At 72.0% G+C, this 55073-nt stretch carries 56 protein-coding genes (2 of these 56 cut by a window edge); 28 read left to right on the top strand and 28 right to left on the bottom strand.

All coding sequences use genetic code 11. The annotated features are described in order from the left end of the window. The 5 genes from ACIRD7_RS15765 to ACIRD7_RS15745 all read left to right on the top strand — a co-directional run. Positions 1 to 46: the final stretch of an AIM24 family protein gene (locus ACIRD7_RS15765; RefSeq protein ID WP_403453388.1), read on the top strand. Its footprint begins 632 nt before the window's first position; only the last 46 of its 678 coding nucleotides appear in the window; its start codon lies beyond the left edge, outside the window; the stop codon is at positions 44 to 46. A gap of 205 nt (positions 47 to 251) precedes the next feature. Continuing rightward, the gene (locus ACIRD7_RS15760) at positions 252 to 1316 is read left to right on the top strand and encodes a tetratricopeptide repeat protein (protein ID WP_403453853.1); all 1065 of its coding nucleotides are present in this window, start codon (positions 252 to 254) and stop codon (positions 1314 to 1316) included. After that, positions 1313 to 2395, top strand: a complete 1083-nt coding sequence (locus tag ACIRD7_RS15755; protein WP_403453387.1) for a polyprenyl synthetase family protein — start codon at positions 1313 to 1315, stop codon at positions 2393 to 2395. The genes ACIRD7_RS15760 and ACIRD7_RS15755 overlap by 4 nt, the downstream gene beginning before the upstream one ends. Positions 2396 to 2521: 126 nt before the next feature. After that, positions 2522 to 3481, top strand: a complete 960-nt coding sequence (locus ACIRD7_RS15750; protein WP_403453386.1) for a threonine/serine dehydratase — start codon at positions 2522 to 2524, stop codon at positions 3479 to 3481. Between the two features lie 157 nt (positions 3482 to 3638). Continuing rightward, positions 3639 to 5237 carry a serine/threonine protein kinase gene (locus ACIRD7_RS15745; protein WP_403453385.1) on the top strand — a complete coding sequence of 533 codons (1599 nt, stop codon included), beginning with the start codon at positions 3639 to 3641 and terminating at the stop codon, positions 5235 to 5237. 1 nt (position 5238) lies between these two features. Here the strand turns inward: ACIRD7_RS15745 and ACIRD7_RS15740 are convergent, their stop codons facing one another. Beyond that, entirely contained in the window at positions 5239 to 6675 is a 1437-nt protein-coding gene (locus tag ACIRD7_RS15740) for a serine hydrolase domain-containing protein (protein WP_403453384.1), read from the bottom strand. 115 nt (positions 6676 to 6790) lie between these two features. Between ACIRD7_RS15740 and ACIRD7_RS15735 the strand changes: the two genes are divergently transcribed. Together ACIRD7_RS15735 and ACIRD7_RS15730 are read left to right on the top strand one after the other, a co-directional pair. Further along, on the top strand, positions 6791 to 7762 hold the full coding sequence (locus tag ACIRD7_RS15735; RefSeq protein ID WP_403453383.1) for an LLM class F420-dependent oxidoreductase: 972 nt from the start codon (positions 6791 to 6793) through the stop codon (positions 7760 to 7762). A 139-nt stretch (positions 7763 to 7901) separates the two neighbouring features. Continuing rightward, entirely contained in the window at positions 7902 to 8948 is a 1047-nt protein-coding gene (locus tag ACIRD7_RS15730) for a hypothetical protein (RefSeq protein WP_403453382.1), read from the top strand. 29 nt (positions 8949 to 8977) lie between these two features. On the opposite strand, the gene ACIRD7_RS15725 is transcribed toward ACIRD7_RS15730, so the two are convergent. After that, a complete protein-coding gene (locus tag ACIRD7_RS15725; RefSeq protein ID WP_403453381.1) occupies positions 8978 to 9460 on the bottom strand; it encodes a DUF6328 family protein in 483 nt (160 codons plus the stop codon). A gap of 85 nt (positions 9461 to 9545) precedes the next feature. Next, positions 9546 to 10529: an aldo/keto reductase gene (locus ACIRD7_RS15720; protein ID WP_403453380.1), complete on the bottom strand. Its 984-nt coding sequence runs from the start codon at positions 10527 to 10529 to the stop codon at positions 9546 to 9548. A gap of 138 nt (positions 10530 to 10667) precedes the next feature. Here ACIRD7_RS15720 and ACIRD7_RS15715 point away from each other — a divergent pair, with 138 nt between their 5' ends. Next, entirely contained in the window at positions 10668 to 12356 is a 1689-nt protein-coding gene (locus ACIRD7_RS15715; RefSeq protein ID WP_403453379.1) for a cholesterol oxidase substrate-binding domain-containing protein, read from the top strand. Between the two features lie 6 nt (positions 12357 to 12362). Here the strand turns inward: ACIRD7_RS15715 and ACIRD7_RS15710 are convergent, their stop codons facing one another. Beyond that, entirely contained in the window at positions 12363 to 13568 is a 1206-nt protein-coding gene (locus ACIRD7_RS15710) for an FAD-dependent monooxygenase (RefSeq protein ID WP_403453378.1), read from the bottom strand. Between the two features lie 357 nt (positions 13569 to 13925). Between ACIRD7_RS15710 and ACIRD7_RS15705 the strand changes: the two genes are divergently transcribed. Both ACIRD7_RS15705 and ACIRD7_RS15700 read left to right on the top strand, forming a co-directional pair. Then, positions 13926 to 14297, top strand: a complete 372-nt coding sequence (locus ACIRD7_RS15705; RefSeq protein ID WP_403453377.1) for a tyrosinase cofactor — start codon at positions 13926 to 13928, stop codon at positions 14295 to 14297. Positions 14298 to 14351: 54 nt separating this feature from the next. Continuing rightward, positions 14352 to 15176, top strand: coding sequence for a tyrosinase family protein (locus tag ACIRD7_RS15700; protein ID WP_403453376.1), 825 nt, complete (start codon positions 14352 to 14354; stop codon positions 15174 to 15176). Between the two features lie 6 nt (positions 15177 to 15182). Here ACIRD7_RS15700 and ACIRD7_RS15695 read toward each other — a convergent pair whose 3' ends face one another. After that, positions 15183 to 15878 (bottom strand): ribonuclease H, encoded by a 696-nt coding sequence (locus ACIRD7_RS15695; protein WP_403453375.1) that lies wholly within the window; start codon positions 15876 to 15878, stop codon positions 15183 to 15185. Between the two features lie 42 nt (positions 15879 to 15920). Beyond that, complete coding sequence (locus tag ACIRD7_RS15690; RefSeq protein WP_403453374.1) at positions 15921 to 16721, bottom strand: VOC family protein; 801 nt, start codon at positions 16719 to 16721, stop codon at positions 15921 to 15923. A 149-nt stretch (positions 16722 to 16870) separates the two neighbouring features. Between ACIRD7_RS15690 and ACIRD7_RS15685 the strand changes: the two genes are divergently transcribed. The 5 genes from ACIRD7_RS15685 (at position 16871) to ACIRD7_RS15665 (ending at position 22619) form a co-directional block, all read left to right on the top strand. Next, positions 16871 to 17878: a zinc-binding alcohol dehydrogenase family protein gene (locus ACIRD7_RS15685; protein WP_403453852.1), complete on the top strand. Its 1008-nt coding sequence runs from the start codon at positions 16871 to 16873 to the stop codon at positions 17876 to 17878. A gap of 305 nt (positions 17879 to 18183) precedes the next feature. Continuing rightward, the gene (locus tag ACIRD7_RS15680; RefSeq protein WP_403453373.1) at positions 18184 to 19614 is read left to right on the top strand and encodes a family 2B encapsulin nanocompartment shell protein; all 1431 of its coding nucleotides are present in this window, start codon (positions 18184 to 18186) and stop codon (positions 19612 to 19614) included. 16 nt (positions 19615 to 19630) lie between these two features. Beyond that, on the top strand, positions 19631 to 20680 hold the full coding sequence (locus ACIRD7_RS15675; RefSeq protein ID WP_403453372.1) for a family 2 encapsulin nanocompartment cargo protein terpene cyclase: 1050 nt from the start codon (positions 19631 to 19633) through the stop codon (positions 20678 to 20680). Between the two features lie 50 nt (positions 20681 to 20730). Then, entirely contained in the window at positions 20731 to 21609 is an 879-nt protein-coding gene (locus tag ACIRD7_RS15670) for a geranyl diphosphate 2-C-methyltransferase (RefSeq protein WP_403453371.1), read from the top strand. A 119-nt stretch (positions 21610 to 21728) separates the two neighbouring features. After that, a complete protein-coding gene (locus ACIRD7_RS15665; protein WP_403453370.1) occupies positions 21729 to 22619 on the top strand; it encodes an SGNH/GDSL hydrolase family protein in 891 nt (296 codons plus the stop codon). A gap of 5 nt (positions 22620 to 22624) precedes the next feature. Here the strand turns inward: ACIRD7_RS15665 and ACIRD7_RS15660 are convergent, their stop codons facing one another. Next, entirely contained in the window at positions 22625 to 23107 is a 483-nt protein-coding gene (locus tag ACIRD7_RS15660; protein ID WP_403453369.1) for a VOC family protein, read from the bottom strand. 123 nt (positions 23108 to 23230) lie between these two features. Between ACIRD7_RS15660 and ACIRD7_RS15655 the strand changes: the two genes are divergently transcribed. The 3 genes from ACIRD7_RS15655 to ACIRD7_RS15645 all read left to right on the top strand — a co-directional run bounded on the left by ACIRD7_RS15655 (position 23231) and on the right by ACIRD7_RS15645 (position 25774). Further along, positions 23231 to 24445 (top strand): epoxide hydrolase family protein, encoded by a 1215-nt coding sequence (locus tag ACIRD7_RS15655; protein WP_403453368.1) that lies wholly within the window; start codon positions 23231 to 23233, stop codon positions 24443 to 24445. An 86-nt stretch (positions 24446 to 24531) separates the two neighbouring features. After that, positions 24532 to 25170 (top strand): ATP-dependent Clp protease proteolytic subunit, encoded by a 639-nt coding sequence (locus ACIRD7_RS15650; protein ID WP_403453367.1) that lies wholly within the window; start codon positions 24532 to 24534, stop codon positions 25168 to 25170. A gap of 1 nt (position 25171) precedes the next feature. After that, positions 25172 to 25774 carry a ClpP family protease gene (locus ACIRD7_RS15645; protein ID WP_403453366.1) on the top strand — a complete coding sequence of 201 codons (603 nt, stop codon included), beginning with the start codon at positions 25172 to 25174 and terminating at the stop codon, positions 25772 to 25774. A gap of 15 nt (positions 25775 to 25789) precedes the next feature. Here the strand turns inward: ACIRD7_RS15645 and ACIRD7_RS15640 are convergent, their stop codons facing one another. The 3 genes from ACIRD7_RS15640 to ACIRD7_RS15630 all read right to left on the bottom strand — a co-directional run bounded on the left by ACIRD7_RS15640 (position 25790) and on the right by ACIRD7_RS15630 (position 28149). Continuing rightward, positions 25790 to 26326: a helix-turn-helix domain-containing protein gene (locus ACIRD7_RS15640; RefSeq protein WP_403453365.1), complete on the bottom strand. Its 537-nt coding sequence runs from the start codon at positions 26324 to 26326 to the stop codon at positions 25790 to 25792. Positions 26327 to 26457: 131 nt separating this feature from the next. Next, positions 26458 to 26913: an ATP-binding protein gene (locus ACIRD7_RS15635; protein ID WP_403453364.1), complete on the bottom strand. Its 456-nt coding sequence runs from the start codon at positions 26911 to 26913 to the stop codon at positions 26458 to 26460. 99 nt (positions 26914 to 27012) lie between these two features. Next, positions 27013 to 28149, bottom strand: a complete 1137-nt coding sequence (locus tag ACIRD7_RS15630) for a DUF6777 domain-containing protein (protein ID WP_403453363.1) — start codon at positions 28147 to 28149, stop codon at positions 27013 to 27015. A 149-nt stretch (positions 28150 to 28298) separates the two neighbouring features. Between ACIRD7_RS15630 and ACIRD7_RS15625 the strand changes: the two genes are divergently transcribed. Continuing rightward, a complete protein-coding gene (locus ACIRD7_RS15625; RefSeq protein WP_403453362.1) occupies positions 28299 to 29591 on the top strand; it encodes a streptophobe family protein in 1293 nt (430 codons plus the stop codon). Between the two features lie 12 nt (positions 29592 to 29603). Here ACIRD7_RS15625 and ACIRD7_RS15620 read toward each other — a convergent pair whose 3' ends face one another. The 4 genes from ACIRD7_RS15620 to ACIRD7_RS15605 all read right to left on the bottom strand — a co-directional run bounded on the left by ACIRD7_RS15620 (position 29604) and on the right by ACIRD7_RS15605 (position 33968). Further along, the gene (locus ACIRD7_RS15620) at positions 29604 to 30602 is read right to left on the bottom strand and encodes a serine/threonine-protein kinase (RefSeq protein ID WP_403453361.1); all 999 of its coding nucleotides are present in this window, start codon (positions 30600 to 30602) and stop codon (positions 29604 to 29606) included. Continuing rightward, positions 30592 to 31137, bottom strand: a complete 546-nt coding sequence (locus tag ACIRD7_RS15615) for a hypothetical protein (RefSeq protein ID WP_403453360.1) — start codon at positions 31135 to 31137, stop codon at positions 30592 to 30594. Before ACIRD7_RS15615 ends, ACIRD7_RS15620 begins: the two co-directional genes overlap by 11 nt. A 9-nt stretch (positions 31138 to 31146) precedes the next feature. Next, on the bottom strand, positions 31147 to 33486 hold the full coding sequence (locus ACIRD7_RS15610; RefSeq protein ID WP_403453359.1) for an FHA domain-containing protein: 2340 nt from the start codon (positions 33484 to 33486) through the stop codon (positions 31147 to 31149). 71 nt (positions 33487 to 33557) lie between these two features. Next, a complete protein-coding gene (locus ACIRD7_RS15605) occupies positions 33558 to 33968 on the bottom strand; it encodes a hypothetical protein (RefSeq protein ID WP_403453358.1) in 411 nt (136 codons plus the stop codon). A 346-nt stretch (positions 33969 to 34314) separates the two neighbouring features. Here ACIRD7_RS15605 and ACIRD7_RS15600 point away from each other — a divergent pair, with 346 nt between their 5' ends. After that, positions 34315 to 34698, top strand: a complete 384-nt coding sequence (locus ACIRD7_RS15600) for a nuclear transport factor 2 family protein (protein ID WP_403453357.1) — start codon at positions 34315 to 34317, stop codon at positions 34696 to 34698. A gap of 71 nt (positions 34699 to 34769) precedes the next feature. After that, positions 34770 to 35057 carry a DUF1905 domain-containing protein gene (locus ACIRD7_RS15595; protein ID WP_403453356.1) on the top strand — a complete coding sequence of 96 codons (288 nt, stop codon included), beginning with the start codon at positions 34770 to 34772 and terminating at the stop codon, positions 35055 to 35057. Here the strand turns inward: ACIRD7_RS15595 and mgrA are convergent. Next, the gene (mgrA, locus tag ACIRD7_RS15590; protein ID WP_403453355.1) at positions 35047 to 36042 is read right to left on the bottom strand and encodes an L-glyceraldehyde 3-phosphate reductase; all 996 of its coding nucleotides are present in this window, start codon (positions 36040 to 36042) and stop codon (positions 35047 to 35049) included. The genes ACIRD7_RS15595 and mgrA overlap by 11 nt on opposite strands. Before the next feature lie 137 nt (positions 36043 to 36179). Between mgrA and ACIRD7_RS15585 the strand changes: the two genes are divergently transcribed. Continuing rightward, positions 36180 to 37067, top strand: a complete 888-nt coding sequence (locus tag ACIRD7_RS15585) for a LysR substrate-binding domain-containing protein (RefSeq protein WP_403453354.1) — start codon at positions 36180 to 36182, stop codon at positions 37065 to 37067. A 25-nt stretch (positions 37068 to 37092) separates the two neighbouring features. After that, entirely contained in the window at positions 37093 to 37602 is a 510-nt protein-coding gene (locus ACIRD7_RS15580) for a DUF664 domain-containing protein (RefSeq protein WP_403453353.1), read from the top strand. Between the two features lie 13 nt (positions 37603 to 37615). On the opposite strand, the gene ACIRD7_RS15575 is transcribed toward ACIRD7_RS15580, so the two are convergent. Both ACIRD7_RS15575 and ACIRD7_RS15570 read right to left on the bottom strand, forming a co-directional pair. Continuing rightward, positions 37616 to 38695, bottom strand: coding sequence for an adenosine deaminase (locus tag ACIRD7_RS15575; RefSeq protein ID WP_403453352.1), 1080 nt, complete (start codon positions 38693 to 38695; stop codon positions 37616 to 37618). 48 nt (positions 38696 to 38743) lie between these two features. Then, complete coding sequence (locus ACIRD7_RS15570) at positions 38744 to 39130, bottom strand: VOC family protein (RefSeq protein WP_403453351.1); 387 nt, start codon at positions 39128 to 39130, stop codon at positions 38744 to 38746. Positions 39131 to 39265: 135 nt separating this feature from the next. Here ACIRD7_RS15570 and ACIRD7_RS15565 point away from each other — a divergent pair, with 135 nt between their 5' ends. Continuing rightward, positions 39266 to 39724, top strand: a complete 459-nt coding sequence (locus ACIRD7_RS15565; protein WP_403453350.1) for a pyridoxamine 5'-phosphate oxidase family protein — start codon at positions 39266 to 39268, stop codon at positions 39722 to 39724. Between the two features lie 119 nt (positions 39725 to 39843). Continuing rightward, complete coding sequence (sph, locus tag ACIRD7_RS15560; RefSeq protein WP_403453349.1) at positions 39844 to 40830, top strand: sphingomyelin phosphodiesterase; 987 nt, start codon at positions 39844 to 39846, stop codon at positions 40828 to 40830. Positions 40831 to 40849: 19 nt separating this feature from the next. Here the strand turns inward: sph and ACIRD7_RS15555 are convergent, their stop codons facing one another. The 10 genes from ACIRD7_RS15555 to ACIRD7_RS15510 form a co-directional block, all read right to left on the bottom strand. Beyond that, the gene (locus tag ACIRD7_RS15555; protein WP_403453348.1) at positions 40850 to 41755 is read right to left on the bottom strand and encodes an aldo/keto reductase; all 906 of its coding nucleotides are present in this window, start codon (positions 41753 to 41755) and stop codon (positions 40850 to 40852) included. A gap of 38 nt (positions 41756 to 41793) precedes the next feature. Continuing rightward, entirely contained in the window at positions 41794 to 42504 is a 711-nt protein-coding gene (locus ACIRD7_RS15550; RefSeq protein WP_403453347.1) for a chitinase, read from the bottom strand. Positions 42505 to 42728: 224 nt separating this feature from the next. Beyond that, on the bottom strand, positions 42729 to 45473 hold the full coding sequence (locus ACIRD7_RS15545) for a fumarate reductase/succinate dehydrogenase flavoprotein subunit (RefSeq protein WP_403453346.1): 2745 nt from the start codon (positions 45471 to 45473) through the stop codon (positions 42729 to 42731). Between the two features lie 86 nt (positions 45474 to 45559). Beyond that, positions 45560 to 46354 carry an ABC transporter ATP-binding protein gene (locus ACIRD7_RS15540; protein ID WP_403453345.1) on the bottom strand — a complete coding sequence of 265 codons (795 nt, stop codon included), beginning with the start codon at positions 46352 to 46354 and terminating at the stop codon, positions 45560 to 45562. Then, on the bottom strand, positions 46354 to 47187 hold the full coding sequence (locus tag ACIRD7_RS15535; protein ID WP_403453344.1) for an ABC transporter permease: 834 nt from the start codon (positions 47185 to 47187) through the stop codon (positions 46354 to 46356). The genes ACIRD7_RS15540 and ACIRD7_RS15535 overlap by 1 nt, the downstream gene beginning before the upstream one ends. After that, on the bottom strand, positions 47184 to 48539 hold the full coding sequence (locus ACIRD7_RS15530; RefSeq protein WP_403453343.1) for an ABC transporter substrate-binding protein: 1356 nt from the start codon (positions 48537 to 48539) through the stop codon (positions 47184 to 47186). Before ACIRD7_RS15530 ends, ACIRD7_RS15535 begins: the two co-directional genes overlap by 4 nt. 13 nt (positions 48540 to 48552) lie before the next feature. Continuing rightward, positions 48553 to 48780: a ferredoxin family protein gene (locus ACIRD7_RS15525; protein WP_031480193.1), complete on the bottom strand. Its 228-nt coding sequence runs from the start codon at positions 48778 to 48780 to the stop codon at positions 48553 to 48555. 60 nt (positions 48781 to 48840) lie between these two features. After that, positions 48841 to 49611 (bottom strand): GntR family transcriptional regulator, encoded by a 771-nt coding sequence (locus tag ACIRD7_RS15520; protein ID WP_403453342.1) that lies wholly within the window; start codon positions 49609 to 49611, stop codon positions 48841 to 48843. Between the two features lie 144 nt (positions 49612 to 49755). Beyond that, entirely contained in the window at positions 49756 to 50949 is a 1194-nt protein-coding gene (locus ACIRD7_RS15515; protein WP_403453341.1) for an RNA polymerase sigma factor, read from the bottom strand. Between the two features lie 48 nt (positions 50950 to 50997). Then, positions 50998 to 51351, bottom strand: coding sequence for a YciI family protein (locus ACIRD7_RS15510; RefSeq protein WP_403453340.1), 354 nt, complete (start codon positions 51349 to 51351; stop codon positions 50998 to 51000). Positions 51352 to 51459: 108 nt separating this feature from the next. On the opposite strand from ACIRD7_RS15510, the gene ACIRD7_RS15505 reads away from it, so the two are divergent. Continuing rightward, positions 51460 to 52500 carry an acyl-CoA dehydrogenase family protein gene (locus ACIRD7_RS15505; protein WP_403453339.1) on the top strand — a complete coding sequence of 347 codons (1041 nt, stop codon included), beginning with the start codon at positions 51460 to 51462 and terminating at the stop codon, positions 52498 to 52500. 21 nt (positions 52501 to 52521) lie between these two features. Here the strand turns inward: ACIRD7_RS15505 and ACIRD7_RS15500 are convergent, their stop codons facing one another. Then, complete coding sequence (locus tag ACIRD7_RS15500; protein WP_403453338.1) at positions 52522 to 52689, bottom strand: hypothetical protein; 168 nt, start codon at positions 52687 to 52689, stop codon at positions 52522 to 52524. A 271-nt stretch (positions 52690 to 52960) separates the two neighbouring features. On the opposite strand from ACIRD7_RS15500, the gene ACIRD7_RS15495 reads away from it, so the two are divergent. Both ACIRD7_RS15495 and ACIRD7_RS15490 read left to right on the top strand, forming a co-directional pair. Then, complete coding sequence (locus tag ACIRD7_RS15495; protein ID WP_403453337.1) at positions 52961 to 54487, top strand: SDR family oxidoreductase; 1527 nt, start codon at positions 52961 to 52963, stop codon at positions 54485 to 54487. A gap of 60 nt (positions 54488 to 54547) precedes the next feature. Beyond that, positions 54548 to 55073, top strand: partial view of a cryptochrome/photolyase family protein gene (locus ACIRD7_RS15490; protein ID WP_403453336.1) — the beginning only. Its footprint extends 845 nt past the window's final position; only the first 526 of its 1371 coding nucleotides appear in the window; it begins with the start codon at positions 54548 to 54550; its stop codon lies off the right edge, out of view.

Genomic DNA, 55073 nt, shown 5'->3' with positions numbered 1-55073 from the left:
CGTACGGCCGAGCGAGGCGACACAGCAGAAGCCTCAGCAGCACTGACGCGCCGCCGTGAGGTGATCTGCGCCTCACAGGCAACCCCGGCCGCCGTGCCGACGTCTTGATCGACAACAGGTGAGGCCCTGGCCGACCTTCCGGCCAGGGCCTGTTTCTCAACGCTCTATACACGCCATGTATACACGTCACGTATACCAACCATGTATACACAGTGCGTATACACGGCGTGCATATCGATCGAAAGGCATCGATGTACGGCAAGGCATTCGCCCCGGAGTACCAGGGGGCCCTCACCACCCTGTCCGTGAACTCGTCGCTCACCGACGTTCTGGCCGCCGGTACCGAGCAGTTGAGAGCGGCCGAGCGGGCCGGTCGGCACGGAGAGGTGGCACGTTCGGGGCTCGCGGTCGCCGAGGCGCACCGCCGGCTCGGGCACGTCGGTGACGCGGACCGGGCGTGGAAGGCGAGCTACCGCGCCGCCCGGGAGGCCGACGACACCGCTGCGATGGCCTGGGCCCTGTGGAGCGGCGGCACACTGGCCCGCCAGCGCGGCGCGTTCCCGCTGGCCCGGCGGCTCCTTCAGCTCGCGGCGGACCTCGGCGAGCGCGGCGGCGACGTCGTCGTACGCGGCTACTCGCTGGCCGGGCTGGCGGAGACCGGCCGCATCCAGGGCGACTACGAGGCCGTCCACCGGCTGCACGAGCAGCTCCTGGCCGAGGCGCGGCGGCGCGGCGAGGCGCGGCACACCGTGTGGGCGCTGGAGGGCATCGCCCAGATCCATCGCAACACCGGCTCGTACGACACGGCGTACGCCCTGTTCGAGGAGGCGGCCGAGATCGCCGGGCGCGCGGAGGACCGGCGGGGGCACGCCTGGGCGCTGCGGGGGCTCGCCGACATCGTCTCGGTGCGCGACGGCGACACGGAGCGGGCGCTCGCCCTGCTGTCCGAGGCGGAGAGCTCGTGCCGCGCGATGAAGCTCTCCAGCGCGCTGGCCTACAACCACAAGATGCGCGGCAACGTCCTCTACCGCGCCGGGCGCTACGCCGAGGCCCGCGACCTGTACGAGCAGGCGCTCGCGGAGTTCCGCGCCATGAGCGAGCCGCGCGGGGAGGCGCTGTCCCGGCTGGGGCTGGCCAAGTCACGGGCCCGGCTCGGGCACGACCGCTCCGAGACCGCCGCCGAACTGGCCGACCTGGCCCAGGTGCTGGAGCGGATCGGGCTGCGGCACGCGCGGGAGATGGTGGCGCGGGCCCAGGAGGAGTTCGGCATCGCCGAGGATGCCTTGACGGGCGCGGGGGCGGGGGCGAAGCGGTGACGGCTTCCACTTACGAGCACGCCCCGTCCACCCAGGTCTCACCCGACGGCCGCCCCCACTCCCCCGAGGCGCACGCTCCGGCCGACCCCCGCCAAGTCCTCGACCGCTGCCGGTCCTTGGTGCGGCCCGCGCTGCGGGAGGCGGTCGGGCGGACGCATCCGTGGGTCGGGGAGATGGCCGCGTACTCCTTCGGCTGGTGCGAGGTGGGCGGTGCGCCGGCCGCCGGCTCCGGCGGGAAGGGCGTACGGCAGGCCCTGGCCGTGCTCGGCGCCGAGGCGGCCGGTGCGCCCGGCCGGGCCGCCGTGCCAGGGGCGGTCGCGGTGGAGCTGGTGCACGCCTTCTCCCTGCTGCACGACGACATCATGGACGGTGACGAGGCACGGCGCCGCCGCCCCACGGTGTGGAAGGCCTACGGCACCGGCCCCGCCGTTCTCGCGGGCGACGCGCTCTTCGCGCTGGCCGTGGAGACGCTCGCCGCGGCGCCGTCCGGTCCTCGGGCCGTACGGCTGCTGTCCGTGGCGCTGCAGGACCTGGTGCGCGGGCAGGCCGACGACCTGCTGCTCGCCGCGCGCCCCTGGACGGGCCCGGAGCGGGTACGGCCGGACGAGTACCGGACGATGGCCGAGCACAAGACGGGCGCCCTGCTGGGCTGCGCGGCCGCGCTGGGCGCCCTGCTCGGCGGCGCGCCGCCCGCGACGGTCTCCGCCCTCGACCGGGCGGGCCGGCACCTCGGCGTCGCCTTCCAGATCGTCGACGACCTGCTGGGCATCTGGGGCGACCCGGCAGTGACCGGCAAGCCGGTGTACGGCGATCTGCGGGAGCGCAAGAAGACGTTCCCGGTGCTCGCCGCCCTCGACGCGCCGGCCGCCGGACGGCTCCCCGCGCTGCTGGAGTCGGACGCGGATCCCGGCGAGGTGGCCGCGCACCTCGAGCGTGCGGGCGGAAGGGAGGCCGCGCTGGCGGAGGCACGGCGTCACGTAGCCGCCGTGGAGGGGGCTCTGGCGGACGTGGCTCTTGAGGCGGCGCCTGCCGGGGAGCTGCGGTCGCTGCTGGACTTCCTCGTGCGGCGCGATCTCTGACAGCTGGGGCAGCCTCAGGGCGGGAGCCCTGGGCGGCCCACCGCGCATCCGGGTTGACCTGCGCGTGCCTCCGCGTCAGGGTGCCAATCGGCGTGGATCCGCCCCCGCGCCGGAAAGGTGACTGCCTTGATCGGGATCTCGGACGTCGAAGCCGCGGCCGACCTCATCGCCGGACATGTCGTGCGCACCCCGACCGTTCCCAGCCCAGGCCTGACGGCCCTGCTCGGCGTTCCGGTCACGGCGAAGCTCGAACTGCTCCAGCGCACCGGGTCGTTCAAGGCCCGCGGCGCGACGGCGAAGCTGCTGTCGCTGAGCGAGGCCCAGCGCGCCGCCGGGGTCGTGGCGGTCAGCGGGGGCAACCACGGCATCGCCCTGGCGATGACGGCCGCCGCCTTCGACGTGAAGGCCACCGTGGTCATGCCGCGTTCGGCGCCGGCCCGTTCCGTCAGGATCGTCGAGGAGGCCGGCGCTGACGTACGCCTGACGGACGACATGGACGGCGCGTTCTCCCTCGTCACGCGGCTGCGCGATGAAGGACTGACCCTCGTCCATCCGTTCGACGACCCCACGGTGGTCGCCGGTCAGGGCACCGTCGGGCTGGAACTGGCCGACGACGCCGACGAGATCACGGACGTCCTCGTCAGCGTCGGAGGCGGTGGCCTCATCGCCGGGGTGGCGGTGGCACTGCGCGCCCGCCGGCCGACGGTGCGGATCTGGGGCGTGGAGACGGAGGGCGCCGAGGCCATGTCCCTGGCGCTGGCGGCGGGCGGGCCGGTACCGGTGGCGCTGTCGTCGATCGTGTCCACATTGAGCGCGCCGACCGTGTCGCAGCTGACGTACGACCACGTGTCCGCGTCGGTCGACGAGGTGCTGGTGGTCCCGGACCGGGAGGCGGTGCGGGGCGTGCTCGACCTCGCCGAGCACGCCAAGCTGTGGACCGAGCCGGCCGCGGGCTGTCTGCTGCCCGCGGCCCGGCGCGTCCTGGAGCGGGTCGGGGACGGCGCCCGGCTCGGGCTGGTCGTGTGCGGAGGCAACGCGGCGACGTCGGACGTGCTGCGCTGGGCGGCCGATTTCGGCCTTCGCTGAAGGATTCACACTCAATTTCCCTGCGCTTTTTCCGAACTTACTCTCGCGTAAGAATCCAAATGAAAAGAGGCGGCCTTTAGTTGAGGATTTCGTTGAACGCTTCCCGTCATGCCTCGCGTACTTCCTGTGAGAAATGAGAGCCGGGGTTCAGCGAGGGATGACCATGGTCAAGGCGCGCGTCTCCACAGCCGAGTTGGTTGCCGGAAGGTATCGACTCGTCGATGTCGTCCAGCGCGAGACGAACCGCGTGGGTTACTACGGCGAGGACGTGGAGACCGCACGCCCGTGCCTCCTCACCCAGATCGGGCTCCCCGACGATCCGAGCCCGGACGACCGGCGCCGGGCCACCTCGCGCATCCTGCGCACGTCCGAGCGGATCGGGCTGCTGCGTCCGGGCCGGGTCGCCGTCGTGCTGGACGCCGTCGAGGAGGCCGGAAGCCTGTGGATCGTCACCGAGTGGATCGACGGCACCCCGCTCGGCGAACTCCTCGCCCAGCAGGGCCCGTTCAACTACGTGAAGGCCGCGCGCATCGGTCTCGAACTGCTCGACGTGCTGGAGGCCGCGCACGTCGCCGGCATCACGCACGGCGAGCTGAGCCCCGGGCAGGTGTTCGTCGGCGGTGACGGGTCGGTCGTGGTCACCGGCTTCGGGCTGGCCGGCGCGACCCTCGTGCCCCGCGTGGCCGCACCGTCCTACGCCTCCCCCGAGCAGGCCCGCGACGAGCGCATCGGACCGGCGTCCGACCTGTGGGCGCTCGGCGCGATCGTCTACTCGATGGTGGAGGGACGTCCGCCCTATCGCGAACGGGACCGGCCCGAGACCACGTTGAAGGGAGTGGACCGGCTTCCGCTGCGCGCCCCGATGCGGGCCGGGCCGCTCACCCAGGCCGTGCAGGGGCTGCTGCGCAAGGACTCCCGGGAGCGGCTGAGCAGACCGGTGGTCCGCGAGGCGTTCGAACGCGTCCTGAGCGAGGACCCCGACGCGACCGCCCAGGCGATGGAACGCCCCCGGCTGCGCGGCCGCTTTCCCGTGGGACCCACCTGGAGCAGACGTGCCATGGTCGCCGGGACGGCCCTCGCCGTGGTCACCGTCGCGGCCGCCGTCCTCGTGGTGACCAACAGCCGCGACGACGACTCCGGTGCGGCCGCGGGTGCCGCGCCCAGCCCGCCCGCCACCGCCGGGCCCCCGGGCGGCCGGTCCCCCTCCGCCGCGCCCAGCACGTCTCCCTCGCAGGAGGCGACGGAGCCGGGGACACCCACCCCCTCCCCTTCGGACAAGGGCGACGGCGTGCCCGCCGGCTACCGGACGTACAAGTCGCCTGACGGCTTCTCCGTGGCCCTGCCCGAGGGGTGGCAGCCACTCGGCACCGCCCGCGCGTCGGACCTGGCGTTCCGCGTCTTCTTCGGCGCCGACGGCGACCAGCGCAGGCTGGCGGTCACCTACAGCGAGGCCCTCGGCCCGGACCCGGTCGCCGTATGGCGCGACGACGTCCAGCCCGACCTGGAGGAGCGCGGCGGCTTCCAGCGGATCGGCGACATCGAGGCGAGCACGTACCTGGGGTACGACGCCGCCGACATGGAGTGGCTCTCCGACAAGGGCGACACCCGCTTCCGTACCTTCGGCCGCGGCTTCCTCGTCGCCGAGCACCGCGGTTACTCGCTGCGGTGGTCGGCTCCGGAGGACGACTGGAACGACGCCGAGAACCAGGAGGCCCTGGACGTGCTCCTGCGGACCTTCCGGGTGCCCGAGGACTGAATCACATCGCCGGCCGGGGTGCGCACATCGCCCGCAGCGGCAGCCCGTGCAGCGGATCGGTGCGCCAACTTGCCGTGAACGTACGGTCCTTGAGCGAGCACGTCACGGCCAGATGGTGCGGGGTCTCCAGGAAGGCGACGTCCACCGCGAGGGTGTCCGCGTCGGTCCAGCCGCCGCTGACCGCGGTGGGCACCGGCCCCTCGGTGACCGTCCATCCGGGGCCCCCGAGCCGCAGTGGGAGCGCGTGGCCGCCCTCGGTGAGGGTCAGCGTCCAGCCGTCACCGTCCGGCGCGAGTTCGACGTCGGTCAGCTTGGGCAGGCCTTCATAGCGGCCGCCGTCCGGGGTGAAGGAGTCGGCGGACCACGCCTCGACGCGCTCGGGCGGTACCGGCTCGCCGGCCGCCGGTGGCAGCGCCAGTCCGGCCAGCCGCTCCGCCAGCGCCGCGTCCGCCGCCTCGCCCCCCGTCAGGGGTCCGGGCCGGAACGCGGGCAGGAGGTGCTCCCAGACCAGGTTCAGCAGGCTCTGCATGTCCACGGTGTCCGCGGTCGTCGCGATCACCGCGTCGTGCTCGGGCAGCACCACGCAGAACTGGCCGAACGCGCCGTCGCCGCGATAGCCGTGCCGGGACATCCAGAACTTGAAGCCGTATCCGCGCCCCCAGTCCTCCCAGGGCATCGCGCTGTCGGTCGGGATCTGCTGCCGGGTCGCCTCGGTCACCCACCACTCGGGCAGGAGCCGCTCGCCCTCCCACACCCCTCCCCGCAGATAGAGCTCGCCGAGCCGGGCGACGGCGTCGGTGGTGGCGTGCAGTCCGCTGAAGCCGAGTTCGCGGCCGCTGCGGTCGCGCAGCCAGGCGACGTCGCCGATACCGAGCGGGTCCAGCAGCCGGGGGCGCAGATACTCGGTCAGCGACCGGCCGCTCGCCCGCTGGACGATGGCGGAGAGCGTGAAGGTGGCGGGCTGGTTGTACGCGAACACGGTCCCCGGGTCCTTGGACGGGGGCACCAGGAGAAAGCCGCGCACCAGGTCCTCGCGGTCGCGTTGCCGCGCCTCGAAGACGGTGTCGGTCTCGTGGCCGCTCGCCATGGACGCCACGTGCCGCACGAGCATCGCGCGGCTGCGCGGATCGGTGATGTCGGCGTCGAGCTCGGGGAAGTACGAGATCACCGGGTCGTCGAGGCGTATCAGCCCCTCGGCGGCGGCGATCGCGGCGGCGGTCGCGGTGAAGCTCTTGCTGATCGAGTAGAGCAGATGCGGGCGTTCGGCGGTGTACGGCGCCCACCAGCCGGAGGCGACCAGCCGGCCGTGCCGCAGGATCATCAGGCTGTGCGGCTCGATCGCGGGGGCGGCGTCGAGTGCGTCGAGGAAGGCGAGGACACCGGAGGCGTCGACGCCCTGGGCGGCGGGAGTGCTCGAAGGCAACGGGCGAGCAGACATAGGGGCATCCTCCCCCGGCACCCGTGCGGCGATCGAGAGTCCCCCATGCCGCGGACTTCGGCATCCACCCCATCCGTCCCGTTTTCAGCATCCGTGTCCCGGGGACTCGGGCCGCATGGTGCAGATCGGATACACAATGATGACCGAGCAGGCCGGCCCCCGGGAGCTGGTGGACCATCTGGTCCGCGCCGAGGAGGCGGGCTTCGACTTCTCCGTGACCTCGGACCACTACTTTCCGTGGCTGGCCTCGCAGGGTCACTCGCCGTACGCGTGGAGTGTGCTGGGCGCGGCCGCCCAGGCCACCTCGCGGATTCCGCTGATGACCTATGTGACGTGTCCGACCTTCCGCTATCACCCGGCAGTGGTGGCGCAGAAGGCGGCCACGATGCAGTTGCTCTCCGAGGGCCGGTTCCGGCTGGGGCTCGGTTCGGGCGAGAACCTCAACGAGCACGTGGTGGGCGGTGGTTGGCCGTCCGTGGATGTGCGGCACGAGAGGCTCGAGGAGGCGGTGGAGATCATCCGGGCGCTGTTCGAGGGCGGCCATGTGAACCATCGCGGGACGCATTTCGACGTGGAGTCGGCCCGGCTGTGGGACCTGCCGGACGATCCCCCGCCCATCGGCATCGCCGTCTCCGGGGACCAGTCCTGCGAACTCGCGGGCCGGCTCGGCGACCTGGTGATCGCGACCGAGCCGAGGGCGGAGCTGTTGACGGCCTTCGACCGGCACGGCGGCCAGGGCAAGCCGCGCGTGGGCCAGCTGCCGATATGCCACGACCCCGATCGCGACACCGCGGTCAAGCGTGCCCACTCCATGTTCCGCTGGTTCGGAAGTGGCTGGAAGGTCAATTCCGAGCTGCCGCACCCGGACTCCTTCGACGCCGCGACCCAGTTCGTCACACCGGACGACGTCGCCGCGTCGATCCCGTGCGGCGACGACCCGGAGGACTTCGTCGAGGCCGTCCGCCCCTACGCGGACGCCGGCTTCACCGAGATCGCGCTGGTGCAGATCGGGGGCCAGGAGCAGTTGCCGTACATCGACTGGGCGCGGACGACTCTGCTGCCGGCACTGCAGGACGCTCTGGGCTGACCGCACGGGTGACCTGGCGCGACCGCGAAGGCGGGTCCGCTCGGTGACCCGGCAGACCGCGAAAGCAGGGCCCGCGGGTGCCATAGGCTGCTGGTCCGCACCTCCGCGGACCGAGTACAGCCTTACAGGAGAGTCATCCGTGACACTGGCGTTCGTCCCGCCCGAGACGTCCCCCGACACGCCCGAGGCCCCGCTGTCCGATCTCGTCGCGCGGGACGCGCGTGAGTTCGGGGTCTACGCCCGGACCGGGGGGTGGGCTTTCGCACTGATGGTGGCGCGCAGCGTGCGGCCCGGCGGCCAGGGCGCGGGCGAGACGCCGAAGGTGTCCGCGAAGGAGTTCGCGGAGCTGGCCGGATGCTCCCCCGACCGCGTCATGCGCTACTACAAGGCCTGGGACCGGGCCGCCGACGACGGCCTCGTCCCGCACTTCGAGGCCCTCGCGCCGGGCCAGGAGGTGGAGCTGCCGGACGCCGACGTGTGGCTCAGCTACTACGTCTCCCGCAACAGCGCCACCTCCGAGCGCGGCACCGCCATCAGCGAGGCCGCCGAGGCCGAGGGCATCCGCCCGACCAAGGCCCTGGAGGTCGCCGAGAACCCGACCGCGCTGCGCGCCGCGATCCTCGCCGACCCCTCGACCGCCCGCGCGGCCCGGCAGGCCCTGCTCGACCGGGTGCGCGAGGACCCGGACCTCCAGGCCGAGTTGGCGCGGGACGTGGTGCGCACCGACGACCTGAAGAAGGCCGTCGCCACGGAGAGCCGGTCGGCCGACCGCATCGGCTACGTCCGCCAGATCGCCGAGTCGGGTCAGATCAAGACCCCGGCCGGGCAGACCGTGGACGCGCCTGTCGACCTGCGTCAGGAGGCCGAGCGGCATCTGTCGCTCATCGACGAGCTGGAGGACGACGAGGACACCGGTGAGTGGGCGAGCGACGCCTACGACACCATGAAGTCCCTCGTCGCCGAGGCCGTGGAGGCCGACCCCGAGCTGCGGGTGCAGGAGCGGCGGACGAAGTTCTACAACAGCCTCCAGCGGGCGACGAAGGTGTTCGAGGAACTGACCTTCGACGATGTACAGGAGTTCGTCGAGGACGACATGGTCCAGCAGTTGGAGGATCTCCAGCAGGCCATCGCCGCGTGCATCGCCGCACTTCAGGGTGCGCGGGGCGGGTCGGCGTCGCAGGAGTAGCCGACCTGGTCACGACGGTACGCCGTCGCTCACTCCGTGTGGCGGCGGCGTACCCACAGCGGCAGCGCGTACCAGCACACCAGGTACCAGACGACCACACCGGCGACCAGCCAGGGCACGTAGCCGTCGTGCGTGGCCACGCGCAGGATCAGCAGGAGCGAGCCCGTCATCGTGCCGAGCAGCAGGACCAGGCCGACGAACGTCAGCCGGGAGGCCCACTCGACCGCCTGCGGCTTGATCCGCCGCCCGGCCACCAGCCGGTGCAGGGACACGGGGCCGATGAGGGCGCCGGTGGCGGAGGAACCGAGGACGACCGTCACGATGTAGATGGCCTGGTTGCTGTCCGAGAGGGTGTCGTATTTCGTGGTGAACACCACGGTGAGCAGGAAGCCGAACAGGATCTGGACGCCCATCTGGGCCACCCTGACCTCTTGGATGAGTTCGCCCCACATGCGGTCGGCCCGCTCCTCCGCGGTCTCGTCGCGGCCCCTGCGTCTCACCTGCTCAGTCATGCGATACGAGTAACCGCGACACCGAGCGCTCAAACTGCGGGGCTCCGGGGGCGGCGGGAGGCCCGCCCCCGGAGCCGTGCCGCGGCTACCAGCGGCTCTCGACCTGCTCCTTGATCCGCCGGTCGTAGAGGTCCCGGATCGCGGTGAGCGTGTCCTGCGAAAGCTCCGGCAGGTCCGCCGCGGCCGCGTTGGCGCGGGCCTGCTCGGGCGAGCGGGCACCCGGGATCACCGTGGTCACACCCGGCTGCTGGATGATCCAGCGCAGCGCCAGCTGAGCCGGTGTGAAGCCCTCGGGGGCGAGCGCGGCGAACTCGACGGCCGCCTCCACACCGGACTCGTAGTCGACGCCGGAGAAGGTCTCGCCCTGGTCGAAGGACTCACCGTGCCGGTTGTAGGTGCGGTGGTCGTTCGCGGGGAAGACGGTCTCCTTGGTGTACTTGCCCGACAGCAGGCCGGAAGCCAGCGGCACGCGGGCGATGATGCCGACGCCGGCCTCCCGGGCGGCGGGCAGCACCTCGAGGAGGGGCTTCATACGGAACGGGTTGAGGATGATCTGCACACTGGCCACGCCCGGCCGCGCGATCGCGGTGAGCGCCTCGGCGCAGGTCTCCACGCTGACGCCGTACGCCGCGATCCGCTCTTCCCCGACCAGGGTGTCCAGGGCGTCGAACACCTCGTCCGTCGAGTAGACCGGCGTCGGCGGGCAGTGCAGCTGGACCAGGTCGAGGCGGTCCACGCCGAGGTTGCGCCGCGAGCGGTCGTTCCAGGCGCGGAAGTTGTCCAGGACGTAGTTCTCGGGGATCTGCTCGACGCGGCGGCCCATCTTCGTCGCGACGAGGACGTCGAGGTCCGGCCTGTCGCGCAGGAAGGCGGCGATGGTCTGCTCGCTGCGCCCGTCGCCGTACACGTCGGCCGTGTCGAAGAAGGTCACCCCCGACTCGACGGCGGCCTCCAGTACGGAAAGGGCTTCCTTGTCGTCGACGTCTCCCCAGTCGGCTCCCAGCTGCCACGTACCGAGACCGACGACGGATGCCCGCTGACCCGACCTACCGATTACACGCTCGTCCATGGCGTCAGTGTGTCATCCGCCGGTCGCGGGCGCGGAGCGGGCCCCTCCGCACCGCCAACCTGTGAATCATTCACTCACACGAGTGAATCGACCCGATGGGCAAGCGGTTACCGTCGAGCAGGTCCCTAGCTTGGGCCTGTGATCGACAAGTTCACCCGCAGGGGCTTCCTCCGCACCGCCGCGCTGGCCGCCGTACCGACGCTTCTCCCGGCGGATCCGGCCGTCGCGGCGCAGGAGTTGCCGGACTTCCCGCCGGCCGTGACGCTGTACCGCTCGGCGTACCGCAACTGGGTGGGCGAGATCACCGCCGAAGGGCTGTGGGCCTGTGCGCCGACCGGCCCGGACCAGGTCGTCGCGGTCGTCAACTGGGCCTGGCGGCACGGCTGGCGGGTGCGCGCCCGGGGCGCCTCGCACGGCTGGTCGCCGCTGACGATCACGCGGGGCACACCGTCGGACGCGCCGGTCCTCCTCGTCGACACGGCGGCCCATCTCACCGGCCTGTCCCTGGAGTCCCCGAACACGGTGCGCGCCGGCGCGGGCGTCACCCTGGAGGCCCTGCTCACCCACCTGGAGGAACACGGCCTCGGGCTCACCGCCGCGCCCGCGCCCGGCAACCTCACCCTGGGCGGCGCCCTGGCCGTCGACGCCCACGGCACCGCCGTTCCCGCGCGGGGAGAGGAGCGGCTGCCCGGTCACACCTACGGCTCGCTGAGCAATCTCGTGCTCTCGCTGACGGCCCTGGTCTGGGACGAGGGCAGTGGCGCGTACGTGCTGCGCACCTACAGCCGTGACGAGGCGGACTGCGCCGTCCTGCTCACCCATCTCGGGCGGTCCTTCGTCACCGAGGTCGTGCTGCGCGTGGGTGCGAACACCAATCTGCGGTGCGTCAGCCGCACGGACGTCCCGGCCGGGGAGCTTTTCGCCGCGCCCGGCTCCGGCGGGCGCACCCTCGCGAGCTACCTGGACCGGGCCGGGCGCGTCGAGGCGATCTGGTTCGCCTTCACCGAGCACCCGTGGCTGAAGGTGTGGAGCGTCTCCCCCACCCGGCCGCTGACCTCGCGGCGCGTGACGACGCCGTACAACTACCCGTTCTCGGACAGCGTCCCGCCCGTCGTGGCGGACCTGGTCGGGCACATCGTGTCGGACGGGGCCTGGTATCTGGCGCCCGTGCTCGGCAACGCGCAGTACGACGCGGCCGCGCTCGGGCTGGTGGCGACGCTGTCGGCGGACATCTGGGGGCCGTCCAAGAACACGCTGCTGTATCTCAGGCCGACGACCCTGCGGATCGCCACCAACGGATACGCGGTGCTCACCGGCCGGGACCAGGTGCAGCGCGTCGTCGCGGAGTTCGCCGCGTTCTACCGGGAGCGGCTCACCGCCTGTGCCGACCGGGGCAGGTTCCCGGTCAACGGGTCGGTGGAGATCAGAGTGACGGGCCTCGACGAGCCCGGGGACGTCGGGGCGGCCGGGGCCCGGGCCCCGCTGCTGTCGGCGCTCCGGCCGCGCGAGGACCGCCCGGAGTGGGACACCGCCGTGTGGCTGAACATCCTGACGCTGCCCGGGACACCGTACGCGGAGGAGTTCCTGAGCCAGATCGAGCGGTTCCTGCTGCGGACGTTCGACGGCGAGTACGCGACGACGAGGGTCGAGTGGTCGAAGGGCTGGGCCTACACCAGGGACGCCGCCTGGAGTGACGGCGAGGTGCTGGGCCATGTGGTGCCCGGCGGCTTCGGGGACGACGTGTGGGGGCAGGCCGCCGGGGCGCTGGCGAGGCTCGACCCGCACCGGGTGTTCGGCAACGCCTTCCTGGACCGGTTGTTCGGGTGAGGCGGGCTACTCGCCGGACGTCCTGGCGTGTACCGTTCGCGCGACCTTCGGCCCGAGCCAGCGCTTGAGCCGGCGCAGGGTCTCCGAGCGCGTGGCCGCCCTGTCGATGCGGTAGTACAGCTGGGGCGGCACATACGGCAGCAGCGGTGAGTGGCGCTGGCCGAGCAGGGCGAACATCTGCTGCGGGGGCAGTTGGATGTAGCGGGGCAGGTCCTCGTACCAGCGGGCGCTGTGACGGGCCGCGCTCTGGACGGACAACAGCGCCCGTCTGCGCTCCTGTTCGTACTGGAAGAGGGCCTGCGAGAGGACCGGCTGTTCGTGCAGGGCCCCGGCCAGGGCCATGGCGTCCTCCAGGGCGAGGGTGGTACCGGCGCCGATGGAGTAGTGGGTGGTGTGGGCGGCGTCGCCGATCAGGACGAGGTTGCCGCGGTGCCAGGTGCGGTTGGTGAGGGTGCGGAAGTTCAGCCACTGGGCGCCCGCGCCGCCGGACGGACGGCCGATGAGGGGGTGGCCGTCCAGGACACCGGCGAAGAGCTTCTCCAGCAGGATCAGTCCTTCGGCCTCGTCCGCGCCGTCGAGGCCGAGGCCGGTCCAGGTCTCGGGCGCGCACTCGACGACGCAGGTGCTCGCCTCGGGGCCGAAGCCGTAGCCGTAGCACCAGATCCAGCCGTGGTCGGTCTCGACGAACGCGAAGGTGAAGGCGTCGAAGACCTTGCTGGTGCCGAGCCAGATGTAGCGGTTGCGCCCGGTGTCGATCCGCGTGCCGAAGTGGTGGGCGTACCGGGTGCGCAGGGCGCTGTTGACGCCGTCGGCCGCGACGACCAGGTCGGCGGCGGGCAGGTCCCGCGCCGCGATGCCGTAGTCGAACTCCAGGCGTACGCCCAGTGAGCGGGCCCGTTCGGCGAGGATCTCCAGCAGCCGGTGGCGGCCGATGCCGTGGCCCTCGTCGCCCGGTTGGCGGGTCGTCAGGTCCCCGACGTGCGCGACGCCCTCGTTCCAGCGGACCGAGCTCGCCTCGATGGCGCGCGCCGACTCGGGGTCGTGCTCGTGCAGCTTGTCGAGCAGGCCGCGCCAGTAGGTGACGCCCCAGCCGTAGGTGGAGCCCTCCCGGTCGCGTTCATGGACGGTGATGTCGTGGGACGGGTCCCGCAGCTTGAGCAGGATCGACAGATACAGGCCGGCGGGTCCGCCACCGACGCACACGACCTTCATGCAAACTCCTATGAATTTCGCAATACGGTCATTTCGGTTCCGCAGATTAGCAGGCCGGGGCGCTGTTCCACGGTGTTCGCGATCACGCCAGTTTCGACGGGTGAGTCACACCACTGACACCCCGCCCGCCCGCGAAGGACCACCCGAAACACGGGCTTCGGCGCAAGGAATTCCCCGTTCCGACTGCCCGCGAACACGATCCCGACAAGATCACCTTCGTTCAATCTTGCACGTCATGTGCGCACTTGTCCGGATCCGAGCCAACCACTCCGGACCGATTTCTCCCGCTCTCGCCCGGCCCGATAGTCATGCGGAGTCGCAAACCGAACGAACCACCGAACACACCAGGAGGTCCGCATGCCCGAACTCAGCCGTCGCCGTGCGCTCACCGCCGCGGCCGCCCTCGCCACCGCGGGCGCCGTCCAGTCGGCCATCGCCCCCACCGCGTCCGCCGCCGGGCACGACCACCACGCCCCGGCGTCCTTCGACGAGGTCTACAAGGGCCGCCGGATACAGGGCCGGCCCGCCTCCGGCGGCGCCCATCAGCATCACGGCGGCGGCTACGCCGTGTTCGTCGACGGCGTCGAACTGCACGTGATGCGCAATGCCGACGGCAGCTGGATCAGCGTCGTCAGCCACTACGACCCGGTGCCCACCCCGCGCGCTGCCGCCCGCGCCGCCGTGGACGAACTCCAGGGCGCCGCGCTTCTGCCCTTCCCCGCCAACTGACCCCGCCGCACCCGCACTTACCTGCACTCACCCGCACTTGGAGCACCAGCGACCATGACCGTCCGCAAGAACCAGGCCGCCCTGACCGCCGACGAGAAGCGCCGATTCGTCGCCGCCGTCCTGGAGTTGAAGCGCAGCGGCCGCTACGACGGCTTCGTCACCACGCACAACGCCTTCATCGTCGGCGACACCGACAACGGCGAGCGCACCGGCCACCGTTCACCGTCGTTCCTGCCCTGGCACCGCAGATTCCTGCTGGAGTTCGAGCGCGCGCTGCAGGAGGTGGACGCCTCGGTCGCGCTGCCGTACTGGGACTGGAGCACCGACCGCTCGATACGGTCCTCGCTGTGGGCGCCCGACTTCCTCGGCGGAACCGGGCGCAGCCGTGACGGGCAGGTGATGGACGGGCCGTTCGCCGCGTCGGCCGGCAAGTGGGCGATCAACGTGCGCGTCGACGGCCGTACGTTCCTGCGCCGCTCGCTCGGCACCGCCGTACGGGAGCTGCCGACCCGGGCCGAGGTGGAGTCGGTGCTGGCCATGCCGACGTACGACATGGCTCCCTGGAACAGCGGGTCGGACGGCTTCCGCAACCATCTCGAAGGCTGGCGCGGCGTCAATCTCCACAACCGGGTGCATGTGTGGGTGGGCGGACACATGGCGACCGGTATGTCTCCCAACGACCCCGTGTTCTGGCTCCACCACGCCTACATCGACAAGCTGTGGGCGGACTGGCAGCGACGGCACCCCGGCTCCGGGTATCTGCCGGTCGCCGGGACACCGAACGTGATCGATCTCAACGACACGATGAAGCCGTGGAACGACGTGCGCCCGGCCGATCTCCTGGACCACACCGCGCACTACACCTTCGACGCGGCCTGAGGCCGGTCAGGCGTCCGCGGTGCGGCACTCGGGATGGCCCCAGCCCTGGGCGTTCTTGGCGATGGCCTCGCCCGCCGCGTAGCCACGACCGCAGACGCAGCGGCCGGGGAACTTCGCCTTGATGGTGCGCGAGGAGGTGCCGTTCTTCCGGGACGCGGCGGCCTTGCGGCGCGGGGCCGCCTTGGTCTTCGGGGTGTCCGGGGAGGGCGGCGGCTCCGGTGAACCGAGTCCGCTGCCCGCGGACTCCTGCACGGTGGCCGCCTGGCTGGCGGCGCGGTCGGCGAAGTCGTTCAGCGGGTCGCCGTCGACCTGGTGGGCGGGGACGTAGCGGAACTCGACCTTGCGGCCGTCGAGCAGTTCGTCGATGCGTACGACCAGGTCCTGATTGGCGACCGGCTTGCCGGCGGCCGTCTTCCAGCCGTTGCGCTTCCAGCCGGGCAGCCAGGTGGTGACGGCCTTCATGGCGTACTGCGAGTCCATCCGGATCTCCAGCGGTACGCCGGGGTCGGTCGCGGTGAGCAGGCGTTCCAGCGCGGTCAGTTCCGCGACGTTGTTGGTGGCCCGGCCCAGCGGGCCCGCCTCCCAGCGGGCCGGGGTCTCCGTCTCGTCGGCCACGACCCAGGCCCAGCCCGCCGGCCCGGGGTTTCCCTTCGAAGCCCCGTCGCACGCGGCCACCACACGTTCACGCATGCGTCCGATCATGCCATGGGCCGGCGGGCGGTCCGGGCGCGGATCAGGTACCGGTCACCGCACGTCCGTCGTCTTCGGCATCTCGCCCTCGGTCGTGGTGACGTCGATCACCGAGAAGTTCGCGCCCTGCGGGTCGCTGAGCGCCGCGAACCGGCCGAACGGCGAGCTCATCGGCCCGAAGCGCAGCACGGCGCCGTTCTTGGTGGCGCGGGCCACGGCGTCGTCGCAGTCCTCGACGGTGAAGTAGACGTTGATCCACGGCGGGATGTCGTAGGGGAACTCCTCCGTCATCCGCATCCGGCCGAGGACCACGTCGTCGCCGACCGTGTAGAGCCGGAAGTCAATCGCTTCGTCCTCCAGCTGTTTCGAGCCGTAGCCGAAGACAGCGGGGAAGAACGCGTCCGGCTTCTCCGGCTCGCGGGTGAAGACCTCGCCCCAGCAGTACGCGCCCGGCTCCTCCATCGGCGCCTCGAAGCCCTCGTGCGTACCCGCCTGCCAGACGCCGAAGACGGCGCCGCTGGGCTCGCGGGCCAGGCACATGCTGCCGAACTCGCCGACCGCCATCGGCTCCATCAGGATCTCGCCGCCGTTGTCACGGATCTTGGCGGCGGTGGCGTTCACGTCCGAGGAGGCGAAGTAGAGGCACCACTGCGACTGGCCCTCCTGGCCCGGCATGGGCGGGACGACCGCGGCCGCGGCCTTGTCGTTCGCATAGGCCTGGGTGTAGTTGCCGTACTCCGTCGACTGCTCCCCGAACGTCCAGCCGAGGACGTCGCCGTAGAAGTTCTTGGCCCCCTCGATGTCGCTGAACATCGCGTCGGCCCAGATGGGGGTTCCCTCAGGTTTCACGGCCATGGCTGCGGCCCTCTCCCGGATCGGTGAGTTGTCCCGATTCTTACGCTAGTCACCGGGCGGAGCGGTCGCGCGCCGAATGCGTGGTTCCGTTCCAGACTGGGGGGAAGGCGACCGGTCGGCGGACGGGGCTCGGCATGGCGGACGGGACGATGCGCGCGTGGTCGGTGACGGCGCCCGGACCGGTCGAGGCGGGACCGCTGCGGCTGGTGGAGAAGCCGGTCCCGGTACCGGGGGACGACGAACTGCTGGTGCGGGTGCGGGCGTGCGGGGTGTGCCGTACGGACCTGCATGTCGTCGAGGGCGATCTGCCGGTGCACCGGCCCGGTGTGACGCCGGGGCACGAGGTCGTGGGGGTGGTCGCCGGGTCCGGTGCGGCCGTGCGCGGCTTCGGCTCCGGGGAGCGCGTGGGGGTGGCGTGGCTGCGGCGGACCGACGGCACGTGCGGCTACTGCGCGCGCGGGTCGGAGAACCTGTGCCCGGCCTCGTCGTACACCGGCTGGGACGCCGACGGCGGATACGCCGAGTACACGACCGTGCCGGCCGCGTTCGCCCACCGGCTGCCCGGCGCGCTGGAGGACGTGGCGCTCGCGCCGCTGCTGTGCGCCGGGATCATCGGGTACCGCGCCCTGCGACGCGCGGCACTGCCGCCGGGCGGGCGGCTCGGGCTGTACGGCTTCGGAGGCAGCGCTCATCTGTGCGCGCAGGTGGCGATGACCGAGGGGGCCAGGGTGCACGTCCTCACGCGCGGGGCGGCAGCGCGGCGCCTCGCGCTCGATCTCGGTGCCGCCTCTGCGCGCGGCGCCTCCGAGATGCCGCCGGAGCCGCTGGACAGCGCGATCCTCTTCGCGCCCGTGGGTGAGCTGGTACCGGTCGCGCTGCGCGCCCTCGACCGGGGCGGGACGCTGGCGATCGCCGGGATCCACCTCAGCGACATCCCGGCACTCACCTACGAGAGCGAGCTCTTCTACGAGAAGCAGGTGCGCAGCGTCACCGCCAACACGCGCGAGGACGGCCGTGAGTTCCTGGCCCTCGCCGCCCGGCATCATGTGCGCGCCACCACGCACCCGTATCCGCTGTCGCGAGCGGACGAGGCGCTGCGGGATCTCAAGGCTGGTCGGTTCGACGGGGCGGCCGTGCTGGTGAACGACCTGTCCTGAGCCCGGTGCGCTCCGGCGCCCGGCGAGCCGGTGCCCGCACGCCCCCGCGCCCGCCCGTCCCGGCGATCACCACCGGCGTGAAAGGACGGGCCTGTGCGCCCTCCGCTTCGAGGGAGGGTTTGCACCACTCGTGTGACGAAACCGCCCCCTTCACGCCGTACCGGACAAACCACCGGCGCTGTTTGGCTTGTGCCTGCGGCGCGTACGGCCCACCAGTGTCAGGAGGCCGCCGTCATCGCGCCCAGAGGCTGCCGTCGTCATCCACCACTTCACTCACCCCTGATCACCCTCCAGGGAGGGATTAAGTGTCCGTACCCGAGAGTGCCACCGGACCCGCCGCCGACGACCCCGCCCCCGAGGCACCGCTCACCAGTCTCAGCACCCAGGCCGCCCGCCAGCTCGCGACCACCACCAAGTCCGAACCCCAGATGCAGGCCATCTCCTCGCGATGGCTGCTGAAGATGCTGCCTTGGGTGGACGTCAAGGGCGGCACCTACCGCGTCAACCGGCGGCTCCAGCTCCGGGTGGGCCGCGGCCGGGTGCAGTTCGACCAGAACGGCGCCTACGACATCAAGGTCATCCCGCAGACGCTCACCGAACTGCCGGTGCTGCGCGGCTACTCCGACATCGACGTCCTCAAGGAGGTCGCGAACCGCTTCCGGGTGCGCGAGGTCCGGGCCGGCCAGGTGCTGGTCGAGGCCGGGCAGCCGGTCACGGAGGCCTACCTCGTCGTGCACGGCCGCTTCACCCGCTTCACCGAGGGCAAATACGGCGAGGAGGAGATCCTCGGCGTCATCACCGACGGCGACCAGATCGGCGACGAGGCCATCGGCCAGCCCGACCCGCTGTGGCTGAGCTCCGTGCGGGCCGAGACCGCGGGTGTGCTGCTGGCGCTGGACTGGACGGTGGTCCAGGAGCTCACCGACCGGGTGCCCTCGCTCGCGGAGCACCTCCAGGCCTACGCCGAACGCCAGAGCCTGCCCATGAACCGCAAGGGCGAGGCCGACGTCCCGGTGCAGGCGGGCCACATCGGTGAGCCCACCATCGGCGGCGGCTTCGTCGACTACGAACTCGCCCCTCGCGAATACGAGTTGTCCCTGACCCAGACCGTGCTGCGCGTGCACACCCGGGTCGCCGACCTCTTCAACAACCCGATGGACCAGACCGAGCAGCAACTGCGGCTGACCATCGAGGAGATCCGCGAACGCCAGGAGTGGGAGCTGGTCAACAACCGGGAGTTCGGGCTGCTGCACAACGCCGACTACGGGCAGCGGATCAGCACCTTCAGCGGTCCGCCGACCCCGGACGACATGGACGAACTGCTGTCCATGCGCCGCAAGACCAAGCTGTTCATCGCCCATCCGAAAGCCATCGCGGCGTTCTTCCGGCAGTGCAACCGGCGCGGTCTGGTGCCCGGCACCGCGAACGTCGACGGGCACGAGATCCCCGCCTGGCGCGGTGTGCCGATCTTCCCGTGCAACAAGATCCCGGTCAGCCCGCAGCACACCAGCAGCATCATCGCGCTGCGCACCGGCGAGGGCGACCAGGGGGCCATCGGGCTCTACCAGACCGGGATTCCCGAGGAGTACCAGCCCGGTCTGAACGTGCGGTTCATGGGCATCGACGCCAACTCGATCATCCGTTACCTGGTCACCGCCTACTACTCAATGGCGATCCTCGTGCCCGACGCGGTCGGGATCCTGGAGAACGCCCAGATCGGCCGGACGGCCGAGTGACCGCTTGGAGCACCCGATGAGCACGACGGCCTCCTCGCCGTCCCTGCCCGGACCGCCGAACCTCGCCCGTACCCTGCGGACCCGGCGCGGCGGCGCGATCCCCGGGCTCAAGTACCGGCAGGTCGCCCCCGCCGACCCCGAGAAGGCCGCGGAGGTCGACCGCAGGCTGGAGGACTGGGCCCGCGGCCTGGATCTGTTCCCGCCGGCCTGGTCGGGGGACTTCTCCGGGTTCCAGTTCGGCCGGGCGGTGGTGCTCCAGCATCCGGCCGCGGCCGACCTGGAACGCCTGACGGCGGCCGGGAAGCTGCTGCTGGCCGAGAACATCGTCGACTCCTGCTACTGCGAGGAGGACGAGGGCCGGGGTGCCTCCCGCAGCGGGCTCGGCGGGCGGCTGATCATGGCCCAGTCGGCGCTGGACCCGTTCCACGGCCCGCCGGAGTTCCAGGAGCAGTGGGCGCACGGCATGCAGGGGGACGGCCCGCTGCGGTCGTACCACTGGGCGCTCAAGGACTACTCGGCCGTCGCCACACCGAGCCAGACCGACCGGCTCGTGCACGATCTCGCCCGGCTGCACATGGGCTATCTCGCCGAGGCGGCCTGGAGCGAGACACGGTACGTCCCGCAGGTGTGGGAGTACCTGGTGATGCGGCAGTTCAACAACTTCCGGCCCTGTCTGTCGATCGTCGACGCCGTCGACGGCTACGAACTGCCCGAAGCGCTGTACGCCCGCCCCGAGGTCCAGCGCATCACGGCGCTCGCCTGCAACGCCACCACGATCGTCAACGACCTGTACTCCTTCACCAAGGAGCTGGCCGGTGACCCGACCCACCTGAACCTGCCGCAGGTCATCGCCGCCAACGAGCGCTGCGGCCTGAAGGCCGCCTATCTGAAGGCCGTGGAGATCCACAACCGGATCATGCAGGCGTTCGAGGAGGAGGCGGCCCTGCTCGCCGCCACCTCGCCACTCGTCGAGCGCTACGCCCGCGGCCTGGACGACTGGGTGGCCGGCAACCACGAGTGGCACGCCACCAACAGCCACCGCTACCACCTGCCCAACTACTGGTAAAGCGCGACCGAATGACAGAGCGTCACACGCACCAACGCGAGGAGTCACCCTTGACCATCGCCCCCGAAGCCCGCACCAAGCCGAAGTCGGTGCCGACCCAGTCCACGTACCAGACCCGTGTCGCGGACTACTGGAACGCCGAACAGAACCCGGTCAACCTCGAACTCGGCAAGCTCGACGACCTGTACCACCACCACTACGGCATCGGGGACGCCGACCGCTCCGTGCTCGACGAGCCCGACCCCGGCCTGCGCCGGGAGCGCATCACCGCAGAACTGCACCGGCTGGAGCACGCCCAGGCCGAGCTCCTCGCCGAGCGCCTCGGCCCCCTCTCCCCCACCGACCGGGTCTTCGACGCCGGCTGCGGGCGCGGCGGCGGCAGTGTGGTGGCGCATCTGCGCCACGGCTGCCACGCGGACGGGGTCACCATCTCCGAGAAACAGGCCGAGTTCGCGAACGCGCAGGCCCGCAAGCGGGGCATCGACGACCGGGTGCGCTACCACCACCGCAACATGCTGGACACCGGTCTGGCGACCGGGGCGTACGCGGCGTCCTGGAACAACGAGTCCACCATGTACGTCGAGCTGGACCTGCTGTTCGCCGAGCACGCCCGGCTGCTGCGCCGCGGCGGACGCTACGTGGTGATCACCGGTTGCTACAACGACACCTACGGGCGCGCCTCGCGCGAGGTGTCCCTCATCAACGCCCACTACATCTGCGACATCCACCCACGCTCGGAGTACTTCCGCGCCATGGCCCGCAACCGGCTGGTCCCGGTCCATGTGGAGGACCTCACCGAGGCGACCATCCCCTACTGGGAGTTGCGCCGTGAGGCCGACCATCTGGTGACGGGCATCGAGGACACGTTCCTGAACGCGTACCGCAACGGCAGCTTCCAGTATCTGCTGATCGCGGCGGACCGCGTCTGATTGACCGTCAGGGCTCGCGTCGGCCACGGGCGTTCCGTGGCCGACGCGGGTCTTCCGCCTCGCGCCCGGCCGTGCTTGCCTGGGGAACCGTTTTCGGTGTCCGGGGCGGGAGTGGCCGTATGCGCAAGCCGTGGATCGTGGGGGTGCTGCTGTCCGCCGTGCTGCTCGGCGCGTGCGGGGATCCGGCCTCCGGGCCGCCGCCCGTGCCGCCCCCGGACGTGCCGCGCGCCTCCGTCACCACGCAGCAGCAGGCGCCCGCCTCGCGCACTCCCCGCCCGGCCAAGGCACCCACCGTGCTGTATCTGGGCGACTCGCTGGCGATGGAGGCCCAGAACGTGGTCGGGCAGGAACTGCGCCGCGAGCTGCGGGCGGCGTACACGAGCGCCCCGTACTCGGGCACGACCCTGTGCGACTACCTGGAGGGCACGGGCAAGCGGTCCCTGGTCCCGGACGCGGACAAGGCGGCGCCCCTGGTGCGCAGGCTGCGCCCCGACTTCGTGGTGCTGCAGTTCTGGGGCAACGCGTGGGGTTACACGCCCTGCATGGACCGGATCACCCATGACGCCTCCCCCGGCAGGTACTTCGAGCGGTACGCGGCCGACATGAAGCGGCTCACGGACCAGATCGCCGCCGCCGGGGACGCGCGGATCGTCTGGGTGCTCCAGGGCCCGGACCCGATCACTCCCGACCGCGTCCGGCGCGTCAACGGCCTCTACGAGGAGCGGGCCGCCGCCTCGGGCGCCCTGGTCGCCGACGCGGGTGAGACGGTGAGCGCGGCCGGGGCCCGTTACTCCTGGGTCCAGTACCTGCCGTGCACGGCGTACGAGCGCGACCACTCCCCCTACTGCACCCAGCCGGGCCGCGACCGCACCGCCCTGCACCGGGACGACGACTACCTGCACTTCTGTCTGGCGCCGACGACGTCGACGCCGAAGCCGTGTCCGGTCCGCTCCCCCGGGATCCTGCGGATCGCCCAGGCGATCACCCGGGTGATCCGCGAGAACCCCTGAGGGGCTCACTCGCCCGCGTAGGCCTTCTCCAGGGCGGCGATGTCGAACTTCTGCATCGCCATGAACGCCTTGGTCACCCGGGCCGCCTTCGCCGGGTCCGGGTCGGTGACCATGGCGTCGAGCATGTCCGGGACGACCTGCCAGGACAGGCCGTACCTGTCCTTGAGCCAGCCGCAGGGGCCGGGCTCGCCGCCGTTCTCGGTGAGCTTGGCCCAGTAGTAGTCGATCTCCTCCTGGTTCTCGCAGAAGATCATGAAGGAGGTGGCCTCGGTGAACTTGAACTGGGGGCCGCCGTTGAGGCCGAGGAACTTGTGGCCGTTCGCCGTGAACTCGACCGTCATCACGCTGCCGGCGGGCTGCATGGCGCCCTCGGGGTAGCGCGCGACCTTGCCGATGCTGGAGTTCTTGAAGACGGAGACATAGAAGTGGGCGGCCTCCTCCGCCTGGCCGTCGAACCAGAGACACGTGGTGAAACCGTCGCTTGCCATGAGGACCTCCTGGGGAGCGGATCGCTGTCATCTGTGTCGACCGATCCTCGTCCCGGAACTCATCGGTCGCAGGCCCCACTAATCCAGGTGGCCGCTACACCGTTCGGACCTAGCATCGCGGTCATGACGTCTTCGCCCGCCGACAACGGCATCCGTCCCTTCCGCATCGACATTCCGCAGAGCGACCTCGACGACCTGCACGACCGCCTCGACCGAGCCCGGTGGCCCGACGAGCTGCCCGGGGTGGGATGGACGTACGGCGTGCCGTCGGACTACCTGCGCGAGCTGGTGCACCACTGGCGGCACGGGTACGACTGGCGGGCGGCGGAGGCACGGCTGAACGAGTGGCCGCAGTTCACGACCGAGATCGACGGCGCGCGGGTGCACTTCGCGCACATCCGCTCCGCCGAGCCCGACGCCACCCCGCTGATCGTCACGCACGGCTGGCCGGGGTCGATCGTCGAGTTCCTGGACATCGTCGGCCCGCTGACGGACCCGGCCGCACACGGCGGCGACCCCGCCGACGCTTTCCACGTGGTGCTGCCGAGCATCCCCGGCTTCGGGTTCTCCGGTCCCACCCGGGAGACCGGCTGGGAGGCGCGCCGGATCGCCGACGCCTGGGCCGAGCTGATGACACGCCTCGGTTACGAGCGGTTCGGCGCCCAGGGCGGCGACTGGGGTGCGGGCATCTCCCGCGAACTGGGCCGTGTCCATGCCGACCGTCTGATCGGCGTCCACCTGAACCTGCTGCCCGGCGCGCAGGCGGCCACCGAGCCGACCGCGGAGGAGCTGAAGGGGCTGAGCCCCGAGGAGCGGGAGCGGACGCTCACCTCGTGGCGCCGGTGGGCTGAGTGGTTCCGGGACGGCACGGGCTACTTCCACATCCAGTCCACCCGGCCGCAGACCCTGTCGTACGCGCTCACCGACTCGCCGGTCGGTCAACTCGCCTGGATCGTCGAGAAGTTCCAGGAGTGGACGGACTCCGAACGGCTGTCCGAGGAGGCCGTCGACCGGGACCTGATGCTCACGAACGTGATGCTGTACTGGCTGACGGGCACGGCGGGTTCGTCCGCGCGGATCTACTACGAGCGCGGCCACGCGAGGGGCGACCGGGTCGCCGCCCCGCACGAGCCCTCGACCGCCCCCACCGCGGTGGCGTCCTTCCCCGGCGACCCCCAGATCCCGCTGCGGCACAAGGCGGAACGGACCGAGAACATCGTGCGCTGGACGGAGTTCGACCGCGGCGGGCACTTCGCGGCGATGGAGGAGCCGGACCTGCTGGTGGGCGACGTACGGGCGTTCTTCCGGCAGCTGCGGGAGGGCTCTGCCGTCAGCTGATCTGCCACGGGCAGAGAAACCGGACACCGGAGTCGTCCGAGGTCAACAGTGGAGTCGACGGCATACGACGACCACCAGGAGACCTGATGACTCCCCTTGCCATGCTCGCGCCCCGGGCCGAGGAGGGCGACGCCCCGCCGACAGGGTTCGACGACCATCTCGCCGCCCAACTGCTCGGCCAGCGCATCGTGCTGCTGGGCACCGAGGTCACGGAGGCCTCCGCCAACCGGGTCTGCGCACAACTGCTCCTGCTGTCGGCGGAGGACCCGCGCACGGACATCAGCCTGTACGTCAACAGCCCGGGCGGGTCCGTGCACGCGGGCCTCGCCATCTACGACACGATGCGGCTGATCCCGAACGACGTCTCCACGCTCGCCATGGGATTCGCGGCCAGCATGGGCCAGTTCCTGCTCAGCGTCGGCACGCCGGGCAAGCGGTACGCGCTGCCGAACGCGCGGATCATGATGCACCAGCCGTCCGCCGGGATCGGCGGCACGACCGCGGACATCGAGATCCAGGCGGAGAACCTGGAGTTCACCAAGAAGACCATCGAGCGGATCACCGCCGAGCACACCGGCCAGAGCCCGGAGACCATCTCCCGGGACGGCGACCGCGACCGGTGGTTCACGGCCGAGGAGGCCAGGGAGTACGGGTTGGTGGACCGGGTGGTGGAGTCCCTCGCGGATGTCCGCCCGGCCGCCTCGAAGCGACGGATGGGGCTCTGACATGGGGAACTACACGATTCCGTACGTCGTCGAGCGGACCGCCCATGGCGAGCGCTCCTCCGACGTGTTCAGCCGGCTGCTGTCGGAGCGGATCATCTTCCTCGGCACCGAGATCGACGACGGCGTCGCCAACGTCGTCATCGCGCAGCTCCTGCATCTGGAGTCCTCGGCGCCGGAGAACGAGATCGCGATCTACATCAACTCCCCCGGCGGCTCGTTCACTTCGCTCATGGCGATCTACGACACGATGACGTACGTGCAGGCGCCGATCTCCACGTTCTGCGTGGGGCAGGCCGCGTCCACGGCCGCCGTGCTGCTGGCCGGCGGGGATCCGGGGCGGCGGTTCGTGCTGGAGCACGCGCGGGTGCTGCTCGGTCAGCCCGCCACGGGCGGCAGCCGGGGCATGGTGTCGGATCTCGCCCTGCAGGCCAAGGAGATGGTCCGGATCCGCGCACAGGTCGAGGAGGTGCTGGCCCGGCACACGCACCACGACGTCGCGACGCTGCGCGCGGACATGGACCGCGACAAGGTGTTCACCGCCGAGGAGGCCGTGGCGTACGGCCTGGCCGACGAGGTGGTGAGCCGGCGCCTCGTGCGGGTCTGAGGCGCCGGCGCGGCCTCAGGCCGCCAGGCACAGCCCGTCGTACGGCGCGCCCGTCCGGCCGCGGCTACCGCCCGGCACCCGGCGGCTGGTGAGCCGGACGAGCTCGCCCTGCGCCAGCGACAGCAGGTCGCCGAGGCCGAGCCCCAGGGCGTGGGCCGCGGCCGCGAGAACCTCCGAGGAGGCCTCCTTGCGGCCGCGCTCCACCTCCGACAGGTACGGCATGGAGATCCGGGCGGCGTCGGCCACGTCCTTGAGCGTGCGCTCCTGGGCGAGGCGTTCGCGGCGCAGGACGTCGCCGACCAGGTCGCGCCAGAGCGGTTCCCTGGGCGCGGCGGCGGGCGCCTGCGGGGTGGCGGCGGGGCGCGGGGGGCCGAGGGCGGTCGCGGGTGCGGCGGTCGTCGGCGCGGCAGTCGCCGGTGCGACGGTCTGAGGTGCGGCGGTCCTGGGGCGTTCGGACGCGGGGCGGGTCCTCCCCGGGCGCGTGGCCGGCGGGCGGCCGGCCGGTGGGCGCAGGGGGATGACGCGGGCTTCGTTCGGCGCTTGTTCGCTCACCTTCCCAGCCTAGGAGCGCACGGCGCGAGGGGAAGGCATCGGCGTTCCGCCCTGGGGGAAATCGCGTCGGGCTCGGCGCCTCGGCCACGAGGCCCTGCGTGCGGGCCACTTGCCCGGCGTCGGCCCGCGCGTCACCCGGGGGCCAGTCGCAGCACGGCCCGTACCCGCTTGCCGACCGGCACCCGCTCCACGGCGACCTCCGTCGCGAGCGCGTGGACGATCTCCAGGCCGTGCCGGCCGACTCGCTCGGGATCCTTGGGGTAACGGCGAGGCAGGGCCGAGCTGCTGTCGTACACGCAGATCGTCACCGCGTCGTCGGTGCCCTCCAGGTCCAGGATGTACGGCCCGTTGCTGTGCCGGTCCGCGTTGGTGACCAGCTCGCTGACCACCAGAAGCACCTTGTCCTGGTCGGGCGCGCCGATCGTGGCGCACCACTCGGTCCTGAGCCTGCCGAGGAACAGCGCGGCGAAGGACCGCGCCTCGGCGATGCATCCCGGTTCACCGCTGTAGTGCGCTGCCCGCCTCAGTGGTTCCACGGGCACGTCGAAACCAGTAGGAATCACTGCCCCGTCCGCGTGCTCGATCATGCGTGTCTCTCTCGGAAGCCGGCACTGGCCGGATGCTGCTGCACCAGTCCTGTTACCCAGAGCCGGGCCGCGCAGTCACTGTGCAGGTGGCGCCGTACGTCACAACCGTGGCGACTGCGGCGCGGCAGCGGTGGGCGCCGACTGTGAGGTGGTGGTCGTGTCCTGCTCCGGGGGCGGCGGCGGAGTGTCGGTCTCGGGCGATTCCGGCGTTTCGGGCTCGGTCGTCGTGGGTTCGTCCGTAGTTTCCGGCTCGGACGCCTCGGGGCTCGTCGGGGGGCTCGGTGACGTCGGGGTCGACACGCTGACCGAGGGGGACGGCTTCGCCGGCCGGTCGGTGGGCCGGTCCTTGCCGCCGTCGTCGCCGCGTCGGCGGGCGAGCCAGTCGTCGTCCTCGTCGTCATAGATGACGAAGACGTTGACGACCGTCGTCGAGGGCACCACCACCACGACGTCCGAGGAGCGGTACGACGGCCAGGAGTCGCCGGTCCGCTTGAGCGTGCCCTGCTGGGCGACCGGCCCGGTCAGCGGGTTGCCGCAGGCGCAGCGCACCCGGGGCACGCCGCGGTCGTCCACGAGGACCGCGGTGCCGGCCTGGAGGACGGCCTGGTAGCTGGTGGCGACGCCGTCGACGTAGCCGTGGTTGGTGACGCGGGTGTCCAGGCGCAGCTGTAGGGGGGTGAGCGAGCGCAGGTAGGCGGGGACGCCGGAGGCCTTCACCCGGGCGACCGACGCGAACGCCGTGTTCTTGTCGGGGGCCGCTCGGAGGTAGTCGATCTGCTTCTCCACGTCGCAGGCGGCGACGTCGCGGCTGCCGCCGTACAGGCCGGGTGTGCCGCCGTTGACGCCGCGCAGCGCGTTCGGCGGCGCCGACCCGGTGGCCGGGGACGGGGTGGCGGGCGGGGCGGAGCTGTCCTTCGCGGTGGTGTCGGTGAACGGGTCGGGGCCCGCCTTGTCCGCCGCCTGGAGGAAGACCTCTCCGCTGCCGCCGGTGGAGCCGCCGTCGCCCCGGGAGAGGACGACGGCCACCACCAGGGCGACGGCCACCACGGCGGCGAGCAGTGCGATACGGGGCGCGGAACGCCACCAGGGGCGCTGGGGTCCGGGGCCGGGCGGCTGCGTGCCGCCGCCGCTGGGCGGGGGCTGCGACGGCGGGCCGGAGGGCGGCTGGGAAGGGCCCGACAGGGGGCCCGAGGGCGGTCCTGTGGGGCGGCCGGACGACGGAGGTTCGACGCTCACGAGGCCTTCTTCCCGACGCGGGACTTTCAGCACCTTTACCATCTTTTGTCTCGCTCTCATTCTGTGTGCCGATCCCGCGCCGCCCGCAAGCCGACGCGGACGGACCTCCCGGCGGGCGTACCTCCCGGGCCCTGCTTAGCGTGGGCAGGGTGAGCGCCCAGCCCCCCACCCGCCCGGCCGAGGCCGCCCATGGCTGGGTGCAGGCCCTCGCCGTGGTGCTGGCCGGAGTGGTCGCGATGGGGGTGGTCGCCGCGCTGGGACTGTGGGCGGCCGGCGCGGCCGACCTGCCGGACGGCGCGTTCCCCCGGGTCGCCGCGGCGACCGTGGTGACGGCCGTCGGCGGCACGGTCGAGCTCTCGGGGAACGCCGGAGGGCTGGCCGAGTCCGATGCCGGGCTGACCGTGATCCCGCTGTCCGTCACGCTCACCGGCGCGCTCGTGCTCGCCGCCGGCTTCCTGTGGCCGCTGCGCCGCCGGGCGGTCGCGGGCGCCGGGGAGCTGGCGGGATGGGCCGGGCGGATCGCCGTACTGTGGCTGGTCGCGCTGCTGGCCCTGGCCTTCTCCGCCCGCCACACCTTCTCCCTCTCCCTGCGCGATCTCGGACAGGAGGAGCTGGGCGACCTCGGCGACCTGTTCGGGATCTCCCCCGAGGTCGGCTTCACCACGGACGTCCCGGCGACGGTCTTCTTCGGCCTGCTGTGGCTGGTGGGCGTGCTGGTGCTGGCCCTGCTGGTGGCACGCGGAGCCCCGCTGCCGGGACGGCTGCTGCGGTTCCAGGAGTCGGTGCGGCCCGCCGCCTACGCCATGGTGGTGCTGCTGCTCGCGTATGTCGGGCTGGGGGTCGTCATCGGCCTGGTCGTCGCGGCGACGCGCGGGCATGTGGCCGAGACGTTCGCGGTGCTCCTGCTCGGCCTGCCGAACCTCGTGTGGCTCGCCCTGACGATCGGGCTCGGCGCGACCTGGAACGGCCGGGTGGACGGGCCGTTCGGGCTGCCCATGCCGCACGTGCTCGACGAGGTGCTGCGCGGCCAGGAGGTCTCCGAGCTCAATCTGAGCACGCTCGCGGAGCAGGACGGACGGGTGTGGTGGCTCGTCGTCGTGGACGCGGTCCTGCTGCTGGCCGCCGCGTTCGTGATGGCGAGACGTTCACCGGCGCGGACGCGCGCCTGGCAGCACGCCGTGCACATGGCGGTGGCGCTCGCGCTCACGGTGCTGATGATCTGCCTCGTCGGCCGGATCTCCGCGCACTACGGCCTGTCCGTCCTCGGCATCGGCGACCTCGGCGGGGATCTGGGCGGGGAGCTGTTCCTGCGGCCCGAGGTGTGGCCGGCCCTCGGACTGGCGCTGCTGTGGGGGCTGGTCACCGGGTTCCTGGGCGCGTTGCCGGCGCAGCGGATGGCGCACCGGGGCGAGGCCGGGGCGCCGCCCGCCCGCGGACGCTGAACGGGGCACGGCTCACCGCCGGAAGACGGGCGTGGCCCAGCGGGGCGGCGGCTTCGGGGCCTCCCCCGCGGACTCCCTCCCCAGCCCCGCGACCCTGAGATCGACCGCCGTCGGCGCGTGCCCCGCGCCACCACCACCGGCCACGGCCGCACGCAACTCGGCGACGAAGGCGAGACAGGAGTCCTGGCGGTCGTCCGGGCTCTTGGCCAGCGCGGTGCCGAAGACGGCGTCGACGGGCGGGGCGAGATCGGGGCGCGCGTCGGAAAGCGGCGGAGCCTCGTCGTACTGGTGGGCCCACAGCAGCGCCATGTCCTCGTCCCGGCGGAACGGCGGATGCCCGGCCAGGCACTCGTAGAGCACACAGGCGAATCCGTAGACGTCGCAGCGCGCGTCGACAGGCTTGCCGGAGATCTGTTCGGGTGCCACGTAGTCGAGGGTGCCGACGAACTGGCCGACGGTCGTGAAGCCGGTCAGTGACAGGGACTTCTTCGTCAGGCCGAAGTCGGTGAGGTAGACGTGCTCGGGGTGGTCGCTGTCGGTGCCGCGCGCGACGAGGATGTTGCCGGGCTTGACGTCCCGGTGGACCAGGCCGTGCTCGTGTGCCGCGTCCAGGGCGGAGGCGATCTGCGCGGCGATGCGCAGGGCCGTTCCCGGGGGCAACGGGCCCTGCCGGTCGAGGAGGTGACGCAGGTCGCGGCCGGCGACGTAGCGCATGGCGATGTACAGGACGCCGTCCGTCTCGCCGGCCTCGAAGACCGGCACGATGTTCGGGTGGTCGATCGCGGCGGCCGCCCGGGACTCATGGGTGAAGCGGCGCCGGAAGGTGTCGTTGCGGGCGAGTTCGGGGGCGAGGAGCTTCAGCGCGACGGTGCGGTCCAGGCGCAGGTCACGGGCGCGGTAGACCACGGCCATGCCACCCCGGCCGATCTCGCGCTCGATGCGGTAGCCCGCGACCTGCCGGCCGATCAGCTCCGAGGGCCGCCCCGAGAACAGGCTGGGATCACGGGCCATCGGGGCTCACGACCTGGGTGGGGGCGTGGCCGGGATCCGCTTCGGCGCGTGGCCCGTCGTCGGTCGCGTAGGTGCTGAGCCGGCTGCCGTCGGCGTACACCCAGCGCCCGTGCTCGGGGTCGTACAGCCACACGGCCTCGCCGTCGACGACGACCCCGATCCGCAGGCCGCGGGTGCGGGACCGGAAGGACTCGCCGTCCAGGCCGCCGGCCGCGAGGTCCTCGACCGCGGAGCGGTAGCCGTCCAGTGCCCGCCCGGCGCGGGCGAGCAGCGGGCGCGGGTCGGCGCCGCGGGTGAGCGGGCCGGCGTCGGTGGTGGGCGGGTCCTGCGGTACGGCGACCAGGAAGCGGCCGTCGACCCAGGCCGACCAGCCGTTGGCGCACAGGATGTGCCCCCAGTCGCCGCGCCGTTCGACGAGCTGGACCGGCAGGAGCGGGTCGAGGGCCACGGTGGGCCGGGCGGGATCGGGGGCCTCCCAGGCGGGCATGCCGTGCTGGGGGACGACGTGGGTGGGCCGGAAGGCGGGAGAGGTCATGGTCCGGGCCTACTTCCGCATCACGACGGGTTCGCGCCGGCGCAGCAGCCGGGAGACGACGAACCCGAACACCAGGGAGAGCACGACCAGCATGGCCACGTTGAGCAGCCACACGCCGGTCGAGTGACCGAACAGCGGATCGTCGGTCAGGTCGCCCGGCACGATCCGGGCCAGTCCGACGGTGCCGGCCATCGCGCCGAGCGCCCACCGCGAGGGCACCAGCCAGGACAGCTGCTCCAGGCCGGGCACGCCGTGCAGCTTGAGCAGGGCACCGCAGAAGACGACCTGCACGATGGCGAGCAGCACCAGCAGCGGCATGGTCACCTCCTCCTTGCGCACCAGCGCGGAGACGACCAGGCCGAGCATCATCGCCGTGAACGCCAGCAGGGCGACGGCGACGGTGATTTCGACGAGGGGCCGCATCAACACGCCCTCGCCGCCGGGGGCGTTGAGATCGACGCCGAGCAGGGCGACCAGGGTCAGCACGACGGCCTGGAGCACGGTGATCGTCCCGAGGACCACCACCTTGGACATCAGGTACGCCGATCTGGACAGGCCGACGGCCCGCTCCCGCTGGTAGATGACGCGTTCCTTGACCAGTTCGCGCACGGCGTTCGCCGCACCCGTCAGGACGCCGCCGACGCACAGGATCAGCAGCGCGTTCATCGCCGTCTCCTGGGTCAGTCTGCTGCCCGCGAGGGCGCGGGCCATCGCGCCCATCACGAACGGCAGCGCGATCATGATCGCGAGGAAGGTGCGGTCGGCGCCGATCGCGGCGGTGTAGCGGCGCACCAGCGTGCGCAGCTGCGCGGCCCGGCCGCGGGGCCGGGGCGGCCGGCCGACCGTGACCGGCCCGGTGCCGGACCGGCGGGGCTGTGCGGTCGCGTCGGCGATGTACTGCTGGTGGTAGAGCGAGCTCCGGTAGTCGTCGGCCCAGTCCCGGTCCTGGACGCGTTCGAAGGCCTCGAAGGCCTCGGGCCAGTGCCGGAAGCCGAAGAACAGCAGGGCCTCCTCGGGCGGCCCGTAGTAGGCGATGCGTCCGCCGGGCGCGAGGACCAGGAGGCGGTCGCAGACGTCGAGGCTGAGCACGCTGTGGGTGACGACGATGACGGTGCGGCCGTCGTCGGCCAGGCCGCGCAGCATGTGCATCACCGAGCGGTCCATGCCGGGGTCGAGCCCGGAGGTCGGCTCGTCCAGGAACAGCAGCGACGGCTTGGTCAGCAGCTCCAGGGCGACGCTGACGCGTTTGCGCTGTCCGCCCGAGAGGCTGTGCACATGCTGTCCGGCGCGCTCCTGCAGGCCCAGTTCGTGGATGACCTCGTCGACCCGGGCCCGGCGCTCGGCCTTCGCGGTGTCCTGCGGGAAGCGGAGCTCGGCGGCGTAGGACAGGGCGCTGCGGACGGTGAGTTGGGCGTGCAGGATGTCGTCCTGCGGGACCAGGCCGATGCGCTGGCGCAGCTCGGCGTAGTCGCGGTACAGGTCGCGGCCGTCGTAGAGCACGGTGCCGTGGTCGGCGGGGCGCTGTCCGGTGAGTGCGTTGAGGAGCGTTGACTTGCCGGCGCCGCTCGGGCCGACGACGGCGAGCAGGCACTTCTCCCCCACCGGGAAGGAGACGTGGTCGAGCAGGGTCTTCGCGCCCCGGTCGACGGTGACCGCGAGGTCCTGCACCTCCAGGGAGATCTCGCCGGTGTCGACGTACTCCTGCAACTGGTCGCCGACCAGGCAGAACGCGGAGTGGCCGATGCCGACGACGTCCCCGGGGCCGATCGGGGCGGCGGTGACCGGGGCGCCGTTGAGGTAGGTGCGGTTGTGGCTGCCGAGGTCGGCGATCTCGTAAGTGCCGTCGGGCAGCGCGCGCAGCTCGGCGTGGTGGCGGGAGACGACCAGGTCGTCGATGACCAGGTCGTTGTCGTCGGCGCGGCCGATGCGGACGGTCCGGGTGGGCAGCGGCCGGACGTTGGTGGGCTGGCGGAAGGTGCCCGTGTGTCCGGGCATGGACACTGCCGAGGGGCGTTCCGGCTCCGGGGCGGGGCGGTCGAGCAGGATCGCGCGGGGGCCGTCGGCGGGGTTGCCGAAGCGGATCACGGTGCCGGGGCCGACGTCCCGCTGCCGGATGCGGTGGCCGTCGGTGTAGGTGCCGTTGGTGCTGTTCTCGTCGGCGAGGGTCCAGTGGCCGGCGGCCGGCCGGAGCACGGCGTGGTGCCAGGAGACGCGGGTGTCGTCGAGGACGACGTCGCTGAGCGGGTCACGGCCGACGCGGTAGTCGCGGCCCGGGGCCATCACGGTCGTGCCCGACTCGGTCTCCAGGACGAGTACGGGCGCAGTCGGTGCGACCGAACGCTCCGCCATGCCAGGATTCTATCGATCTGCCCATGTATGCGCCCGCCTGCGCCAGGGGGAGATCATTCGGGTACGAGGGGTCATGCGACGGGTACGACCAGGCCCGGGATGGTCCGCTGCATCCGCAGCGCGTCGACCGACTCGGCGAGCAGTTCGTATTCGGTGGTGTCGTCGCTCACGGCGACGCGCACCAGTCGGCCTGCCGCCAACTCCTCGGCGATCAGCTCCTGTTGGGCTACGTCTCCGCACCAGGTGCGGAGCACGGCCGGGACGTCGGGCACGGTGTCGGCGACCGGGACGAGCGCGCTCGGGGGGAAGTGCTCGGCCTCCGGTCGCGGGTCTAATCGCTCGGCGATCCACGACGCCCGGTCGCGTAACCACCACAGGGCGAGCGCCAGGGTGGGCGCCCGGTAGGTCCCGAGGGGCACTCCGATGCGCCGCCCGCCGCAGACGCCGTACGCGGTGACATGGCAAAGGAACTCGTCGTGCACGTAGCCTCCCCCGTGGTGCCGTGTTCGCCTGTCGGCGGACCTCGCTTCCCTTGCGGCTCGTGGCGGTGCGTAAGGGCGCCGTCGCGCCATGTGAAGCGCCCTCGTAGTGAGTATGTTCACTACTGAAACACTGTCACCACGACTTTCCGGCCAGTCTCCTGGCATATTCACAGCATTCGTTGGCCGAAATGCGGGGGTACACGTCAACAGTCGAGGTCGGCGCGGCATTACCTCGGGCGTAATCGAGCTTTCCGGCGGGGCCGGGCATCGTTGCGGTACCGGGTCGCCACGCGTCGGGATCCGGTTCCTGAGCAGCAGTGACGACCTCGATGGAGGCTGATCGCCCATGTCCGCGAACACCGATCGTTACGAGAGTGCCGTGGCCCGCTACTTCGAGGCCTGGAACGCCCGCGAGCCCGACACCCTGGCCCGTGCGGTCGCCACCGCCTGGAGCCCGCAGGGCGGATACACCGACCCGCTGGCCGAAGTGCGCGGGCACGAGGGGATCGTGGCCGTCGTCTCCGCGGCGCAGGCGCGCTTCCCGGGCTTCGCCTTCCGGCTGACCGGTGCCGTCGAGGGCCACCACGACACGGCGCGCTTCTCCTGGGAGCTGGTGAGCGAAGCCGACGGCTCGGCGCCGGTGGCGGGCTCGGACGTGATCACGCTGGACGCCGACGGGCGGATCACGGCCGTTCTCGGCTTCCTGGACCGGGTGCCCGCCGAGGTGTGAGCGATGAGTTCCACGACTCGCGGCGGTCTGTCCCGTGAGAGCAGGAGAGACCGCCGCGAGGGGAGCACATCATGACCACGAGCACGCGCGTGGACGCCGAGTTCACCGCAGTCCTGCGCAAGAGCCCGGGCAAGGGCGGCTGGACCTATGTCGTGTGGCCGCCGTCCGTCGACTTCTTCGGCACCCGCGGACTGGTCAAGGTCCGCGGGACGGTCGACGGACATCCGTTCCGCAGTTCGTTCATGGCGCTGGGCGACGGCACCCACAAGCTCCCCGTGAACGCCGACGTACGCACGGCCATCGGGAAGCGGGAGGGCGACACCGTCACCGTGCGCCTGACGCAGCGGATCAACCCTTGAGCACCGCCTCGATCCGGTCCAGCTCCTCCGCGTCGAAGTCCAGGTTGCCGGTCGCCGCGACGCTGTCCTCGATCTGCCGGGCGCTGCTCGCACCGACCAGCGCCGAGGTCACCCGGCCCCCGCGCAGCACCCACGCCAGGGCCAGCTGGGCCAGCGACTGACCGCGGGACTTGGCGATCTCGTCGAGGGCACGCAGCTTGCCCAGCAGTTCGTCGGTGATCGCGTCTGCGTTCAGGAACGGGCTGCCGCTCGCCGCCCGCGAGTCCTTCGGGATGCCGTCGAGGTAGCGGGAGGTGAGCTGGCCCTGCGCCAGCGGGGAGAAGACGATCGAGCCGACCTGCAGCTCGTCCAGGGCGTCGAGCAGCCCCTCCTCCTCGGGGCGGCGGTTCAGCATCGAGTAGGCGGGCTGGTGGATGAGCAGCGGGGTGCCCAGCTCGCCCAGGATGCGCGCGGCCTCGCGGGTCTGCTCGGCCGAGTAGTTGGAGACGCCGACGTACAGCGCCTTGCCCTGCTGCACCGCGGAGTGCAGCGCGCCCATGGTCTCCTCCAGTGGAGTGTCCGGGTCGGGGCGGTGCGAGTAGAAGATGTCGACGTAGTCCAGGCCCATCCGCTTCAGGCTCTGGTCGAGCGAGGACAGCAGGTACTTGCGCGAGCCCCACTCGCCGTACGGGCCGGGCCACATCAGATAGCCGGCCTTGGTGGAGATGATCAGCTCGTCGCGGTACGGCGCGAAGTCCGTCCTCAGCGCCTCGCCGAAGGCCAGCTCGGCGGCCCCGGGCGGCGGGCCGTAGTTGTTGGCCAGGTCGAAGTGGGTGACGCCGAGGTCGAAGGCACGGCGCAGGATGGCCCGCTGCGTGTCGACGGTGCGGTCCGCCGGACCGAAGTTGTGCCACAGACCGAGCGACAGCGCGGGGAGCAGCAGTCCGCTGCGTCCGGTGCGCCGGTAGGGCATGTCCGCGTAGCGGTCGGGGTGTGCGGTGTACAACGCGACTCCAGAGGGGTTGGCACACGAAGGGCGGCTCCGGGGAGCCGGTGTTCCAGTCGCCGTCCACTCTGTCGCGACCTGCGGGCAGTGGTCCAACAGGTAAATCAGATGGGATTGAGCGGCTACGCTGCTCAATCATGGAACTGCGTCACCTTCAGCACTTCGTCGCGGTCGCCGAGGACCAGCACTTCACCCGGGCGGCCGAGCGGCTGCTGGTGTCCCAGTCGGGTCTGTCGGCCTCGATCCGGGCGCTGGAGCGGGAGTTGCAGACCCCGCTGTTCGTGCGGACGACCCGCAGGGTGACGCTCACCCCGGCGGGCCGGGCCCTGCTGTGCGAGGCGGAGCGGATCCTCGCACAGGTGCGCGCCGCCCACGAGGCGGTGGCCGCCGTGCAGGGCGTGCTGCGCGGGATGCTGGCGCTCGGGTCGGAGCAGTGCATCGCCGGGGTGCATGTGGCGGGGCTGCTCGCCGCCTTCCGGCGGGAGCACCCGGACGTGGAGATCTGTCTGCGCCAGGCCGGTTCGGGCGCCCTGGCGGAGGAGGTCGCGGCCGGGCGGCTCGACCTGGCCTTCGCGGTGCGGACCGCGCAGGAGGACACCGACCAGCTGCGCGTCGTACCGCTGACCAGCGAGCCGATGACGGTCCTGTGCCATCCGAGCCACCGGCTCGCCACCGCCGGGGCGGCCGTGACACCGGAGGAGCTGGGCGGGGAGGTCTTCGTCGACTTCCACCCGGACTGGGGGCCGCGCCGCGCGACGGACGCGGTGTTCGCCGCGGCGGGCGTACGGCGGACCGTCTCCCTGGAGGTCAACGACGTGCACAGCCTGCTGGACCTGGTGGACGAGGACCTGGGCATCGCCGTCGTGCCGCGCCACTTCCGGCACAAGCGGCCGGCCCTGACCGCCCTGCCGGTCAAGGGCACCGGGGAGACGGTCTACGAGACGGTCGCCCTGCTGCCGCCCGCGCAGGCCACGAGCCCGGCGGCCCGGGCGCTGATGGCCCTGCTGGAAACGGAAGGCGTCTGACGGGCGGGTGCGCGATGGTGGACCCATGCATGCCAAGGACATCCTCATCGACGGGTTCAACCGCATCCAGGAAGAAGTCCACGCCGCCGTCGAGGGCCTCGGCCCGGACGAGCTCAGCGCCCGCCCCTCCCCCGACGCCAACTCGATCGCCTGGCTGATCTGGCATCTCACCCGGGTCCAGGACGATCACGTGGCCGGCGCCTTCGACCTCGACCAGGTGTGGCTGACCCAGGACTTCCGGAAGACCTTCGGGATCGACCTGCCGCGCCACGACACCGGCTACGGCCACACCTCGGCGAAGGTCGCCAAGGTGCGGGTCGACTCCGGTGACCTCCTGACCGGCTACTACGACGCCGTGCACGCCCAGACCCTGGGGGCGCTGCGGGAGATGGCCGCCAAGGATCTGGAGCGCGTCGTGGACGAGGGCTGGGATCCTCCGGTCACGCTCGGCGTACGGCTGGTCAGCGTCCTGTCCGACGATCTCCAGCACGTCGGACAGGCCGCCTATGTACGCGGGCTGCTCGCGAGCCGGTAGCCCGCGGGCCGGTTCAGAGCGCGGTCGCGTAGCCCGGCAGGACGACGTCCTCGATGAGGGCCTTGCGCTCGTCGAACGGGATGAAGGCGCTCTTCAGGGCGTTCACCGTGACCGTGCGCAGGTCCTCGACGGTCCAGCCGGCCTCCTCGACCAGCAGCGACATCTCCCGGGTCATCGTCGTGCCGGACACCAGGCGATTGTCGGTGTTGAGGGTGACCCGGAAACCGAGGTCCTTGAGCGCGGTGATGGGGTGCTCGGCTATGGAGGTGGCGGCGCCGGTCTGGAGGTTGGAGGTCGGGCACATCTCCAGGGCGATACGGCGGTCGCGCACCCAGCCGGCCAGGCGGCCGAGCTTGCCGGCCGCGAGGTCGGGGATGTCGTCGGTGATCCGCACGCCGTGACCGATGCGCTGGGCGCCGCAGATCTGGAGGGCCTGGTGGATGCTGGACAGGCCGTCGGCCTCACCGGCGTGAATGGTGAACGGCACGTTCTCGCGGCGCAGGTGCTCGAAGGCGGCCAGGTGGTCGGCGGCCGGGAAGCCGGCCTCGGCACCGGCGATGTCGAAGCCGACGACACCTGCGTCCCGGAAGGCGACCGCCAGGTCGGCGGCCTCGCGCACCCGGTCGAACATCCGCATGCCGCACAGCAGGGTGCCGACGCGCACCGGGGTCCCGGCGGCCGCGGCCTTCGCCATACCGGCGGCGAGGCCCTCCTGGACGGTCTCGACGACCTCGGCCAGGGCCAGCCCGCCGTTGGTGTTCAGCTCGGGGGCGTAGCGCACCTCGCCGTAGACGACGCCGTCGGCGGCCAGGTCGAGGACGTACTCCTCGGCGGTGCGCAGCAGGCCCTCGCGGGTCTGCATCACGGCGAGGGTGTGCTCGAAGGTGGCGATGTAGCGGACCAGGTCGCCGGAGTTCGCGGCGTCGAAGTACCAGGCGGCGAGCTCGTCCGGGTCGGTGGTGGGCAGGGTGTGACCGACCGCTTCCGCGAGCTCCACCACGGTGGCGGGGCGCAGACCGCCGTCGAGGTGGTCGTGCAGGACGGCCTTGGGGAGGCGGCGGATCACGTCGGCGTCTACGCGCGTAGCGGTCATGGCGTGGTCTTTTCTCGATCGTGGCGGTTCGAAGCGGCGGGGAAGGGGTCAGCCGGCGGGCTGGAGCAGGTCCCAGCGGTTGCCGTAGAGGTCCTGGAAGACGGCCACCGAGCCGTACGGCTCGTGCCGGGGCTCCTCCAGGAAGGTCACACCCGCGGCGAGCATGCGGGCATGGTCGCGGGCGAAGTCGTCGGTATGCAGGAAGAACCCGACCCGCCCACCGGTCTGGTCACCGACCCGGGCACGCTGCTCGTCGCCCTTGGCGCGGGCCAGCAGCAGCGCGGGACCCTGGTCGCCGGGCTGGACGAGGATCCAGCGGGAGCCGTCCGGGCGCGGGGTGTCCTCGACGAGACGGAAACCGAGGGCGTCCGTGTAGAAGCGGATCGCCTCGTCGTAGTCGTCGACGACGAGGGTGACCAGGGCGATACGGCTCATCGGGACCTTCCGGGGCAGTCGGTTGACGGGAGAGGTTATACGTAAAACGTTCACGGCGCCAGTCACGACCGGGACCGCGGTCCTACATCCGCGGCCCGAGGCGCGACGGACGGTCGACGAATAGCGTTCCGGGGCATGACGATCACGGAAACGCCGCGCGGTCCCGAGCTCCGCAAACAGCACGTACTGGACCGGCTGGAGCGGGAGACGGATGTCTGGGTGGCCTCGGCGGACGCCGACGGGGTGCCGTGTCTGGTCGCGCTGTGGTTCGTCTGGGACGGCGAGGCGCTCTGGATGGCCACCCGCCCGGGCAACCCCACGGGCCGCAACCTGGGCACCGGCCGCCAGGCCCGGCTCGCCTTCGGTGACACGCGCGATGTCGTCCTCATCGACGGCGACGTGGACGCCCATGACGCGGACGTGGTGCCGGCCGCGGCGGCGGAGGCGTTCCGCGTGAAGACGGGGTGGGACCCGCGCCGCGAGTCCGCGCGGTTCGCCTACTACCGGGTGCGGCCGCGCGCGGTGCAGGCCTGGCACGGGGTGCGGGAACTGCCGCAACGGCACCTGATGCGAAACGGAACGTGGCTTGTCTAAACAAGTCCCCCGTGTACGTCCCTTGGCCATCCAATTCCCGCACAGGTGTTACCCAGGAGTAATCCCTGATGGTTTGATGTGCGGCGCCGCTCAACCCCCTTCGATCACAGGGAGCTCCAGTGACGCTCAACGCACACCGCCGTGCACAGGGCTCGGCCGTGCTCGCGCTCTCACTCGCCACCGCCGGACTCGTGGGCAGCGCGCCCGCCGCGTCGGCCGCCGAGCAGACGCCGCCGCTCAAGGTGCTGTCGTACAACGTCTTCCTGTTCAGCAAGTCCCTGTACCCGAACTGGGGCCAGGACCACCGGGCCGCCGAGATCGCCAGGGCGCCGTTCACCCAGGGCAACGACGTCGTCGTGTTCCAGGAGGCGTTCGACAACTCCTCCTCGGACGCGCTGAAGAGCTCCCTCGCCGACCGCTACCCGTACCAGACCCCGGTGGTCGGGCGCGCCAAGAGCGGCTGGGACGCCACGGGCGGCGCGTACTCGGCGACCACGCCCGAGGACGGCGGCGTCACGATCCTCAGCAAGTGGCCGATAGTCCGCAAGGAGCAGTGGGTCTACAAGGACGCCTGCGGCGCGGACTGGTGGTCCAACAAGGGCTTCGCGTACGTCGTGCTGAACGTGAACGGCACCAGGGTGCACGTCGTCGGCACGCACGCCCAGTCGACGGACCCGGGCTGCGACGCGGGCGAGGCGGCCGCCATGCGCAGCCGGCAGTTCAGGACGATCGACGCGTTCCTGGACGGCAAGAACATCCCGGCGAACGAGCAGGTGATCGTCGCCGGTGACCTGAACGTCGACTCGCGCACGCCGGAGTACGCCTCGATGCTCGCCGACGGCGGGCTGGCCGGGGCCGACGCGCGCACCGGGCACCCGTACTCCTTCGACACGCAGGACAACTCCATCGCCCGCGACCGCTACCCCGACGACCCGCGCGAGGACCTGGACTACGTGCTGCACCGCACGGGTCACGTCCGTCCGCCCGTCTGGAAGAACGACGTCGTCAAGGAGCAGAGCGCGCCCTGGACGGTGTCGAGCTGGGGCACCGACTACACGTACACGAACCTGTCCGACCACTACCCCGTGACCGGATCCGCGGGCTGATCACTCGCCGAGGCCCGGCTCAACCGGTGTGCTCACGCGCGCCGTTGAGCCGGGCCAGCTCGTCCGGGGTCAGGCGCAGGGACCCCGCGGCCACGTTCTCGGTCAGGTGGTCCGGGTTGCCGGTGCCGGGGATGGCCAGGACGTTCGGGCCCTGGTGCAGGGTCCACGCGATGCGCACCTGGGCGGGGCTCGCGCCGTGCGCCCGCGCGACGGCGAGCACCGCGTCGTCGTGGGCGGCGGTCGCGCCCCGCTCCGCCGCCTCCCCGGCGACGGCGTAGAACGGCACGAAACCGATGCCCTGCTCGCCGCACCGGCGCAGCATTTCGTCGGCCTCGGGGTCGGACCGGTCCAGGGCGTACCGGTTCTGCACGCACACCACGGGCGCGATGGCCTGCGCCTCGGCGAGATGCCGTGGCTCGACGGCGGAGATCCCGAGGTGCCGGACCAGGCCCGCTTCGCGCAGCTCGGCCAGCGCGCCGAAGTGCTCGGCGATGGAGTCCTGCCCCATCCGGCGCAGGTAGACGAGATCGAGGTGGTCGCGGCCCAGCTGGCGCAGGTTCTCCTCGACGTGGCCGCGCAGTTGGTCGGGGCGGGCCGAGGTGCCCCAGTCGCCGGCGTAGTCGCGGAAGGGGCCCACCTTGGTGGCGATGACCAGGCCGTCGGGGTACGGGGCCAGCGCGCTGTTGATCAGTTCGTTCGCGGAACGCAGGGCCGAGAAGTAGAAGGCGGCCGTGTCGATGTGGTCGACGCCGAGCTCGACCGCCTTGCGCAGTACGGCGATCGACCGGTTCCGGTCGCTCGGCGTCCCGTGGTGGAAGGCGGCACTGCCCGTCAGCCGCATCGCGCCGAAGCCGACGCGGCTCACGGACAGATCACCGAGCCGGAAGGTGCCCGCGGCGTCCGCGGTGATCGTTTCGGAGGTCATCGGCGGAGTCTCGCACACCCCGCGGGCACCGGAGGGCGTCAGCAGTAGAGGTTGCCGCCCGGGGAGACGCCGAGGATCGAGGTGAACCGGTTGTAGGCGTCGACGCGGCTCTGGACCTGTGCCGGGTTCTTGCCGTCGCACTCCAGGGAGCCGTTGATGGAGCGGATGGTCTGGCCGAAGCCGGCCTGGTTCACCATGGCGTTGTGGGGGGTCATGGTGCCGGGGCCGGACTGGGTGTTCCAGTACCAGAGGCCGGTCTTCCAGGCGACGGCCGACTCGTTCTGGACCCGCCAGGGGTTGTTGAGCAGGTCGATGCCGAGCGCGTCGCCGGCGGCCTTGTAGTTGAAGTTCCACGACAGCTGGATCGGGCCGCGGCCGTAGTAGGCGTCCTGGCCCGCGGGGCAGCCGTAGGGCTGGCTGCGGTCGCAGTAGTGGGGGTAGTTGGCGGTGTTCTGCTCGACGATGTGGACCAGGCCGCCGGTCTCGTGGTTGACGTTGGCGAGGAAGGCGGCCGCCTCCTGCTTCTTCACGGTGTCGCTGCCGGTGTTCGCGAAGCCCGGGTAGGCGCTCAGCGCGGCGGTGAGACCGCTGTAGGTGTAGAACGAATTCCGGTTCGGGAACATCTGGTTGAACTGCGCCTCGCTGACGACGAACCCGGCAGCGGACGCGCTGGGGGCCGGCTGGAGGATCAGCGCTGCGCTGCCCAGGGCGAGAGAGCAGACGAGTGCTGCTGTGCGGCGCCTCGACACAGGATCAACTCCTTTGCGGAGCACGGCCGCACCCGTACAAGGGCAGGGGGCGAGAGCACCTTGTGCGCACGCACCGACGGTGTCGGTCACGGCGTGGGGGCGGCCGTGGTGGGGGGTGTGAGGACACACTCAACCGCTTTGGTCTGTACCAGTCAAGGGTGTAGACCAGACAAGGTATAGACCAAACAACGGGCCCTCTTCCGCCGGGAGTCGAGGCGTCCCCGTCAGCGTGCCGCCCGCCCCGCGTACGCACGGACGTCCGCGTCGGGGTCGTCGACCGCGGTGGCCAGGGCCGTACGGGCCTCCTCGTGCGCGGCATGCCGCAGCAGGCCGAGCACCGCGGCCTTGCGCACATCGGCATCCGCGTCGCCCAGCAGCCCGGCGAGAGCGGGCACACCGTGCTCCGGTGCCGCCCCGCCGAACGCCTTCGCGGCACCGGCGCGGACCTGCCAGGCCGGGTCGGTGAGCGCCGCGGTCACGGTGGCGAGGAGTGCGTCCGGCACGCCGAGGACGCCGAGGGCTTCCAGGGCCGCCGCGCGGACCAGGGCGTCGGGGTCGTGGAGCAGGCGCCGCAGGGCAGCGTTCTCCCCCTCCACCGGAGCCAGCGCGGCGAACCCGCGCGCCACGGCGACCCGCACCTCTCGCGCGGGGTCACCGGCCGCCTCGGACAGCGCCTCGGCCGCGTCCACCGACACCAGGGCTCGTACGGCGGCGAGACGCACCTCGGTGTCCGGGTCGGCGCCGTGCCCGGCGAACAGGGCGGCGTCCCCGAGGCGCAGGGCGCGCAGCACGTCGAGGGCCGCAGCGCGGACCGTCGGATCGGCCGCCGTGAGCGCGGACACCAGGGGTGCCCGCAACTCCGGTTCGGCGGGCAGGACTTCGGCCAGCTCACGCAGCGAGGCGGCGGCAGCGGCCCGCACCGGCCCGTCGGCGTCGAGCAGCGCGTGGGCCAGCGCGGGGCCCGCTCCGGGTGGGACCGTCTCGGTCAGCGCCGCCACCGCACCGAGGCGCACTGCGGGGTCCGAGTCCTTCAAGTAGGGCTCCAGTACAGGCAGTTCGGGCTCCTCCTCCGTGAGCGCCACGAGTTCGAGGAGGCGTTCCCGGGCGGATGCCGAGGTTCCGTGCGCTGGACCGACGGCGGGTGCCGCGTCGGCCGGATCCCCGTCGGACACCGCCGGGGGCGCGTCCGCGCGGCCCGCCGTGGCCGTGTACAGGGGGTGCACCTCTCCCAGGTCCCGGGCCGGGCCGCCGGTGGGGGCGAACTCGGGTACGGGAACGAGGTAGGGGGCGACGGGTCGCGCCGTGAACTCCATGGCGCCGGTCGGGCCCTTGCGCAGGTCGAGGTGGTGCAGCCAGTCCGTGTCGTCCCGCCGCGGATGGTCCAGGCGCTCGTGGTAGAGGCCCCAGCGGGACTCGGTGCGGGCGAGGGACGACCTCGCCGCCATCTCCGCGCAGTCGCGGATGAACGACACCTCGGCGCAGCGCATCAGTTCGTGCGGTGTGCTCGCGCCCATGCCCGCGATCTCCTCCCGCATCCGCTCGAAGTGCTCCAGCGCGAGGGAGAGCCGGGCGCCGCTCTTGGGCGGGGCGACGTAGTCGTTGACGAAGCGCCGCAGCTTGTACTCGACCTGGGGCTGCGGCGGGCCGGTGGGGTTGCGCAGTGGCCGGTAGATCAGCTCGTGGGCCTCGGCCAGCTGGTCCCGCGGCAACTCGCCCTCGTACGCCGTGTACTGGGCCGCGTCCTCGCCCGCGAGGTCGCCGAAGACGAACGCCCCGATCATGTAGTTGTGCGGTACGCAGGCCAGGTCACCGGCCGCGTACAGCCGGGGCACGGTGGTGCGGGCGTGGTCGTCGACCCGTACCCCGGAGGCGGAGTGGCCGCCGCACAGGCCGATCTCGGAGATGTGCATCTCCACGTCGTGGGTGCGGTAGTCGTGGCCGCGTCCGGCGTGGAAGGTGCCGCGGGTGGGGCGCTCGGTGGAGTGCAGGATCGACTCCAGAGCCGAGACCGACTCCTCGGGCAGATGGCTGAGCTTGAGGTAGACCGGGCCGCGGTCGGAGGCGACCTCGGCGGCGAACTCCGCCATCATCTGCCCGGACCAGTAGTCGGAGTCGACGAACCGCTGCCCGTGCCGGTTGACCTGGTAGCCGCCGAAGGGGTTGGCGACATAGGCGCAGGCCGGGCCGTTGTAGTCCTTGATGAGCGGGTTGATCTGGAAGCACTCGATGCCGGTGAGCTCGGCGCCCGCGTGATACGCCATCGCGTAGCCGTCGCCCGCGTTGGTCGGGTTCTCGTACGTGCCGTACAGATAGCCGCTCGCCGGCAGTCCGAGCCGGCCGCAGGCGCCGGTCGCGAGGATCACGGCGCCGGCCCGGACGGTCACGAAGGCGCCGGTGCGGGTGTTGAAGGCGGCGGCGCCGACCGCCCTGCCCCCGGCGGTCAGGACGCGCACCGGCATCAACCGGTTCTCGATGCGGATCCGTTCACGGTTCTCCCGCCTGCGCAGCTGCCGGTAGAGGACCTTCTTCACGTCCTTGCCCTCGGGCATGGGCAGCACGTACGAGCCCGAGCGGTGCACCTGGCGGACGGCGTACTCGCCGTGCTCGTCCTTCTCGAACTTCACCCCGTACGACTCCAGGCGCCGCACCATCTCGAAGCCCCGCTCGGCCGTCTGACGGACCGTGGACTGGTCCACGATGCCGTCGTTGGCGCGGGTGATCTCGGCGACGTAGTCGTCCGGCTCGGCGCGGCCTGGGATGACGGCGTTGTTGACGCCGTCCATGCCCATGGCCAGCGCCCCGGAGTGCCGTACGTGGGCCTTCTCGAGCAGCAGCACCGACGCGCCGCGCGCGGCGGCGGTCAGTGCCGCCATGGTGCCGGCGGTGCCGCCACCGATCACGAGGACGTCGCAGCTCAGCTCCTCGGCCGAGTCGAGGGAGGGGATCTCCGTCAGGGGGGCGGGGGTCATGGCGGGGTGCCTTTCCGGGCGTGCGGGGGCGGCCGAGGCAGTCGCGGGGCGGGTGCGGCCTCGGGGCGTGGGAATGCGGGGGACTCTCAGGGCGTACGCGGACCGAGGGAGTCGAGGATGTCGCGGCGCAGGGCCACGGTCGCGGGGTCGTCGCGCGCGCCGCGGTCGCGGGGCCTTGGCACCGGCCGGACCCCGGTGAGGCCGCCCTCGCCGAGCAGGGCCACCCGGTCGCCGAGGAACAGGGCCTCGTCGACGTCGTGGGTGACGAAGACGACGGTGGCGCCGGTCCCGTACAGGACCTCGACCAGCAACTGCTGCATACCGGACCGGGTCTGGGCGTCCAGCGCGCCGAACGGCTCGTCCATGAGGACGGCGCGCGGCTGCCCGGCGAGGGCGCGGGCGAGCTGGACGCGCTGGCGCTGGCCACCGGACATCCGGTGCGGCAACTGCCGTTCCAGACCGGTGAGTCCGACCCGTTCCAGCCATTCCCGCGCCCTGGCCCTGCGTTCGGCGCGGCCCAGGCCCCTGATGGCCAGCGGCAGTTCGACATTTGCGCGGGCCGTGCGCCACGGCAGCAGCGCGTCCTCCTGGAAGACCAGCGCCCGGTCCGCGCCGGGCCCCTCGATGGGCTGCCCGTCCTGCGCGGCCCGGCCGGCGAGCGTGGGCAGCAGTCCGGCCAGGGTGCGCAGCAAGGTCGACTTCCCGCATCCGGAGGGACCGACGACCGTCAGGATCTCGCCGGGCGCGGCTTCGACGTCCAGGTCGCGCAGGACGACGGCACCCGGTCGGCCGACCTGTGCGCCGCTGAGACCGAGCCGCGCCCCGAAAGCCTCCCGGCCGTTCTGCGAGGCGGTGGTCGCGACGTCCGTTTCCGTGCTCATCAGGTGGCCCTCCCCTCACGCCGTGGCAGCCAGTGCGTCAGCCTGCGTCCCAGCAGTTCCACCAGCGTGGACGTCAGCCAGCCCAGCAGGCCGATACTGACGATGCCGGTGAAGACACCCGGGTAGTCGATGACCGTGTAGTCCTGCCAGGTGCGGTAGCCGATCCCGTACTCGCCGGAGATCATCTCCGCGGAGATCACACAGATCCACGAGACGCCGATCCCGACCGACAGCCCCCCGAAGATCCCCGGCAACGCGCCGGGCAGCACGACGGAGGCGAGCACCCGCCACCGTCCGCCGCCCATGGTGAGCACCGCCTCCTCCCACACCGGGGCCAGCGCACGCACCGCGTGCCGGGTGGCGACCAGCACGGGGAAGAACGCGGCGGCGAAGGTGATGAAGACGATGCCCTGCTCGTTGCTGGGGAAGAGCAGGATCGCCACGGGCACCAGCGCGATGGCCGGAATCGGCCGCAGCACCTCCAGGACCGGCCCGATCAGGTCCGCGGCCCAGCGGAAGCGGCCGACGGCCACGCCCGCGGCGACACCGAGCACGGCCGCGAGCAGGAACCCGGTGACGATCCGCCGCAGACTGTCGACCACGTCCTGCCAGTACGCGCCGTCGCCGAGCCGCTCCCCGAACTCCCGGGCCACGTCGGTGACGGACGGGAACTGGTCGAAACGCAGCCACAGCTGGACGTCGAGCGTGGTGAGCAGCTGCCACAGGGCGAGTGCCGCGAGCAGCGACAGGACGCGGACGGCGGGCCGCAGCCGGTGCGTCCGCCGCGCGGGTGCCCGCCCCGGCGCCGCCCGCTCCGCCGTCAGCGTGGTCATGACGCCTGCTCCAGCGCGGCGGCGTAGGAGACGGTACGGCTGCCGGGGTGGGCCCGGGTGTACGCGCGGGCGGCGGAGGCGGTGACGAAGGGACTCAGCTCCTGGCCGTCCGTGACCCAAACGGCCCGGTTCGCGTACCAGCGGGTGCCGGTGGCGGCGTCCGGGACGTACGCGGCCCGCACCTGGTCCTGGTGCCCGGAGACGAACTTCAGCAGCGCGGCGGGTGAGTCGAAGGTCCGGGTCCGGTCCTCGCCCTTGAGCCACACCTCGGCGCGCGAGGGTGCGGGGGTGGCGGCGAGCTGCTTCGCGTACCCGGCGCCGTACACCCGTTTCAGCGGGCCGTCGTCCACGAAGTCGTCCACGTCCACGTCGCCCACGAGCTTCGCCGAGCGCAGCACCGGTACGTCCTTCTTCAGCGCGGCGACCAGCTGCGGCTTGACGGCCGGGTCGAAGGTGGCGATGCCGCCGCTGCCGTTGTAGAGGTAGACGACCTCCGGGGGCAGGCCGGTCGCCTCGGCGACCTTCTCGGCGGCCTGCACGGGGTGTTCGTTCAGGTAGCGCGTGGCCTCGATCTGCGCGGTGAGGAAGGCGTCGAGCACCTTCGGCCGCTGCCCGGCGAAATCCTGACGGACCGTCACTCCGTGGAAGGTGGGCAGGTTCAGCTCCGCCCCGTCGTACAGCGCCTTCGCCTTGCCCTGGAAGGCGAGCAGTCCGGGCCAGGCGACGAACTGCGACAGCGCGTCGGCGCTGCCGGCCTGGAGCGCGGAAGCGCCCACCGACGGCTGCTGGTTGAGCTTGCGGATGTCCTCCTCCGGGTCGAGCCCGGCCTGCTGGAGCGCCCGTACGAGGGTGCCGTCGGCGGCCGAACCGACGCTGGTGGAGACGATCCTGCCCTTGAGGTCCTTGAGCGAGCCGAGTTTCGACTGCGGTGCCGTGACCACGGTGTTGAGAGCGCCGCGCAGGTTGTAGCCGGTGACCGAGACGAGCCGGGTGGGGCGGTTCAGCTGCTTGCCGCGGGCGGCGTTGATGAGCAGCGGGAAGTCGCCCATGGAGCCGATGTCGATCTTCCCGGCGGTCATCTGGGCGGTGATGGGCGCGCCGGTCGCGTAGTCCTGCCAGTCGACCTTGTAGGTGATGCCGTCCCGCTTGCCCTGGGCGGCGAGTGCGCGTTCGAAGTAGCCGAGGGAGCGCAGCAGGGTGCCGGCGGTGACGGTGTTGATGGTCTTGGACTGGTAGCCGACGGTGACCGTGACGTGGGTGTCGTCGCCGGCCGAGGCGTCGCCGCCGCAGCCGGTGAGGAGGGGGGCGAGGAGGGTGACCGCGAGCAGGGCCGCGGGAGTCGTGCGTTTCATTGTCAGGCGCCTTTCACCGCAGCAGATAGGGCATGTTGACCGTGACCGCCCCGGTGGGGCAGCGGGCGGCGCAGGGGCCGCAGTACCAGCACTCGTCGACGTGCATGTACGCCTTGCCGCTGTCGGGGTTGATCGCCAGGGAGTCCAGAGGACACATGTCGACGCAGAGCGTGCAGCCGTCGATGCACTTCGACTCGTCGACGGTCACGGGCACGTCGGCCCGCTGGGGCACCAAGGGCATGGCTGTCTCCAGTGAGGTACTGCTGAGGGTGGGAGAAACGCCTCGCGGAACGCGAGGGCGTCAGACCGAGCGGCGCAGCAGCCCGCTCATCGCGATCCGGTCCCCGCGGAAGCGGATGAACTCCAGGTCCACGGGCCTGCCGTCGCACAGGTGGGTGAGGCGCTCCAGCATCAGCACGGCGGTGCCGCGCGGCGCCTGGAGCACGGTGGCGGAGTGCGCGTCGGCGTTGACGGCCTCCAGGGTGATCTCCGCGTGTCCGAGCGGCTGCCCGGTGATCTGCTCCAGCAACCGGAAGACGTCGGTGTTCTCCAGGTCGGCGCCGATGAGCTCGCCGCCGATGTCCAGGGGCAGATAGGTGAGGTCGAGGGAGAGCGGCAGTCCGTTCAGCCTGCGCAGCCGCTCGATGTAGAGCACGTCGGTGCCGGTGGGCAGCCGCAGTCGCTCGGCCACGGGCGCGGGCGCGGCCACGGGCCCCATGGTGCGTACCTCGTTGGTGACCCGGCCGTGTTCCCGCAGGGTTTCCGCGAGCCCCATCAGCCGGTCGAGGCCGTGCGAGTACTTCTCGGCGACGACCACGGTGCCGACGCCGGGCAGCCGGTCGACGAGCTGCTCGGCGCGCAGCAGGTCCAGCGCGTGCCGGACGGTGTTGCGCGACACCTCGTAGTCGGCGGCGAGCACGTCCTCGTGGGGCAGCGCGCCGCTGGGGAATCCTCCGGTGAGGACCAGGTGCCGCAGCAGATCCGCGAGCTGCCGCGCCCGGTCCGCACGCAGCCGCCGGCGGCGTGCGGCGGCGAGCGGCGCGGTGTGCTCGCGGGTTCGTTCGGCTGGCATGCGGTGACCATACCGGCGGTGCCCGCACGATGGTGTTACTGCATCATTGCGCCACCTGAGCACCCTTCAATCGCGCGCTGACCTGCGACTTCTCCGGGGAGGGACACACTTTCGCCACCACGCGGCCAAGAACGGCCGCGGGGTTCACTCCCCTTCGAGTTCCCGGCGCCGGCGTTCGAGGTAGGCGCGCTCGGCCGGGTTTCGTGACAGCTCGACGGCTCGCTCGTACGCCCGGACGGCCTGTGCGGGCCTGCCCAGGCGCCGCAGCAGGTCCGCGCGGACGGCGTGGAAGACGTGGTAGCCGTCGAGGTCCAGCGCGTCCACGAGGGCGAGGGCCGGGGCCGGGCCGTCGGTCTCGGCCACCGCGACCGCCCGGTTCAGGGCGACGACCGGGCTCGGGGCGAGGGCCAGCAGGTGGTCGTACAGCTGCCGGATCTGTCCCCAGTCCGTGGCGCGCGAGGTCGGCGCGTCGCTGTGCACGGCCTGGATCGCGGCCTGGAGCTGGTACGGCCCCGGCCTGCCCCGGCGCAGGCACCCGCGCACCAGCGACTGCCCCTCGGCGATCAGCCCGCCGTCCCAGAGTCCCCGGTCCTGCTCCGGCAGCGGCACGAGCGCGCCGTGCTCGTCCTGCCGGGCGGGCCGACGGGACTCCACGAGCAGCATGAGCGCGAGGAGCCCGGCCACCTCGGGCTCGTCCGGCATGAGGTCGGCCAGCAGCCGGCCGAGGCGTACGGCCTCCGCGCACAGGCCCGCCTCCCCCTCGTACCCCTGGTTGAAGATCAGGTAGACGACGGCCAGCACCCCCGTGAGCCGGTCCGGCAGGTCGGCGTCGCGGGGCACGCGGTAGGGGATGCCCGCGTTTCGGATCTTCGCCTTGGCCCGCACGAGCCGCTGGGCCATGGTCGGTTCGGGCACCAGGAAGGCCCGCGCGATCTGTGCGGTCGTCAGACCGCCGAGCAGGCGCAGGGTGAGGGCGACCCGGGCCTGGACGGCGAGGGCCGGGTGGCAGCAGGTGAAGATGAGCCGGAGCCGGTCGTCGCGCACGGGACCCTCCTCGGGCGGCGCGTCGGGGGTGTGCAACAGGGCCGCCTGGGCATGGCGTTCGTCCCTGGTGGCCTCGCGGCGCAACCGGTCGACGGCGCGATGGCGGGCGGTGGTGATGATCCAGCCTGCCGGGCTCGGCGGCACGCCGGTCTCCGGCCAGCGCCGCAGGGCGGTGGTGAAGGCGTCCTGCACCGCTTCCTCGGCGAGGTCGATGTCGCCGAGGAAGCGGACGAGGACGGCCACCGCACGGCCGTACTCCGCGCGGAAGGCGGCCTCGACGTCCGGGACCGTCATCAGCCCTCAGTCCTCAGTTCTCGGTTCTCAGTCTTCAGTCCTCAGTTCTCAGTCCTCGGCTTCGCCCATGAATGGCCGCACCTCGATCGGCAGGGTGGTCGCCAGTGCCAGTTTGCGTCCCCATTCCAGCGCGGCGTCCAGGTCGGGCGCCTTGATGAGGCTGATGCCGCCGAGCATCTCCTTGCCCTCGGCGTACGGGCCGTCGGTGACCAGTACGTCGCCGTCGCGGGGCCGCAGCACGGTGGAGGACTCCGGGCCGTGCAGTCCCCCGGCGAACACCCAGGCACCCGCCTCGCGCAGCTCGCGGTTGAGGGCGTCGAGGTTCTTCTCGATCTCGCCGAGGGCCTCGGGGGCGGGCGGTTCCCCGACGGGCTGCATCACATTGAGCAGGTAGTACTTCATGACGGCCTCCTCGGGCGTCGTGAGGTGTCTTGGCGTCTCTCACCTCCTACACGAACGACACGCCCCGGAATCGACACCTCGCACGAGAGCCCCGGAAGAATTTCGTCCATGACCACCAAGGATCACCCCCTCGTCGCCCGCGCCCACCGCCTCGCCCACGACCTGCTCGCCCCGCAGGCCGAACGCGTCGACCAGGAGGGCGTGCCCGTCGGCCACATCGACGCGATCAGGCGTTCTGGGCTGCTCGGGGTGAGCGCACCGGAGGCCTACGGCGGCTGGGCGGCTCCGGCGGCGGTGGCCCGGCGCACGGGCGAGATCCTGGCCGGGGCGTGCTGCTCGACATGGTTCGTGCAGACCCAGCACCACACGCCGGTCGCCACGCTGACCGGGTGCGAGGGCCTGGTGCGGGAACGGCTGCTCGGTCCGCTGGCACGCGGCGAACTGCTGTCGGGGGTGGCGTACGCGCATCTGCGCTCGTATCCGCGCACACCCGTGCGCGTCACCCGTGACCGCGAGGGGTGGCGGTTCGACGGGAAGGTGCCCTGGTACACGGGATGGGGGCTGAACGACGTGATGCTGCTCGCCGGCGCCTCGGAGGGCGGCGAGGTGGTCTTCGCGTTCACCGAGGCCAGGGAGCAGCCCGGACTGCGTGCCTCGGAGCCGATGCGCCTCGCGGCGCTCACCGCGTCCCGCACGGTGTCACTGGACCTGGCGGGACTGTGGCTGCCGGACGAAGCCGTCGCCCTGCGCAAGCCCTACGAGGAGTGGGCCGCCGCGGACCGGACGAAGACGGTCGACACCTCCCCGGCGGTGTTCGGCATCACCGAGGCCGCTCTCGCTCCCCTGGCCGAGGAGACCGCGCGGCCCCTGCGCTCCAGCCTGGAGGAGATCCGGGGCAGGGCCTACGAGTTGGCCGACCTTCCCCTGACGAGCGAGCGCATGGCGGAGCGGCTGGCGCTGCGCATCCGGGCGGCGGAGCTGATGCGTACGGCCACCACCGCGGGGGTGGTGGCCGGCGGCGGCCGGTCGCTGTCCCTGACCACCACGGCGCAACGCCTGGCACGGGAAGCCCTGTTCCTGCTGGTACAGGGCCAGACGGCCCAGTCGCGCGGCGCCCATCTGGAGGTACTGGCGGCCCGGACACCCTAGGCCGTGCGCAGTCCTCGGCTCTCACTCCTCATCGCCCGTCGGGACCACGACGAGGAAGGCGTCCGACTTCAGGTCCATCACGACGGTCGCCGGTTCGCCCTGGGCGCGACACTCGGCCGCGTACTCCTCGGCCGGCCACGATCCGCGCGGAGCTCCCGCGGGAAACCGCTCCAACACCTTCGCGCCCATAGCTGCAGACACCTCCAGAACCGGACTTCGCCTCGTCCGTCGACTACTTGCCTCCTACACTTCGCCTTCCCGCCATCGGCGCGGACATGTTCACCCCTTCGCGTTCTCTCCGACGGACGACCCGCCGCCCGTCCTGTCGAGCCCACGTGATCACCCGACGGATCCGTCGTCACCCTCCCGGGAGGGTGGCCGCGACAGCGGCGCATCCGAAACGCACCCGGGGCGGGAAGGGATCACCAGAGGGCTCCGACATGTGAGGACCGCAAAGCAGATGGACCAAGACGAGGTGCGCGAGGAACCGCTGTGCCTGGTGACCGGCGCCACGGGGTACATCGGCGGGCGCCTGGTGCCCGAACTGCTGGAGGCGGGGCACCGGGTGCGCTGCCTGGCCCGCTCCCCCGACCGGCTGCGCGACCATCCCTGGGCCCCGGACACCGAGGTGGTGCGCGGCGACGTCACCGACGCGGCGTCCGTCCGCGGGGCCCTCGACGGCGTCGACGTGGCGTACTACCTGGTGCACGCCCTGGGCTCGGGAAAGGACTTCGAGGAGACCGACCGCAGGGCCGCACGGACCTTCGCCGAGCAGGCGCGGGCCGCCGGCGTCCGGCGGATCGTCTACCTCGGCGGCCTCACCCCCGCGGACGTGCCGGAGCAGGAGCTCTCCCCGCACCTGCGCTCACGCGCCGAGGTCGGCCGCATCCTGCTCGACTCCGGGGTGCCGACCTGCGTCCTGCGGGCGGCCGTCATCATCGGCTCGGGCTCGGCCTCCTTCGAGATGCTGCGCTATCTGACCGAACGCCTGCCCGTGATGGTCACCCCGGGCTGGGTGCACACCCGCATCCAGCCCGTGGCGGTCCGGGACGTGCTGCGCGCCCTGGTCGGCAGCGCCCGTATGCCCGCCGACGTCAACAGGACCTTCGACATCGGCGGGCCGGACGTGCTGACGTACCGGGAGATGATGGTCCACTACGCGGAGATCGCCGGGCTGCCCCGCCGGGTCATCCTTCCGGTGCCGGTCCTCACCCCCGGGCTCTCCAGCCTCTGGGTCGGCCTGGTGACACCGGTCCCCTCCTCCATCGCACGGCCGCTCACGGAGTCCCTGCGCCACGAGGTCGTCTGCCGCGAGCACGACATCGCCCGGTACGTCCCCGACCGGCCGGGGCACCCGATCGGCTTCGACGAGGCGGTACGGCTTGCCCTGCGGCGGGTGCGGGAGGCGCGGGTGACGACCCGCTGGTCGTCGGCCTCGGTGCCCGGCGCGCCGAGCGACCCCCTGCCGACCGACCCCGACTGGGCCGGCGGAAGCCTCTACGGCGATCACCGGGAGCGGCGGGTCGACTCCTCGCCGGAGGAGCTGTGGCGGGTGATCGAGGGGATCGGCGGTGAGAACGGCTGGTACTCCTTTCCGCTCGCGTGGGCGGTGCGCGGCTGGCTGGACCGGCTGGTGGGCGGGGTGGGGCTGCGCCGGGGCCGGCGCGACGCGTCCCGGCTGCGAGTCGGCGACTCGCTGGACTTCTGGCGGGTGGAGGCGATCGAGCCCGGCCGGCTGCTGCGGCTGCGCGCCGAGATGCGGCTGCCGGGGCTGGCCTGGCTGGAGATGCGCGTCCTCACCGACGCCGACGGCCGCACCCGCTACCGGCAGCGCGCCCTCTTCCATCCGCACGGGCTGCTCGGCCAGGCCTACTGGTGGAGCGTCTCCCCCTTCCACGCGATCGTCTTCGGCGGCATGGCCCGCAACATCGCCCGGGCGGCGGAGAGCGCGCCCGCCCCCGCACCGGGCCGCACCCCGCTTCCCTGACCTGCCCGCCCGCACCGACCCGGGGGCGGACCGTGCCCCGGAGTTCACGGAGTACACGACATGAGCAACTCGGTCGTCCTGTTCACCGCCGATCTGCGCCTGCACGACCATCCGCCGCTGCGAGCGGCCCTCGACGGTGCTCGGGGCACGGTCCCCCTGTTCGTACGGGACCGTGCGGTGGACGGCGCCGGGTTCGCCGTACCCAACCGGCTGGCCTTCCTCGCCGACTGTCTGCGCGATCTCGACGCCGGGCTGCGGGAGCGGGGCGGCCGGCTGGTCGTGCGCGAGGGCGACCTCGTAGACCAGGTGTGCAAGGTGGTCGCCGAGGTGGACGCCGCCGGGGTGCACATGGCGTCCGACGTCAGCGCCCACGCCCAGCGGCGCGAGGAACGGCTTCGCCGGGCCCTGGAGGCGGAAGGGGTACGGCTGCGCGTGCACGACACCGTGACGACCGCCGTCGCTCCCGGCGCGGTGACACCGGCGGGCGCGGACCACTTCGCCGTCTTCACCCCGTATTTCCGCCGCTGGTCCGACGAGCGGCTGCGGGACGCGCTCGCCGCGCCGCGCACGGTCCGGGTCCCGGACG

Origin of the sequence: Streptomyces sp. NPDC093568 (assembly GCF_044764945.1) — a bacterium.
Classification (GTDB): Bacteria; Actinomycetota; Actinomycetes; order Streptomycetales; family Streptomycetaceae; genus Streptomyces.
This window is presented reverse-complemented; position numbering and strand designations above follow the sequence as displayed.

Excerpts from the sequence above, each read along its gene's own strand:
- ACIRD7_RS15515 (WP_403453341.1), bottom strand. The coding sequence starts at position 50,949 with ATGACGGTCCCGGACGTCGAGGCCGCCTTCCGCGCGGAGTACGGCCGT.
- ACIRD7_RS15685 (WP_403453852.1), top strand. The coding sequence starts at position 16,871 with ATGCGCGCGTGGTCGGTGACGGCGCCCGGACCGGTCGAGGCGGGACCG.
- ACIRD7_RS15575 (WP_403453352.1), bottom strand. The coding sequence starts at position 38,695 with ATGACCGCTACGCGCGTAGACGCCGACGTGATCCGCCGCCTCCCCAAG.
- ACIRD7_RS15520 (WP_403453342.1), bottom strand. The coding sequence starts at position 49,611 with ATGCCAGCCGAACGAACCCGCGAGCACACCGCGCCGCTCGCCGCCGCA.
- ACIRD7_RS15570 (WP_403453351.1), bottom strand. The coding sequence starts at position 39,130 with ATGAGCCGTATCGCCCTGGTCACCCTCGTCGTCGACGACTACGACGAG.
- ACIRD7_RS15710 (WP_403453378.1), bottom strand. The coding sequence starts at position 13,568 with ATGAAGGTCGTGTGCGTCGGTGGCGGACCCGCCGGCCTGTATCTGTCG.
- ACIRD7_RS15720 (WP_403453380.1), bottom strand. The coding sequence starts at position 10,529 with ATGGACGAGCGTGTAATCGGTAGGTCGGGTCAGCGGGCATCCGTCGTC.
- ACIRD7_RS15645 (WP_403453366.1), top strand. The coding sequence starts at position 25,172 with ATGGGGAACTACACGATTCCGTACGTCGTCGAGCGGACCGCCCATGGC.
- ACIRD7_RS15530 (WP_403453343.1), bottom strand. The coding sequence starts at position 48,539 with ATGAAACGCACGACTCCCGCGGCCCTGCTCGCGGTCACCCTCCTCGCC.
- ACIRD7_RS15595 (WP_403453356.1), top strand. The coding sequence starts at position 34,770 with ATGACCACGAGCACGCGCGTGGACGCCGAGTTCACCGCAGTCCTGCGC.
- ACIRD7_RS15615 (WP_403453360.1), bottom strand. The coding sequence starts at position 31,137 with ATGACCTCTCCCGCCTTCCGGCCCACCCACGTCGTCCCCCAGCACGGC.
- ACIRD7_RS15565 (WP_403453350.1), top strand. The coding sequence starts at position 39,266 with ATGACGATCACGGAAACGCCGCGCGGTCCCGAGCTCCGCAAACAGCAC.
- ACIRD7_RS15585 (WP_403453354.1), top strand. The coding sequence starts at position 36,180 with ATGGAACTGCGTCACCTTCAGCACTTCGTCGCGGTCGCCGAGGACCAG.
- ACIRD7_RS15690 (WP_403453374.1), bottom strand. The coding sequence starts at position 16,721 with ATGGCCGTGAAACCTGAGGGAACCCCCATCTGGGCCGACGCGATGTTC.
- ACIRD7_RS15665 (WP_403453370.1), top strand. The coding sequence starts at position 21,729 with ATGCGCAAGCCGTGGATCGTGGGGGTGCTGCTGTCCGCCGTGCTGCTC.
- ACIRD7_RS15740 (WP_403453384.1), bottom strand. The coding sequence starts at position 6,675 with ATGTCTGCTCGCCCGTTGCCTTCGAGCACTCCCGCCGCCCAGGGCGTC.
- ACIRD7_RS15535 (WP_403453344.1), bottom strand. The coding sequence starts at position 47,187 with ATGACCACGCTGACGGCGGAGCGGGCGGCGCCGGGGCGGGCACCCGCG.
- ACIRD7_RS15540 (WP_403453345.1), bottom strand. The coding sequence starts at position 46,354 with ATGAGCACGGAAACGGACGTCGCGACCACCGCCTCGCAGAACGGCCGG.
- ACIRD7_RS15505 (WP_403453339.1), top strand. The coding sequence starts at position 51,460 with ATGACCACCAAGGATCACCCCCTCGTCGCCCGCGCCCACCGCCTCGCC.
- ACIRD7_RS15760 (WP_403453853.1), top strand. The coding sequence starts at position 252 with ATGTACGGCAAGGCATTCGCCCCGGAGTACCAGGGGGCCCTCACCACC.
- ACIRD7_RS15660 (WP_403453369.1), bottom strand. The coding sequence starts at position 23,107 with ATGGCAAGCGACGGTTTCACCACGTGTCTCTGGTTCGACGGCCAGGCG.
- ACIRD7_RS15745 (WP_403453385.1), top strand. The coding sequence starts at position 3,639 with ATGACCATGGTCAAGGCGCGCGTCTCCACAGCCGAGTTGGTTGCCGGA.
- ACIRD7_RS15510 (WP_403453340.1), bottom strand. The coding sequence starts at position 51,351 with ATGAAGTACTACCTGCTCAATGTGATGCAGCCCGTCGGGGAACCGCCC.
- ACIRD7_RS15650 (WP_403453367.1), top strand. The coding sequence starts at position 24,532 with ATGACTCCCCTTGCCATGCTCGCGCCCCGGGCCGAGGAGGGCGACGCC.
- ACIRD7_RS15705 (WP_403453377.1), top strand. The coding sequence starts at position 13,926 with ATGCCCGAACTCAGCCGTCGCCGTGCGCTCACCGCCGCGGCCGCCCTC.
- ACIRD7_RS15525 (WP_031480193.1), bottom strand. The coding sequence starts at position 48,780 with ATGCCCTTGGTGCCCCAGCGGGCCGACGTGCCCGTGACCGTCGACGAG.
- ACIRD7_RS15610 (WP_403453359.1), bottom strand. The coding sequence starts at position 33,486 with ATGGCGGAGCGTTCGGTCGCACCGACTGCGCCCGTACTCGTCCTGGAG.
- ACIRD7_RS15675 (WP_403453372.1), top strand. The coding sequence starts at position 19,631 with ATGAGCACGACGGCCTCCTCGCCGTCCCTGCCCGGACCGCCGAACCTC.
- ACIRD7_RS15695 (WP_403453375.1), bottom strand. The coding sequence starts at position 15,878 with ATGATCGGACGCATGCGTGAACGTGTGGTGGCCGCGTGCGACGGGGCT.
- ACIRD7_RS15635 (WP_403453364.1), bottom strand. The coding sequence starts at position 26,913 with ATGATCGAGCACGCGGACGGGGCAGTGATTCCTACTGGTTTCGACGTG.
- ACIRD7_RS15655 (WP_403453368.1), top strand. The coding sequence starts at position 23,231 with ATGACGTCTTCGCCCGCCGACAACGGCATCCGTCCCTTCCGCATCGAC.
- ACIRD7_RS15495 (WP_403453337.1), top strand. The coding sequence starts at position 52,961 with ATGGACCAAGACGAGGTGCGCGAGGAACCGCTGTGCCTGGTGACCGGC.
- ACIRD7_RS15725 (WP_403453381.1), bottom strand. The coding sequence starts at position 9,460 with ATGACTGAGCAGGTGAGACGCAGGGGCCGCGACGAGACCGCGGAGGAG.
- ACIRD7_RS15700 (WP_403453376.1), top strand. The coding sequence starts at position 14,352 with ATGACCGTCCGCAAGAACCAGGCCGCCCTGACCGCCGACGAGAAGCGC.
- ACIRD7_RS15735 (WP_403453383.1), top strand. The coding sequence starts at position 6,791 with ATGGTGCAGATCGGATACACAATGATGACCGAGCAGGCCGGCCCCCGG.
- ACIRD7_RS15600 (WP_403453357.1), top strand. The coding sequence starts at position 34,315 with ATGTCCGCGAACACCGATCGTTACGAGAGTGCCGTGGCCCGCTACTTC.
- ACIRD7_RS15620 (WP_403453361.1), bottom strand. The coding sequence starts at position 30,602 with ATGGCCCGTGATCCCAGCCTGTTCTCGGGGCGGCCCTCGGAGCTGATC.
- ACIRD7_RS15545 (WP_403453346.1), bottom strand. The coding sequence starts at position 45,473 with ATGACCCCCGCCCCCCTGACGGAGATCCCCTCCCTCGACTCGGCCGAG.
- ACIRD7_RS15555 (WP_403453348.1), bottom strand. The coding sequence starts at position 41,755 with ATGACCTCCGAAACGATCACCGCGGACGCCGCGGGCACCTTCCGGCTC.
- ACIRD7_RS15580 (WP_403453353.1), top strand. The coding sequence starts at position 37,093 with ATGCATGCCAAGGACATCCTCATCGACGGGTTCAACCGCATCCAGGAA.
- ACIRD7_RS15500 (WP_403453338.1), bottom strand. The coding sequence starts at position 52,689 with ATGGGCGCGAAGGTGTTGGAGCGGTTTCCCGCGGGAGCTCCGCGCGGA.